This window comes from Vibrio sp. 704 (assembly GCF_033339295.1).
This window is the reverse complement of sequence record NZ_JAWOUH010000003.1, coordinates 1-57,671: the sequence shown is the minus strand read 5'-3', so window position 1 is coordinate 57,671 and position 57,671 is coordinate 1. Positions and strand designations below refer to the sequence as shown.

The window sequence follows — 57,671 nt, the reverse complement described above, 5'->3', positions numbered from 1 at the left end:
AATGACAATGCAGCTTCGTGAAGAGATCGCAGAGCAACACCGTGCTCTAGGTCAAATCAAAGAAATGGCTGCAAAATACGGTTGTGATATTTCTCGTCCTGCTGAAACTGCGCAAGAAGCTATTCAGTGGACTTACTTCGGTTACCTAGCTGCTGTTAAATCTCAAAACGGTGCGGCTATGTCTCTAGGTCGTACTTCTACGTTCCTAGACATCTTCATCGAACGTGATATCGCGGCTGGTAAGCTAACTGAAGAACAAGCTCAGGAAATGATCGACCACTTCGTAATGAAACTACGTATGGTTCGTTTCCTACGTACTCCTGAGTACGATGATCTATTCTCTGGCGACCCTATCTGGGCAACTGAGTCTATGGGTGGTATGGGTCTTGACGGTCGTACGCTAGTTACTCGTACAAACTTCCGTTTCCTAAACTCACTATACACTATGGGTCCTTCTCCAGAGCCAAACATCACTGTTCTTTGGTCTGAGCAACTACCTGAAGGCTTCAAGAAGTTCTGTGCGAAAGTATCTATCGATACTTCTTCTATTCAGTACGAAAATGACGACTTAATGCGTCCAGACATGAACTCCGACGACTACGCGATCGCATGTTGTGTATCTCCAATGGTTGTTGGTAAGCAAATGCAGTTCTTCGGTGCTCGTGCGAACCTTGCGAAAACAATGCTTTACACCATCAACGGTGGTGTGGATGAGAAGCTAAAAATCCAAGTTGGCCCGCAAATGCCTAAGATCGAAGGCGATGTTCTTAACTACGATGAACTGTGGGAGAAAATGGACCACTTCATGGATTGGCTAGCGAAACAATATGTGACTGCACTAAACGCTATCCACTTCATGCACGATAAGTACAGCTACGAAGCGGCACTAATGGCTCTACACGACCGTGACGTTAAACGTACTATGGCTTGTGGTATTGCTGGTCTATCTGTTGCGGCTGACTCACTATCTGCAATTAAATACGCAAAAGTTAAGCCAATTCGTGACGAAGACGGTCTAGCAATCGACTTCGAAATCGAAGGCGATTACCCTAAATTCGGTAACAACGACCCACGCGTTGATGACATTGCATGTGAACTTGTTTCTGTATTTATGGGCAAAATCCGTAAGCTTAAGACTTACCGTGATGCAATCCCTACTCAGTCAATTCTTACTATCACTTCAAACGTGGTTTACGGTAAGAAAACTGGTAACACGCCTGACGGTCGTCGTGCTGGTGCTCCATTTGCTCCAGGTGCAAACCCAATGCACGGTCGTGACGAGAAAGGTGCTGTAGCATCACTAACTTCAGTTGCTAAACTGCCGTTTGCTGACGCACAAGATGGTATCTCTTACACATTCTCTATCGTACCTAACGCACTAGGTAAAGATGAGGGTTCACAACGCGCTAACCTTGCTGGTCTTATGGATGGTTACTTCCACCACGAAGCGGGTATCGAAGGTGGCCAACACCTAAACGTGAACGTTCTTAACCGTGAAACTCTAGAAGACGCAGTTAAGCACCCAGAGAAATACCCTCAGCTAACAATCCGTGTATCTGGTTACGCTGTTCGCTTCAACTCTCTAACTGCAGAGCAACAAGCTGACGTAATCGCACGTACATTCACTGAGTCTCTATAAGACTATAGCGAAATAACGTTCTAGTAATACAACAAAGGCTGATGCTAAGTAGCATCAGCCTTTTTTTATTTCTTGAATGAAAGTTGTGATATCGCGAAAGACTTTTGCCCGCATTCTTACGTATGATGCGAAAAAAGTTAGCAAATAAAGTCTATGAGATTTAGTAAATTAATTATTCTTACCCTTCTTTCTCCAGTTGCAATAGCATCCACTAAGTCTACGGTTTCTTTTACCATCGACAACGATGGTATTTTTGGCGTCGATCAAGACTATACGAATGGTGTTTTCCTTTCTTACGCGACAGACCAACTGACACAAGAAAGCCAATGGAAATGGCTGAGTCTAGCTAACTCAGAGCACGCCAATATCGATAAAATAGAGTTGGTTCTTGGCCACAAGATGTGGACTCCAAGCGACATTGAAGCCGATTATCCACTAATCAATGATCGCCCATATGCCGGTTACCTACACACCGAAATCAACTACCTTTCCCTAACGAGTGACAAAGCTGTACGGTACAATTTCACCATAGGAACTACGGGTGAAAGTTCGCTATCAGAAAAGGCGCAAGAAATCGTTCACGGCATAACAGGATCGACGGACCCTCAAGGTTGGGATTACCAGATTGAAGATAAAGTGGCGTTCAGCCTTGGTTACCGCGTATTTAACAAATTGATGCGCAGCGAAGAACAAAAAACACAATGGGAGATCACCAACATTAACGACATCAATGCGGGTAACTTCCGTAGTGATGTCTCTCAAGGCGTCATGTTTCGTTGGGGTACAAACCTAGCGAATAGCATCGGAGCCGCCAATATCAGTGTCGAAAGCCCTTTCTCAGCAAGTATGATCGCTCAGAACACGTCGAGTTGGTTCTTGTTCACCGGGTTTGAAGGTCGTTACCGCTTTAATGACATGACTATCGAAGGAGATCGTCCTGGCATTCCTGAACCGTCAGCGCCATACGACGTCACACTGCAAAATTGGCAAGCAAGTGCCGTCGCGGGGGTATCTTGGTACAACCAAAATTACGGTGCAAGCATCACCTTTACAATTAAAACACCGGATTATGAAGAAGCCCAAACCGATGTTTATGGGACAGGCTCGTTCTCCGTGTTCGCCTTTTTCTAAAAACTGGATTATCCCAGCATCGAAGTCAATCTAGATACACGGCAAGTTCTCGGGGTAGGTATTAACCACCTCGTGTTCAAGCGTTTATGTAGATTGGCTCCATCTATTTTCTTTCTTCAAATAACCTTGCCTTTAGTACCGACAAAGCTGTTTTAACCCTGCTTTTTGTAATAAAATAACAGCTAGAATTTACTAGTAATGAGAGCAAAAGATGTCAACAGCTGGTCGTATTCACTCATTTGAGTCATGTGGTACCGTAGACGGACCTGGTATTCGATTTATCGTCTTCTTGCAAGGTTGTTTAATGCGCTGTAAGTATTGCCATAACCGCGATACTTGGGACACGCATGATGGCAAAGAAGTCACGGTTGAAGAAATCATTTCCGAAGCGAAAAGTTACCGCCACTTCATGAATGCATCAGGTGGTGGCGTTACTTGTTCTGGCGGCGAAGCGATGCTTCAACCGGAATTCGTACGTGATTTTTTCCGCGCAGCTAAAACCGAAGGCATTCATACATGTCTAGATACTAACGGTTATGTTCGTAAGCACACTGATGTTATCGATGAAGTACTGGATGCAACAGACTTAGTCATGCTTGACATCAAACACATGAAAGACGAAGTGCACCAAGATCTCATCGGTGTATCCAACCGACGCACATTGGACTTTGCTCGTTACTTGCAAAAAATCGGAAAGAAAACATGGATTCGCTATGTCGTCGTGCCTGGTTACACAGATGACCCAGAAGCAGCACACATGCTTGGTGAATTTATTAAAGACATGGATAACATCGAAAAGGTCGAGTTACTTCCTTACCACAAATTAGGGGCTCATAAGTGGGAAGCGTTAGGCTTAGAATACCCACTCGAAGGCGTAAACCCGCCACCGAAAGAAACCATGGATGAAATTCAATCCATTCTTGCTCAATACAACGATAACGTAAAATACTAAGTGAACCGCAAGACTAACCTCTTTAAAATACCAGCTTATTGCTGGTATTTTTTTGATTATATCTAAGCCTTATCAGTGAGTTTCTCTGCGGTCATTTAGGTATAAAAAGAACGATAGAAATGATTGCGTCATGTTCGCATAGGAAGGAAGTAACATGGATTTGTTTAACTTAGGCTCTCTTGTTGTCTCAATTTGGATAGTAGTAGTCTACTGCCTACCAGATTGGAAAAAAGTCGTTTGGCCAAAACTGGAAAAAGAGAAAGGATTTCAGCACCTCGTTTTTGCAACGCTCTTCTTTTTCAGTATTTTATGGGCCGCTCAAGCAGGTGTAAAAGAAGGATTACAGATTCATTTTCTTGCACTAACAACGCTGACGATGATGTATGGTTGGCGCATGGCATTTCTACTCAGCATTCCCGCTATGTTGGTCAACCACCTACTACATGATGTGTCCTTGCTACTCTTACCCACGTCGTTAGTTCTATCTGCCCTAATTCCGATTTTCATTAGTTACTTAGTGTTTCTTCTGAGTTACCACTACTTGCCACGAAACATTTTTGTTTTCATCTTCGTTGCTGGATTTTTCAATGGCGCGATAACAGGAAGTCTGCACCTCATCATTAACTCTTTTTATCACCTATCAGTTGGTCACTACGATTGGGAAACCATTCAACATAACTACTTTGTTTTTGTGCCGTTGCTCGCCTTTCCAGAAGGTCTATTAAATGGTATGGCACTGGCGGTTTTAACCGTATTCAAGCCAGAGTGGCTGAGAGTATTTTCAGACCGAGACTACATATACAATCATTACCATAAATAAGTGTTTTCAAACTGGTCAAAAGTGACAGTTCTTGCCATTTTTTAGTATTAAATATGTGTTGAGATCATGTTTCACTCATGTCTTAAGCGTTAACCTAAGCACATTAAAAATGTATTAGATATCTAGTGAGGTCACCATGGAAATGTCAAACGCTCAACGTTTGATTCTATCAAACCAATACAACCTTATGTCTCAACTTGATCCAAGTAATGCGGCCAAATACAAACGCTTACAAACGATCGTTGAACGTGGTTATGAACTACAAATGCGAGAGTTGAACAAAGATTTCGGCTGCCTCTCAGAAGCAGAGTGTCGTGAGATCATCGACGTTATGGAGATGTATCATGCGATGCAAGAATCTTACAACATGCTAGAAGATGAAGATCGCAGCAACGTGGATCAACGTCGCTTGAAGTTCTTGGGATTTGATATCGCTTCAGAAGCGCAACAAGTACATTACGTACGTTTTCTCATCGATTCTGAAGGTTTGTACCCTCAGTTTGACAAGGCAGATCATCACTTTAACAGCCAAATGCCGATGCTAGATAAATACCGCCGTATGCTGCAAACTTGGCGTAACTGCCCTCGTCAGTATCATTTATGTGAAAACGAACTAGCGCAAATCTTCAGCGCATAAAATGGTCGTCTAAGAATGAGGAGAGCGCCCGCTCTCCTTGTTATTTACCCTGTCACAAACTTATCTAAGACTTTGCTCTCTTCCTACCTCTTTCACTTACCTTGCTCAATGTAGAACAACGAATCACTGAGACTCTTCCGTCTTTGCCAAATATTTGATTTCTATTGCACCTATTCACGACATAAATTCGTCCTTAATAAAAGAGTGATTCAAATGTCACTTTTACAATAAATTCATAATTGTTAAGCAAAATTGCAAATCCCCGACTAGGCTTAAGTAGAGAAAGGCTGTGATTGAAAAATTCATATCCACCGCTCACCGTTGTAACGAAAAAACCGTCCATAAAGCAAAGTCTTTGGTGTCGCCAATCTTACATTCTGTACGAACCAAATGTGATAACAGGACGTATATTCAAACAACAACGAGCATAACTGTTGGTGGAAAGCCTGAATCAACGTTCGTCGGTAGACTGACTATTAAAGGGGAAAGCGACATGAGTATTTTCGACCACTATCAATCAAGATATGAAGCTGCAAAAGATGAAGAGATGTCGTTACAGGAGTTTTTAGCCCTGTGTAAAGATGACAAAAGCGCTTATGCTAATGCAGCAGAACGCCTACTGATGGCGATTGGTGAACCAGAGATAATCGATACGGCAAAGGATCCGAGACTAAGCCGAATCTTCTCGAATCGTGTTATCTCTCGTTATGAAACCTTTAAAGACTTTTATGGCATGGAAGATGCCATAGAACAAATTGTGTCTTACCTAAAACATGCGGCGCAAGGCCTAGAAGAGCGTAAGCAGATTCTTTACTTACTCGGCCCTGTAGGTGGCGGTAAGTCTTCGCTTGCAGAAAAGCTTAAGGCTCTGATGGAACAGATGCCTATTTATGTTCTTACTGCTAACGGCGAACGCAGCCCAGTGAATGACCATCCGTTCTGCCTATTCAAAGCCACAGAAGATGGCGATATTTTGAAAAAAGAATATGGCATCGAGCACCGTTATCTTCGCTCGATCATGTCTCCTTGGGCCGCTAAACGTCTTCACGAGTTTGGTGGTGATATCACCAAATTTAAAGTAGTGAAAGTACGCCCTTCTATCCTTGACCAAATCGGTATTGCCAAAACTGAACCAGGCGATGAAAACAACCAAGATATCTCATCATTGGTTGGTAAAGTCGATATTCGTAAGCTTGAACACTATTCGCAAGACGATCCAGACGCTTACAGCTACTCCGGTGCGCTGTGTAAAGCAAACCAAGGTTTAATGGAATTCGTTGAGATGTTCAAAGCACCAATCAAAGTGCTTCACCCGCTGTTAACAGCAACGCAAGAAGGCAACTTCAACGGTACAGAAGGCCTTTCTGCGATTCCATTCGACGGTATGATTCTGGCTCACTCAAACGAATCTGAGTGGCAGACCTTCCGTAACAACAAGAACAATGAAGCGTTCTTGGACCGTGTTTATATTGTGAAAGTACCTTACTGTCTACGTGTTTCAGAAGAAGTCAAAATCTACCAAAAACTTCTTGAAAACAGTGAGTTGTCTCAAGCCCCTTGTTCACCAAGCACGCTCGAGACTCTGGCACAATTCAGTATTCTTTCTCGACTTAAAGAGCCTGAAAACTCGTCCATCTTCTCTAAGATGCGCGTATACGACGGTGAAACGCTGAAAGATACGGATCCAAAGGCAAAAAGCTATCAAGAGTATCGTGATTATGCTGGTGTCGATGAAGGCATGAACGGTCTCTCAACACGTTTTGCCTTTAAGATTTTGTCACGCGTATTTAACTTCGACCAAACCGAAGTGGCAGCCAACCCTGTACATCTATTCTATGTGATTGAACAACAGGTTGAGCGCGAACAGTTCCCTGCTGAAACAGCCGAGAAATATCTCGAGTTCTTGAAAGGCTACCTAGTACCTCGATACGTTGAATTTATCGGTAAAGAGATTCAGACCGCTTATCTTGAGTCTTACTCTGAATACGGCCAAAACATCTTCGACCGATATGTCACCTATGCAGACTTCTGGATTCAAGACCAAGAGTACCGAGATCCAGAAACCGGTCAGCTATTTGATCGCTCTTCACTGAATGCTGAGCTAGAGAAGATCGAAAAAACAGCTGGTATTTCTAACCCGAAAGATTTCCGAAACGAAATCGTTAACTTTGTGCTTCGTGCGAAAGCGAATAACAATGGTCAAAACCCGGTTTGGACCAGCTACGAAAAACTGCGCACAGTAATCGAGAAGAAAATGTTCTCCAATACCGAAGAGCTACTTCCGGTTATCTCATTTAATGCGAAAACCTCTTCTGAAGATCAGAAGAAGCACGACGACTTTGTCGCTCGCATGATGGAAAAAGGCTATACCGAGAAACAGGTTCGCCTACTTTCTGAGTGGTACCTACGAGTACGTAAGTCATCCTAACCCAGTATTGAGTTAGGTCGCTTGTGAAACATGAAGAGGGCTATTTCATGGCGCAATTTATAGACCGAAGGCTCAATGGCAAGAACAAGAGCGCTGTTAATCGACAGCGCTTCTTGAAGCGCCACAAAGAGCAAATAAAAGAGTCGGTAGCAGACGCAGTGAATCGACGCTCGATTACGAATACGGAAACGGGCGAAGACGTCTCTATCCCTCACAAAGACATCAATGAGCCTATATTTCATCAAGGCAAAGGTGGTGTTCGCGAACGAGTTCATCCCGGTAACGATCAATTTATTACTGGTGATAAAATTGAGCGTCCCAAAGGTGGCGGTCAGGGTAGCGGCTCAGGAGAAGGGAACGCCAGTCCAGATGGAGAAGGCCAAGACGAATTTGTATTCCAAATATCAAAAGATGAGTACCTCGATATTTTGTTCGAAGATCTCGAGCTGCCTAATCTAGAAAAAAACCAAATTGCCAAAATCACTGAATGGAAAACACACCGTGCAGGCTTTCAAACTGCCGGTATCCCTTCCAATATCGCCGTAGTACGTTCTCTGCAACAATCTCTTGCGCGCCGTACTGCAATGACTGCCGGTAAAAAACGACTTCTTAAAGAGTTAGAAGACGAACTTGCTCGCATCAAAAATATTGAACCTGCTCAGCAGTTTGAAGAGAACCGCTTGAAGGCTGAAATTGAAGAACTGCGCAAGAAAATCGAAAGCGTGCCGTTCATCGATACCTTCGACTTACGCTTCAAGAACTATGAGAAACGCCCGGTACCATCGAGCCAAGCGGTCATGTTCTGTCTAATGGACGTATCCGGTTCGATGGATCAGGCAACGAAAGACATCGCAAAACGCTTCTATGTTCTTTTGTACTTGTTCTTAACTCGTACCTACGAGAATGTCGAAGTCGTCTTTATCCGCCACCATACCCAAGCGAAGGAAGTGGACGAGCACGAATTTTTCTACTCACAAGAAACCGGGGGCACCATTGTATCTAGCGCACTCAAGTTAATGGATGAAATAGTAAAAGAGCGATACCCGATTGGTCAGTGGAACATATATGCAGCTCAAGCATCCGACGGTGACAACTGGGCAGATGATTCGCCAAGGTGCCGGGATCTATTAGTGAACAAATTACTTCCAAACTGTCAGTACTACTCTTACATAGAGATCACACGGCGCTCGCACCAAACTCTATGGCATGAGTACGAAAAACTCACTGAAGAGTTTCCTAATTTCGCAATGAAAAACATTCGCTCTGTGGAGGATATTTTCCCAGTCTTTCGTGAACTATTCCAAAAAGAAACGGCGTAAGGAGGCTAGCGATGAATACCGCAACGAGAAACCTCTCAGGAGAGGCGCCTAAGAAGCGTAACAGTAAAGTGTTGCCAGATGGACCAGATTGGACATTTGAGCTGTTAGAGCGATACCACAAAGAAATTAAGCGTGTCGCGGAGCATTATCGCCTAGACACTTACCCTAACCAAATAGAAGTGATTACTTCAGAACAGATGATGGATGCCTACTCAAGTATCGGCATGCCAATCAATTACAATCACTGGTCATTTGGTAAAAAATTCATCCAAACAGAGCAGAACTATAAACATGGTCAAATGGGGCTAGCCTACGAGATTGTCATTAACTCCGACCCTTGTATTGCTTATTTGATGGAAGAAAATACGGTAACAATGCAAGCACTCGTTATAGCGCACGCGTGTTACGGCCATAACTCTTTTTTCAAAGGTAATTACCTATTCCAAACGTGGACTGACGCCAGTTCTATTATCGACTATCTGCTGTTCGCCAAAAAGTACTTAGCCGAATGTGAAGAACGATATGGCGTAAAAGAAGTGGAAAAGCTGCTCGACTCTTGTCACGCGTTAATGAACTTTGGTGTAGACCGCTACAAGCGTCCAGAGAAAATCTCAATTACAGAGGAAAAAGCAAGACAAGAAGAACGCGAAGCATACCTACAATCTCAAGTTAATGAGCTTTGGCGCACGGTACCAACAGCCAAGACGAAAGAGGAAGACATTAAAGAGCGATTCCCAAGCGAGCCTCAGGAAAATTTGCTCTACTTCTTCGAAAAACATGCTCCGTTGTTAGAGCCATGGCAACGTGAAGTTGTTCGGATCGTCCGTAAGATCAGTCAGTATTTTTATCCGCAAAAACAAACGCAAGTCATGAATGAGGGCTGGGCAACGTTCTGGCACTACACCATACTCAACCATCTTTATGATGAGGGCTTGGTGTCTGAAAAGTTCATTCTAGAGTTCTTACATAGCCACACCAGTGTCGTGGCTCAGCCGCCTTATAACAGTCCTTACTTTAATGGCATTAACCCCTACGCGTTAGGCTTTGCCATGTTCCGAGATATTAAGCGTATCTGTGAAGAACCAACTGATGAGGACAAGGAGTGGTTTCCAGACTTGGCAGGAACCGACTGGTTAGATGCAGTGCATTTCGCGATGCATAATTTCAAAGATGAAAGCTTTATTAGCCAATACCTTTCTCCGAAATTAATGCGTGATTTCAAGTTGTTTGCGATCAACGATGATGATCATAAGAACTTTATTGAAGTCGCTGCGATACACGATGAGATGGGTTATAAACGCATTAGAGAAACCCTAGCCGCTCAGTATAACTTATCTAATCTTGAGCCAAACATTCAGGTGTTTAATGTCGATGTCCGTGGTGATCGCTCGCTTACGTTGCAGTACGTTCCTCACAACCGCATCCCACTTGATGATAGTTACGAAGAAGTTCTAAAGCACGTGTATCGATTATGGGGCTTTGATGTCATTCTCCAAGAAGTGAAAGACACCGGTCACCGAGAGGTGTTAGCGACCTGCCCTAAACGGAACCAATACGACACTAACATTTAACTAATACCGCGATACAAGTAAAACAAAAAGGCTCCTAATTCAGGAGCCTTGTTTATTCTTAAATCTATATGAGCATTTGTTACGCTTGCTTCTCAACAATCGCGCGCACGGCTTCTAGGTCTTCGGGCGTATCAACCCCTGCCGCTGGTGCTTCTTTCGCTACCGCCACATGAATTTTTTCACCGTACCAAAGCACTCGCAGTTGCTCAAGACACTCAATCTGCTCTAATGCACTTGGTGCCCAGTTGACATACGTATTAATGAAACCAGCTCGATAAGCATAAATACCAATATGACGCATTAATGGGTTGGCAATAGTTTTGTCTTGTTTAGCAAAGTTATCGCGATCCCAAGGGATGGTTGCTCGACTAAAGTACAACGCATAGCCTTGCTCATCTGCGACAACTTTAACAGAGTTCGGGTTGAACACTTCCTCTTCCGAGTCTATTTCTACAGCTAACGTCGCCATCGGGGCTTCACACCCAGATAAGTTATCAGCAACCTGACGAATGATGGACGGCGGAATCAAAGGCTCATCCCCTTGCACATTAACAATAATGTGGTCTGACGGAATAGCCATCTTTTCAACAACTTCGGCAAGACGCTCCGTACCTGATTCGTGGTGGGGAGAGGTCATACAAACTTTACCACCAAATGACGAAACCGCTTTCGCAACACGCTCGTCATCAGTTGCAACGATGACATCTTCCGCACCCGCTTGTAGCGCTTGTTCATAAACCCACTGAACCATAGGCTTACCACCAATATCCGCTAGCGGTTTACCAGGCAAACGGCTCGATGCGTAGCGCGAAGGGATGACAACCGTAAAAGACATTAGCGTCCCTCATCCATGCTCATAGTGCGAGCTTCAGGCTCTAGCAGAACTGGAATACCCTCTTTGATCGGGTAAGCGAGGCGATCCAATTTGCAGATCAACTCTTGATTATCTTTATCGTACGTCAGCTTACCTTTGCAAACAGGGCAAGCTACAATCTCAAGTAGACGGTGATCCATAAGCCGCTTTAACCTCTTTTATTCTATTTAAAATTTGCTCTGCATCGTTTGATTCAAACTGGGCAGATACAGGCAGATACCACCAATTATCTTGCGCATAATGGCTGCACTTGACGGCATCTTTCTCGGTCATAACCACATTGGTCCCTTGTTGAGCCAATGCTTCTAATTCTTGTTGATCAAAGTCTTGATGGTCAGCAAAACCTTTTGTGACTTTAACATCTGCGTTCATCGAGTTTAGTGTATGAAAAAAACGCGGAGGATGCCCAATGCCCGCAAATGCGACGAGATCTTTCAACTCCGAGACATCCACATGTTGCTTAGTCTTAAGATTAATAGCTTTAGAGGGTGCTAAAGCCATTGCGATTTCGCCCGTATGCGCTTGACCGCCATTGGTGATGATAAAGTCGACTTCTTTAAGTCGCTCAATACCTTCACGTAAAGGACCTAATGGAATCAGGCTTTCATTCCCAAACCGGCGATTCCCATCCACAATCACTAACTCAATATCACGGCCTAACGCATAATGTTGTAATCCATCATCCGTAATTATGATATCCACATCCAAATCTAGCAGTGCTTTCACTGCATTTGAACGCACAGGATCTACCGCAACAGGTGCTCCTGTACGGCGATGAATCAACTTAGGTTCATCGCCACAATGCTTCGCTGGCGTATCTTCTTTTAGCACTAACGGATAGGCAGGAGCCTTTGCCCCATAACCACGAGAAACAACCCCCGGCTTAAAGCCCATTTGCTGTAGTTGCTCAACAAGCCACACAACAACTGGTGTTTTACCATTGCCACCAGCAGTGATATTGCCAACCACAACAACAGGTATTGGCGCATTATAAGCTTGCTTGCGGCCAGTTTGGTATTGCTTTCGCTTTGACTTGCTTATCGTTCCAAATAATAAACTCAGTGGCCACAAAAGCGGCCACAAGAGGTATTTTATTGGATGGTTTTCAAACCAGATTTTTTCAATCACCGCGCTTATTCACCAAACTGAATACGGTGCAATTGTGCATACGCACCATTTTTCTTAATAAGCTCAGCGTGGTTGCCACGTTCAATGATGGCACCATCATCAACCACAAGAATTTCATCGGCTTTCTCGATTGTGGATAAGCGGTGCGCTATTACAAGTACCGTTTTATCTTTTTGCAGCTCATCAAGTGCAGCTTGAATAGCTCGCTCGGATTCGGTATCCAAAGCCGAAGTTGCCTCATCAAGAATCAGCACTGGAGCATCACGCAATAGAGCTCGCGCAATCGCAACACGTTGGCGTTGACCACCAGACAAGCTAGCACCATTTTCACCAATCATGGTATCAAGTCCATCATCCATTTTGCCGATGAACTCCATCGCATGCGCGAGTGTTGCCGCTTTCTCGATATCACTGCGCTCGTATTGGCCATCCGTTGCGTACGCAATATTGTTTGCTATCGTGTCATTAAACAAATGAACATTTTGCGATACTAGTGCAAATTGCTGACGTAAATTCTTTAGCTCGTAATCACGAATATCATGCCCATCTAATGTGATAGATCCACTGTCAACATCATAGAAGCGGTTGAACAAGTTCGCGATGGTACTTTTACCTGAGCCAGAACGGCCAACTAGCGCCACCGTTTTTCCTCTTGGAATATCGAAGCTGACATTTTCCAATGCTGGTTTTTCTGCACCAGTGTAAGTAAAGCTTACATTTTTAACTGAAACATCGCCATTTGCGCGTTCAACTGTCAACTTACCTTCGTTTTTCTCAGGCTCGAGGTCAATTAACGCGAAGAGCGTTTGGCTCGCGGCCATACCACGTTGGAACTGAGAAGTAACGTTAGTCAGCGCTTTAAGTGGGCGCATCAGACCAAACATTGCAGAGAAGACAACAGTAAATGTACCTGGAGTCAGTTGCTCTTTAATCGAATCAATACTTGCTAAATAAAGAACGGCAACAATTGCAAGTGATGCAATCATTTGGATGATAGGGTTAGCCGCCGCTTGAGCCGTCACCAACTTCATGCTTTGTTGACGCATTTGGTTGCTGACTTTTTCAAATCGTTGACGTTCGATGTCTTGGCCGCCATAGCTCAACACAACTTTATGGCCTTTCAGCATCTGCTCTGCTGATGCAGTTACGTTACCCATCATGGTCTGCATATTTTTGGATATTTTTCTAAAACGTTTAGAAACAACACCAATACCCCATGCCACAACGGGAGCAACAGCAAACAGCACTAGCGACAATTGCCAGCTGTTGTAAAACATCAAGACTAACAGACCAATGATACTTGCGCCTTCACGCACAATGCTCACCAACGCTTGGCTAGTTGCCGCTGATACTTGCTCTGAGTCGTAGGTTATACGCGACAATAAGTTGCCCGTCTTTTCCTTATCAAAGTATGACACTGGCATGTGCATAAAGTGATTGAACACCATGCGACGGACTTGCATAACTACGTTGCCAGATACCCAGCTCAAACAGTAGGTGGAGACAAATCCACTTATGCCACGGATGAACATCATGGCAAAAATAATCAATGGAAGCGTGCGTAAAAAATCAGATTCAGCGTTCCCAAAACCTTCATCGAGTAGTGGTTTTAGCAGGGAAATCATATAGGTATCTGATATGGCATTAATAACTAATGCAATGACTGCAACGACAAGACCTGACTTATAAAGGCGAATAAATTGCCATAGACGCTTAAACGTCTGCCAAGTCGTTTCATCAGTATTTATCGACATAGAAGTGCTTTATTTTCTTACATTAAGACTCTCATTCTACTCCCTTACGCAGCATCTGCCTATACCAAGGCTCAAATGTATCGCTACGTTTGGTTTCTGAGTGCCAATTATCACGGTGAATAAAGAAGCTTACCTGACCACCCTCACCAGTATCAAGCCAAGTAATGCCAAGCTTTCGGTATGAAGCAACGACATTTTCCGCTGGCATTCCCCATCGATTGTTTTTTGCTAAAGAAGCAACCGCCACACTCGGGCTCACCGACTCGATAAATCGAGGATTCGATGAACTTTTACTCCCGTGGTGAGGGACTAGCATCACATCGCTTTGTAACTTTCCGGGTTCTCTAAGCAAAATCCACTCGCTAATGGCCTCAATATCACCAGTAAAAAGCATACTAAAGTTAGAAATAGGGTCAGTAAGTCGTAATACACAGGAGTGCGGATTATACGCACGTTGAACAAGTGCAGGAGGCCAGAGCACTTCCATGTTTAATCCTTGCCATTTCCATTGGTCGCCTCTAGTGCAAGGCTCATATTCGATAAAGAATTGACTACTAAGTTTACGTTGTGGAGAAAAAGCATCTTCAATGAAAAAGCGGCCGCCTGCGTGATCATTATCGGAATGGCTTAGAATCAGTGTATCTATGCTTTCATAACCTCGTTGATGCAAAACCGGAGTGACGACCTGCTCTGCGATACTGCCGCTTTGCCATGCTTTACCAGTGTCATACAGCAACACCTTGTCGTCTTTTTCTACAACCACTGCAAGGCCATGACCTACATCTAATACATCGATACGCCAATGCGGTTCATACTCCGATGCAAGCTTGATACTAATAACGATGCCGAGTAACAAATACCACGCGTACTGAGACATGAACCGTTGAAATATTAAGCAAACCACTATCGCCATAACCAGCATTGTCATTTCCATGCTAATAGGTTGCCAAGAACCTATTGCGTACTGTATTGACGTGCTCAATGGCTGTAATGACCAGTCCACCAAATGCCACAGAGGCTTCGCTATCATTTCAAGAAACAAAGATGAGAACAGGGCTAGAAACATCAAAGGTACAACGATAAATCCGAACCAAGGAATAAATACCAAGTTGTAGGCTATTGAGGACAAACTAAAACCGGAAAAGAAATGGCCATTAACAGGTACGATTAAAGCGCCCAACATCAATTGAGTAAGCAATACCGCTTTTAATTTCGTTTTCCAATCTCCCCTTTGATGTTGAATCAAATTAATTGCGAACAATACCGCACAAACGGAGAGGTATGATAACCAAAAGCTCATACTGTAGGATGCAAAAGGTTGGACAAGCAGTTGTAGAGATACTGCAAGCAAAAGAACTCGCCAAGAAGTCCAGTGCACCAGAGTATACTTCAGGAGAACGTAAACAACGCATACCGACACTGCTCGCGTAGTAGGTAGAGAGAAATCCGCTAACCAAGCGTAGGCAACAGCGAAAATCAGCCCATATAAGCTAGGCAACAACTGGTATTGGGGTAATAGATAACGAACGGTACCGCCCACGACTAGCCCAAAAGTAAACGCCATACCAATATGTAAACCAGAAATGGAGACCAAATGCAGTAAACCACTGTCCCTGAGCGCTTGCCAATCTTCCTTAGACAACCAAGAACGGTCAGCAAAAACTAACGCACTTATTAACGAGAAATGATGAAGGGAAGACACATCATCAGCGACATCGGCAATAATGGATTGACGCAGAGATACATTAGAACGAACAATCCACTTAGCGTCTTTGTTAACAACCGCTCGGGCGATAATATTTTTACCCATCGCGTGCTTTTCAGCATCAAAGCCAGCTTCGTTGCGTAGACCTGTAATCGGCTTTAACGAGATGGATGTCGTAAACTCACTGTTAACATCGAGTGGAAAAGGCGTAATAAGACGGATTTTAGGTTTAAGAAAAGGTAACAGAGTTTGAGAATTTACCGCTTCTATAGCGACAATACCTTCATAACCGTGACTTATTTGCGTAAAAGGGCTGTCAACTTTACCAATTATGGTAATATTCTCCCCTGCTTGAAAAAGGGCTTGTCTCTGAGACTCCAATACATTGCCGTGGACGATGACAACCATAAAGCCCGCAATTGCGCCTATGCTAATTAAGCCACGACGTAATTTGATTATTGAGCCAGTGGTTATTATTCCCAGCAGCAACCAACGCCAATCTGGTATTGTCGGCCACCAAGCCGACGAGATTACGCTCGCTACAAATAACGCCAAGGTCCAACTTTTTTCTGAGAGAGTCATGCTGTCCTATGCCTAGAAAGCTGATAAAACGCTTCATGCCAGATCATGAATTGATCAAACGCCAAAAAGCATTGAAGGTCTTCGGCAATGTGTTGTACAACCCAAACTTGTGGTGCTTAAACCGCCGCTCGGCATCAGGGGCTTTTGCTGTCGGGTTATTTATGGCTTTTGTTCCGCTGCCGAGCCAAATGATCATGGCCGCTGGTTTGGCCATTATGTTGGGTGTCAATCTGCCCCTCTCCGTCGCTTTGGTATGGATCAGCAATCCTATCACTATGCCTGTGCTATTTTACTTTGCGTACAAGCTAGGTGCTCTAGTGATGCGTCTTCCCCCGCAACCTTTTCACTTTGAACTATCGTGGGAATTCATCATGCAGCAAATGAGCACCATTGGACCTCCATTTCTATTGGGCTGCGCAATTTGTGGGGTTGTATCCGCGATTATTGGCTACTTCGGAATTCGAGGGCTTTGGCGCTACTCCGTGGTACGGAGCTGGCAAAAACGCAAAATAAGATAAGACCTTACTGCGTAAAAATCAGCATTTGAGCTATCAGTTGAGGGGCATCTAACAGTTAGAATGAAACGCGATGTTACTCAAGTCGGATAAATACAAAAAAAGGACCGAATTCGGTCCTTTTTGTTTTTCGCATATTGTAAAACAATCAGCTATTTAGAACTCAGTACAGCCGCCGGATTCAACCTTGCGGCACGAGAAGCGGGATACCACGTCGCAAGTAAACTAAGCACTATCGCCGTCACTGACACCAATGCCACATCTGGCCAGTGTAGTTGTGATGGTAAGAAGTCGACGAAGTAAATATCGCCCGATAAAAACTGATGACCAATTAAGCTCTCTAACCCTTTAATTAACGGGGTCAGATTTAACGCCACTAAGACACCGATAACACTGCCGACGAGACTGCCAAGTACACCAGAGAATACACCTTGCCAAACAAAGATCCGTTTGATTAGGCTATCTTTTGCTCCCATTGTTCGCAAAATTGCAATTTCCGCCGCTCGGTCTTTCACTGCCATCATCAACGTAGACACAATATTAAAACATGCCACGCCAATCACCAGTACCATCACCAAGTACATAATGGTGCGCACGAGCTGAATATCGCGATACAAAAAACCAAACTTTTGCTGCCAGCTTTTCAAATACACATAAACATCAACCATGCTACCAACCTCGCGAACAATAGAAGGCGCATTGAGAACATCGTCCGTTTTTAGTGAAATGCCAGTGACCCCTTCCCCTAATCTCGCATATTGCTGAGCATCCGCTAATGGTACTAACGCTAGAGAGTGGTCTATTTGGCCATTCAACGTTAAGAACCCTGACACCTTCACGCGCACACGCTTAGGAGCCTGCACTTTATTTGCGCCGCCTGTTTGCGGAATCATCAACGTAACGTAATCCCCCACGGCGACATTTAGCTCGTTTGCTACACCTCGGCCTAAGATCACTTGCTGCTGACCGGCATAAAAGTTTTGCCAAGCTGCTTGGTCAATAAAATTCGATAAGCTCGACACCGCTTGCTCGAAAGTAGGCTCTACGCCACGAACTTCTATCGCTTTTAGCTTACTGCCTTTTTCTGCCAAGCCCGTAAAACGAACATACGGTGCTGCCGCAACAACATGTTCATGTTTTAGAGCTTGATTCATCGTTTTGGTGTAGTCATGAAGTGGTCCATTAACACCTTCTAACTCGCCGTGTGGGATCACAGACAACACACGCGATTGCAGCTCGCGCTCAAAGCCATTCATTGCAGACAAACCGATAATGATCACAGCAACGCCAACCGCAATACCAATGGTTGAAGAAAGCGATATGAAAGACACCATCTTGTTGCGCTTTTTCGCTCGACTGAAGCGACCACCAATCATCAAAGCTAAAGAGGTAAACAAAACTAGCCCTCCGCAGATGCTGTATCAGTCACAAAACGATCTACGAGCAAACCATCTTGCATGTGCATTTGACGATCCATTTTTGCTGCCAGCTCTTTGTCATGCGTGACAACCAAAAATGCAATGTTTGACTCTTTATTGAGCTCGCGCATCAAATCATAGATAGACAGTGCCGTATTGTGATCTAAGTTCCCCGTAGGTTCATCAGCCAAGACCAGATCAGGTTTATTCACCAATGCACGCGCAATCGCAACACGCTGACGCTCACCGCCCGATAACTCGGAGGGTCTATGTTGCATCCGATGACTCAAACCAACTTTATCTAACAGCGCTTTAGCCGCCTGTTTTGCATCCGCTACTTTAGCACCGCCAATCATCAGTGGCATCGCCACATTTTCAAGCGCAGTAAAGTCAGCCAACAAGTGATGAAACTGGTATACAAAACCAAGGTGCTTGTTGCGTAATGCAGCCTGTTTGTTCGAGCTCAAAGCTGATAGGTTTTGCCCTAGAAAATCAACTTCACCATGAGTTGCGTCATCTAACGCACCTAAAATATGCAATAAGGTACTTTTTCCCGAACCAGAAGAGCCAACAATAGAAACCAACTCCCCTTTGTCGATATCGAAACTTACGCCTTTCAACACTTCCGTATCTAACGAACCCTCTCGGTAGACTTTACGAATATCACGACATTCTAATAGCTTATTCATAGCGAAGTGCCTCAGCAGGTTTAACAGAAGATGCTCGATAAGAAGGATAAAGCGTAGCAGCAAGGCTAAGAGCAATCGCCAATACCACCACTAAAAGAATTTGCAGTGAATCAATCAAGATGGGTAGATGACCACCAAAGCTGAATAGCGCCACACCAGCAGATTCAAGAATCGCATTTAGATTAAGTGACAAGATCACGCCCGCAGCGCCACCAACAATCGCGCCAATTACACCACTGCTTGCACCTTGCACCATGAAAATGGTCATCACTTGAGATTGAGTCATGCCTTGAGTTTTCAATATTGCGACTTCTGATTGCTTCTCCATTACCACCATGATTAAAGCGGAGATAATATTGAATGCAGCGACACCCACAATTAGACCTAGCATAAGTCCCATCATGTTCTTTTCCATTTTCACCGCTTGGAAAAGCTCACCACGCTGTTCGCGCCAATCACTCCATTCCCATCCATCAGGCATGGGTTGGTCAGCAAAATCCGTCACCATAAATGGGTCAGAGAAAAAGACACGCCAACCAGAAACCGTGTCTTTAGGGAAACGCATCAGCTTAGATGCATCCGTCATGTTCACAATCATTAATTGACCATCAACGTCCGATCCCGTATTGAAAATGCCTGAGACAGTAAAGTTTCGCTGGCTAGGAATACGGCCAAGTGGGGTAAACTGCGTTGCGTTGGTCACCATCAAGCGCACTTTATCCCCGATTGAGACCTTTAGTGAACGCGCCAAACTGTGACCCAAAAATACATTGTAGTCACCTGCTTGAAGTGACGATAATCGTCCGGCAATCAAATGGTTGCTAATCGGATCGCCTTTCTTAGGTTCAATACCGATGAGGTAACCAGCCGTCAGCTGTGCAGAACTCTGAATAACAGCCTCTCCTCTAACGATAGGCTCCGGCTGAGATTCACTCGACATCGCTTGAACAAATGGAGGGGCAGACTCGGTCATAGGCGTTTTTCCATCGTGTTGCGAAACAACGGCATGAGGTAGCACACCTAAAATGCGTTCTTTTAACTGCGATTCAAACCCGTTCATCACAGAAAGAACCGTCACCAACGCCATTACACCGATCGTAATACCCGCCGTCGACATATAAGAAACAAATCGGCTGAACCTATCTCCAGAGCGTCCCCGAAGATACCTTAAGCCAATAAACAATGAGATAGGATGATACATATAAGACAAACCAACTGGTTGTTTTGATATAAAGCTTTAGCGGATTATCTTACCTTACTCTTCTCATTAAGAAGACAAGAGAATCGCTAAATTTGTCAACGACATGCAATAAGTCTGTATTTAGGGCAAAAAGTTCAAGGACAAATCAGCTAAACTTGATAACTTCATTCAGTTAGCGATAATCAGTGCCCTATTTCTCTTTGTTTGTTGAGTGAACAGAGAGCGCTCACTGGCAAAAGGGTCGACTATATGACAGAGCAAGAATACTTTACCGTCCATCATAACCTCACCATCAACGTCGAAACGTTGAGTGCGGACTTTGCTTTGCCAGATGAAGAAACATTTGCCTCCGAAATTCCAGCACCATTTATTGTCGCCAGTGAATTTAGTCACTTAGATATGTTGGCAGACAACGCGCGTCTAGAGCTGAAAAACAAAGAGTTAAAGCATGTGATCAACTTGCTTGATACGCAAAACGCGAAACTTAACCTCTTGTTGAGCTTTATGCTTTCACAACAAGATGACGCCTCCATTCGATATCAAACGACGCAGTTTGGTGCTAGTCAACTCAGTTTCCGCTCAGATACAGCGTTAACTACTCAACAACTCGTTCGTGTTAAACTGTTCCTCGATCACCCTGCTGCGGCGATTTACTGTTACGCTCAAGTAGAAGAATGTGATGCTTCAGAGCAAGATTTCATTATCACGCTTAGATACAAGATGCTCCGAGAATCTGATCAAGATTTACTGATAAAGGCGGCACTGTATCAACAACAAAAACTTTTACGTCAGCGCTCGATGGAGCGAGATAAAAAATAATTCCTATGACAAAAGCAACGATTCTTTCCGTCACCAACCCTTCAGAGCGTGGCGACAAAAAACAGCTAGGTAATTTGCTGGGCGCAGCTCTACCTCTAGCCATTGCAGAGCTGGCCAAGCAGCATTCGAGTCACTCGCTACTCGTTGTGCCTGACCCGCAAATCGCTTTAAAGCTTCAGGCAGAGATTGAGCAATTCACCGACCAAACGGTAAGCCTGTTCCCCGACTGGGAAACGCTGCCTTACGATAACTTTTCTCCGCATCAAGAAATCATCTCTGAACGTATCGCACGCCTATACCAACTGCCAAGTCAACGTGATGGCATAACCATCGTCCCGGTCAGTACAGTATTGCAACGCCAATCGCCACGTGATTTTCTGTTGCAACACACTTTAATGGTGAAAACTGGTGATCGGCTCTCGCTAGAGAAGTTACGTGTACAACTTGAAAATTCAGGCTACCGCCATGTAGATCAAGTATTTGGGCCAGGTGAATATGCAAGTCGTGGGTCTATTCTGGATCTCTTTCCTATGGGCAGCAATGACCCGTACCGCATCGACTTCTTTGATGATGAAATAGATACCATTCGCACGTTTGATCCAGAGAACCAACGCTCTATCGACGATATTCAGCAAATCCAATTGCTGCCTGCACATGAGTTCCCAACCACTAAAGAAGCGATTGAAGATTTCCGTACACGTTGGCGCACCCAGTTCGACGCACGCCGCGAGCCTGAATCAATCTACATGCAAGTGACCAAAGGCACGTGGCCCGCTGGTATTGAGTATTGGCAGCCGCTGTTTTTTGACCATACCGAGACTTTATTTGAATATTTGCCAGAAGACTCTCAAGTCATCACATATGGTGATATCGAATCTGCGGTCGATACTTTCTTAACCGATGTCGAATATCGATACGACCAGAAAAAAGTTGATCCGCTGCGTCCTCTTTTGACTCCTGAACAGCTTTGGTTGAAAAAAGACGAACTTTTCAGTCAACTAAAACAGCTCCCTATCGCTCAATTGAGCCTAGATAAAGTGGTTAAGCGTGCCGGTCGTCAAAACCTACCAGTACAATCGTTAGCCGAGCTTGGCGTTCAACAACAAAATAAAGAGCCGCTCTCGCGCCTTCGTCAGTTTAGTGAGCAATTCAGCGGCAAAATCGTTTTCTCGGTAGAGTCAGAAGGTCGTCGTGAAGCACTAACGGAGCTGTTGCAAGGCATCAAAGTTCGGCCGGTCGTACATGGCTCACTTTACCAAGCTCTAGACTCGGGTGATCGATTCAGCTTGATCTTAGGCGCAGCAGAGCATGGTTTCATTCACGAAGAGCTGAACTTCGCTCTGATCTGTGAAAGTGATCTACTCGGTGACCGTGTTATCCAGCGACGCCGCAAAGATAAAAAAGCCGTCAACAGTGACACCGTTATTCGCCATCTTGCGGAACTAAAACCCGGTCAACCTGTGGTTCATATTGATCACGGTATTGGCCGCTACATCGGTTTACAAACACTTGAAGCCGGTGGCATGAAAACGGAATACGTCACCCTTGAGTATCAAAACGATGCCAAGCTCTACGTGCCAGTTTCATCACTGAATCTTATCAGCCGTTATTCTGGCGGCGCTGAAGAGAGTGCGCCACTGCATAAATTAGGTGGTGAAGCGTGGGCAAAAGCACGTCGTAAAGCGGCAGAAAAAGTGCGTGATGTCGCAGCAGAATTGCTGGATGTGTATGCTAAACGAGAATTAAAACCTGGCTTCAAATTTGAGCTAGATCGTGGGCAATACGCAACATTTAAAGCAACATTCCCGTTTGAAGAAACAGATGACCAAGCGATGGCCATCAATGCCGTATTGTCAGACATGTGCCAGGCAAAAGCGATGGATCGCTTAGTGTGTGGTGACGTGGGCTTTGGTAAAACGGAAGTCGCTATGCGCGCAGCATTTGTCGCAACGGATAACAGTAAACAGGTCGCCGTACTCGTACCAACAACCTTGCTTGCTCAGCAGCATTTCGAAAACTTCCGTGACCGTTTTGCCAACTTACCAATCCGAGTTGAAGTACTGTCTCGTTTTAAATCTGCCAAAGAACAAAAAGTCATTCTGCAAGACGTTGCCGATGGTAAAGTAGACATTGTCGTTGGTACGCATAAGCTGCTTTCGAGCGACATTAAATTCAAAGATTTAGGTTTGTTGATCGTTGATGAGGAACACCGCTTCGGGGTTCGTCAAAAAGAAAAAGTCAAAGCAATGCGTGCGGATGTGGACATTCTTACCCTCACCGCAACACCAATTCCACGCACACTGAATATGGCAATGAGTGGCATGCGAGACCTGTCGATCATCGCGACACCTCCTGCACGCCGTTTAGCCATTAAAACCTTTGTTCGACAAAAAGAAGAGCCAGTGGTCCGTGAAGCGGTACTGCGTGAAATTATGCGTGGTGGTCAGGTTTACTTCCTGCACAATCAGGTTGAAACCATTGAAAAAACGGCAGAAGACTTACAGAAACTCATCCCAGAGGCACGTATTACCGTGGCTCATGGTCAAATGCGCGAGCGCGAACTTGAGCGAATCATGAATGACTTCTACCATCAGCGCTTTAATGTGTTGGTGTGTACAACCATCATCGAAACCGGTATCGACGTACCAACGGCAAATACCATAATCATGGATCGTGCGGACAATCTTGGCTTGGCGCAGTTGCATCAATTGCGTGGCCGTGTTGGACGTTCGCACCATCAGGCCTATGCTTACTTATTAACGCCACATCCAAAAGCCATGACCAAAGATGCCATCAAGCGTCTTGATGCGATTGCTTCACTGGAAGACTTAGGTGCTGGCTTTACGTTAGCAACCCACGATTTAGAAATCCGTGGTGCTGGTGAGCTGCTTGGTGATGAGCAAAGTGGGCAAATTCAATCCGTTGGTTTTACACTTTATATGGAAATGCTGGAACAAGCAGTGCAAGCATTAAAAGAAGGCAAGGAGCCATCTTTGGATGAGCTGCTTCGTGAGCAAACTGAAGTGGAAATGCGAATCCCAGCGCTCTTACCAGATGATTACATTCCGGATGTAAACACACGACTGTCGATGTACAAACGCATTGCGAGTGTCACAAGCAGTGATGAACTATCAGAGCTAAAAGTGGAACTGATTGATCGCTTTGGTTTGCTTCCAGACGCAACAAAGAACTTACTTGCCGTCTCAGAATTGAAAATTTCGGCTGGTAGTTTAAAAGCGAAAAAGATAGAAGCCCATGATAAAGGTGGATTTATCGAGTTTTACCCTGATGCTGACATAAATCCAGCGTATTTAGTTAAACTGCTGCAATCACAGCCGCAAAAATTTGCAATGGAAGGTCCAACTAAGTTCAAGTTTAGCGTACCATTGGTGGACCGACGTAAACGCATTCAGTTTGTTCAAGACTTACTGAATGATTTTAAACAGAATTTATTACCAACGAGCTAATAGTCGAATGAGAATACTGATCCCATTATTGCTTCTATGTGTCTCAATGCCCTCTTGGGCACAGCGCCAATTTGATATTGAAGTGATCATTTTCAAGCGAGCAGTCGACGCTGAAAGCACAACAGAATCTTGGCCGAATCAACTGCCAAAAATCGATATGGAAAATGTCGGTAGCCTAGAGAGTGAATCCTACCGCCGCTCTAAAGGCGTGACACTTTTGCCAAGTTCTTCTTTCCGTCTCAACGCGCAAGAAGCGGCACTAAATAATCATGCCGGCTTTAAAGTGCTTAAACACGTAGCCTGGCGTCAAGGTGACCGAGGTAAATCTAGCGCCCCAATTTTCCGCATCGTTGGCGGGCGAGATTTCTCTGATTCTTATCAAGCAGATGGCCGCCCAATCAATGGCAATCAAACATTTTCCAGCGACGGTTACAGTGAAGAGACGGTCAATGGTCCTTTATATGAACTAGATGGTCGATTCCAAATATACGTACAGCATTACCTCTTCGCCGAAACAACACTAGATCTGCGCGAACCAAGTGTTAGAGAGGTGCGTTTTGAACCAACCTCAACTGAGCAATTGGCGGATGACTTAGGTGAAGTAGATGGTAACGTCCAAGTCGGTAACTTGGCAGAAATATCGCCGACAGTAACCGAAGAGAAATTCCTGAAGAGTTATCGAATGGATCAAAAACGTCGTATGCGTAGCAGCGAGACTCATTACCTAGATAACCCGTTGATGGGTATGATCATTCAAGTTCGTCGGGTTCGATAAGCACGAGCGGTTCGACAAAGCGCAGCAAAGCTGCGCTTTGTTTTTATCTGCTATACCTCAGTTATTCCTAACCAACGCAGAGCAAGGAAAATAGCTGCGTTCAAGTATAAATAGACAGCTTTCAATTTACTTACACTCAACATGGAAGTCGTATTAGTTCATGAGTCCAGACTTTGAAATCATTGCGCCCCGCTTAGCGCTCAAGCTCATCCCTGCTGAAGAAGCACATTCACTACAACGATTACTTGCAGAATCCCCTTCGCTGCACCAATGGCTTGACTGGTGTGATAAAAACGTCACATTGAAAACCGCGCAGGACTTTCTGTTGGCAACCCGTCTTAACTGGGTCAAAACTGAGGCTTTTGGTTTCGGTATCTATGAGCGGCAAAGTAACACTTTGGTTGGAATGGCAGCGGTTAATGAGTTATATCATACGTTTAATATGGCGAGTATTGGTTACTGGGTTGCCGACCGCTATCAACGGCAAGGCTATGCCCAAGAAGCCGTTAAAGCCTTAGCAGAATTCTGCTTCGCAAAGCTAAGTTTAACTCGACTAGAGATTGTTTGTGACCCCGACAACGAAGCTAGCCAAGCCTTAATTGAGTCCGTCGGTGCACAAAAAGAAGCCATCGCCAGAAACCGGTTTATTTTTCAGGGTAAGCCTAAAGATGGCGTTGTGTTCTCACTTTTACCGACAGATCTAACATAAACAAAAAGCCACCGACTTGCGGTGGCTTCTGCATTTTTTAAGATACAACACATCCACACAGAGTGGATTTAAAACCTTAGTGCAGCTTAAGGTTTGGACGCAGCACGCGATTAATGCGGCCGACGAGCATCATCAGACCGGTTTTGAATACACCATGCAACGCCATTAGGTGCATGCGATACAATGAGATGTAAACGACACGAGCAATACGGCCTTCTACCATCATCGACCCTTTAGTTAGGTTCCCCATCAGACTACCAACGGTTGAGAAGCGACTTAGAGACACTAATGAACCGTGATCTTTATATACATAGTCTTTCAACTCGCGCCCGTTGATCTTCGCGACGATGTTACTAAATGCCTGGCTTGCCATTTGGTGTGCAGCTTGAGCGCGTGGCGGCACGAACGAACCGTCAGACTGGGTGCATTGTGCTAAGTCACCAATAACAAAGATGTCATCATCTCGTGTTGTCTGTAGTGTGTTTTTCACTACAAGCTGATTGATACGGTTCGTTTCTAAGCCAGCGATATCTTTAATAAAGTCTGGAGCTTTGATACCTGCAGCCCAAACCATGATTTGAGCTGGGATTTTCTCACCATCTTTTGTAGTAAGGCCATCTTTTTCAGCTTTAGTCACCATAGTGGCGGTGCGCACGTTTACGCCCAACTTCACCAACTCTTGATGAGCAGCAGAAGAAATACGTGGAGGTAACGCTGGTAAAATACGCTCACCTGCTTCAATCAGATTGACGTTCAACTTGCTAGAATCAAGATCACCGAAGCCATAAGTGCGCAGCTCTTTAACAGCATTATGTAACTCAGCTGATAGTTCAACGCCAGTTGCACCAGCACCAACAATCGCAATATCGACCGTACCGTTACCGTTTTTCGCGTGCAGCTTTAGGAACTCGTTGTTCATTTCTGTACGGAAACGGTGTGCTTGCTCAGGGCTGTCTAGGAAAATACAGTTTTCACGAACGCCAGGCGTGTTGAAGTCGTTTGATGTCGAGCCAATCGCCATCACTAGAATGTCGTATTCTAGCTCACGGCTTGGCATAAGAAGTTCACCGTGTTCGTCTTTAAGCTCACTTAAGATGATAACTTTACGTTCACGGTCGATGTCTTGAAGACTACCCATTTGGAAGTCGAAGCTGTGGTTTTTTGCATGAGCTCGATAGCTCAGTGCATCTACTCCTTCGTCCAAAGAACCTGTAGCAACCTCATGCAATAATGGCTTCCACAAGTGGCTCGCTTTTCGATCGACTAGCGTAATTTGCGCACGGTTTTTGCGACCTAGAGTTCGACCAAGCTTAGTTGCCAACTCAAGACCACCTGCACCGCCGCCTACAACGATAATGCGTGTCACAATGATTTTCCTCTACAAAAATGAATATATGGGGTTCAGCTCGATGCATGACTCACAAACATTTGTGGCATCCATCCAACCGATGAATTCTTGGTTCTTAGAGGTGTCTCAATTACTTGGATTAAAAAACTAACACCCACTTTGATTCTTTATCTATCAATGACTTGTCAGGGTTTGGCATGTTTATCTGGTACGCATACGGCGCCAGAAGTTTTTGGGCAAGTTTATTACTCGCTCTCAATTTTTTTTGATATTTATCAAATTATTTTAGTCCGGTTCATTATATAGAGACCAACTTTGAAGGCAACCAAAATCCGTGTAACGAGTACGGATTGACTACTTTTCGACTACTCTACAACAAGGTGTTCGTGCTACATAGGAGGTAAGTAAGAAAACGGTAAGGAGAACACAATATTCAAAGCGTTAAACCAAGAAAATGTGCCTTTCAAAGAGACAGTGGCTCGGCATACTCAAGAGAAGGAATCGCAGCAAAGCAGCCGATAAAAACGCCGCTTTACTGTCTACACTCAACATTAGTAAGTATTTTTAAATGCCTTTATCGCTTGTAAATGATGAGAGATTTTTTTGAACTTATGAGACTGAGTTTCATCCCAAATGATTTGATAGTGTTTTTCTAACTCAGCTGCCGTTTTCGAATTGTCATGCACTTCATCATCTTTAGAGAGAATCACTAAGCAGTGCGCTTGATTTTTCGCTCGGAACTGATCAACACATTTTGTTGCGATATCTTCGTACTCTTCTGGGCGATCGATTCGACCAGCCATCGTTTTTTCTGGGTGCAAGTTCGGGTTGAACATCACTTGCTTGATACCGCATAGAAAACCAATTCGCTCAGACCAGTAACCACCTAAACCTACCCCACAGATTAACGGGTTTGGGTCATCAGATTGATCGATAACTTTAGACACTTCTTTTAACAAGTGTTGCATGTCGTGCTTTGGGTGAAGGGTGCTGTAATTGATAAAACGAACGTCGTCGTCGATAAATTGCAGTTGAAGAACTTTTTCGTGGTTACCCGGGCTTGTACTGTCAAAGCCGTGTAAGTAAATAATCATGTGTACCTCTCCCTGTGTGTATCTGGTACTTTTATTAAAACTACCACTATTTCCTTACTGTTAAAGGGGAAAATATCACGAGTTCTCAAAACAGTGATCTTCCATACACAATGAGCCTTTCAACTCATACGCACTGTTTAAGTATTGTTCAGTTCCCCACAATTTATAGGCAAGTAGATACCAGAGCATCGCCATCACCAAGGTTCTTGGTTGCCAAGCGTGTACACCTCTCAGCCAAAGAGACACATCTTCGATACCTCGAATTTGGCAATACTGCTTTACCGCTTCTTCCACAGGCGCATTCGCGACCTGAATAGTTAAGGTCAAATCTAGCCTAGGGTCAGCAATCCCGGCATACTCCCAATCAATGACTTTCACCCCACTCTCCCCTCGCACTAGGTTGTAACACCCCAGATCGAAGTGACATAGGGCAAGCGGAACAGGTGCAACGTTCGGTTCCGTGCGCCACTTCATGTACAAAGCCTCAAACTCCGTACCCACATACTGACCATCAAGCTCAAGCCAATAATGATCGATGCGAGAAATATATGAAAATGGAACCAAAGGAATTGCGCTTATCGGATATTGATGAATCTTCGCCGCAATGGATAATAAATCGCTTAGTGCTAAGCCTGACTCCGTCAGTGCCTCTCCTTCTATCCATTCCACCAGCAACCCTTGCTCATGAATAAAAACTGGCTTGGGGCCAATTTCCAATGAAGAGACTGCATTCAGCACTTGATATTCACTGTAACGAGAAATTGAAAAAGCCTTGCAGACATGACTGGTCGGTCGCCAGATGTATGCAAGGCCTTGAGAAGATTCCAACCGCCAACAGCGGTTGGTTAGCCCCCCGGTAACAGTTTGTACTTTTACCGGAGGCTCCGTAAAGAAGCCATCGAGAGCATTAAGACTCGGATCTAACTGTTTTGCTTGTTGCCAAGAAAACCATGCCATTGATGACTTCTCCACCCTGTTCGATTAAAGACCGAATAGGCTCTTAGATTGCGCTTTACGAATTTCAGTTTCATCCGCCCACTCAATCAAACCTGTTTCTAGGTCCATTAGGCGCATGGTCATCTTGTAGTATACATCTTTATCGCTACCTGCATTTTTCACAATGCTAGATAGGTTGCCGTAAAGCATGTATTGAGCACCAACCATTTTACCAAATTGGATCGCTGTGCTTTGGTTAACAAGCTCATCCGTGTTTTGGAAGTTAAGTTGTTCACGCACAGACTCAACACGATCCATATCAACAAAGCGGAACTTACCTGAGTTCAACATCTTAGTAGAGATCGTGTCAGTAATGGATTCAGTGTCAATATGTTCACTGGTTTTGTTCTTAATTCGCTCAACAAAAACGATAGGACGTTGGTCACGAGTAATTGCTGCTACAGAGCCCGACATCATCATGCTATCCACCATTTCAGCCGCGATTTTTTGTAAATCTGTTGAGCCAAAATCGATAGTCGTGGTTTCTGTTGCTTGCGCATCGCCGTAAGAGACTTTGTTAGAACAGCCACCTAAAATGACGGCAAGACCTAAAAGAGCAATAATACTTTTTTTCATGAGAGTTCCTTAGTTTTTCAATACCAGCGCATCGTTAGCGCGGCAGCTTCGGCAGAGCCGTTAAGATTAATCGTCTTGTGCTTCTCTAATTTGCACACGGAATTTTGTGCCATTTGGATTCACAGTAACTTCAGATAACGTGACTTGCTCAAATCCTCGCACAATCATTTTTCGCCACGGACCAGGTTTGGTATTCACTTCTAAACCATTGTTGTCATACCAATAAAATCGGTAAAGAATGTGCTGATCACCTTTGTAATTGCTACTCAACTGCACGACTCCTCGTGGGCGATCATCAACGTAAGTGGTGGTGATGTTGTCAACTAATAAGCGACTACCTAAAACGTTATCATTAAAGAATACTTTTTGCGTTTGGCCATCAATTCGAATACCAGCCGTGTTTTCGGCGCATCCAACTAAACCAATAGCCATTGCTAAACAAACAAGCCATGCTTTCATTACAGTCTCCCTAGCTGTTTATGCCACACGGTTGAGTGTGCTCCCTGACGAGATACCCATACCAATGTAGTCTGCTGTGCAGGCACTTCAAACTGATAGGTTTGATCACCCAAGTTTAAACTTTGTGTTCCCGGTTTCACGATTTTTGAAGCCGTTTTCACTTGCGCTGGCAATGTTTGCCAACTTCTTGTATCTGGCTGTTCGGTCAATGTGTTCCATACATTGAAAAGTATGTTGCCCACATCATCGCCTTTTTTCGCCGCCTCTTTTCGGATTCGATCTTTTGCCCAAACACGAAGAGCTTGACGGATCACTATTGTAGTAAGACGTTCATTAAGATCGTTTTGCGCCATCGCATTAACATCAGTCAGCGTACTGGAAGGCAATACCTGACCATTTAAAACAACATCGCTAAAACGTTGAGCACCTCGGTTCTGATAATAAGGAAGCGCCAACGAATAAATCGCGCCATTATCGCGACTGTCGTAAATCGGTAAATCAATACGCCACCCTTTCATCGCCTCAACAACACCCTGCTCATCAATAACGATGACTCGCCCTTGTGACTGAGTTAATCCAGAAGGTGCTTTGCCATACCGCTTCTCTAGCATGCGCAAGTCTTCACGCATGCCTAACTTCTTAGCAGCGTATAAGGTGCTTTCTACAACTTGCTTGTTGTCTGGCATTACAGCGAGTGCTCGTCGGTAATCAACATAAGCACTGTTTAAGTCTCGCGACGCTTCATATAACAAGCCAGAAAGATAGAACAGATAACCATTTTGTACCGCGCTTAGTTTTTTACCAGCATCAGGGTAGTTCGCTAATACACTGCCTAAATTGGCAGACATGCCTTGCTTGTTAAGGTCTTTCTCTGCTGCTTTTAGCTCTTTTTCACGCGCATTTCTTGCCGCTTCCTGAACTTGATTAGCTCGACGCACTTCAACTAGTGCTCCTTCTAAATCGTTTTTCTGTAAGTAATTTAGTCCTAGATACAGGTGCAAAAAGCCAAGTTCGTAATCGGCGGGATGATAATCTTGGAGATTGTCGTTCACTGCGAGAGAGCCGACGCTCGTTGCCGTGTCTGACACAGATATCGTCGCTCGATCTTGTTGAACACGTACGGCACGATCGCTGCTTTCTAGCGCATTCAAACTTGTTGGGTAATCTTCAGCAAGAAAAGAGATGCGACCTTTTTCAAAATTGCCAAGTATCTCGCCACCCACTTCACTTGATTGAAGTTGTTTTGCTTTGGCATATTCCCCTGCAACAACGGCTTGATAAACTTCTTGATTCTGGTTGCTGTAATGACTAAACAGATTGCCCGCAGATAAATTCGCGCAGCCAGAGGCCATTAAAGCCCAGCTCATCAGCCCTAACAGCTTTACACCTAGTTTCACATTTATCTCCACAAATGTGTCATTCGACAGGAAAAAGAAGTGGGTGAATCGCCACCCACTTTTAAAAGCTTAGCTCAATACCATTGGACCTAGAGGGCGGCCGCCTAGTAGGTGCATGTGAATATGGTAAACCTCTTGGCCACCATGTGGATTACAATTAACGATCAGGCGATAGCCGTCTTCAGCAATACCTTCTTCTTTCGCCAACTTTCTAGCAACAGTGAACAAACGCCCCATCATTGCTTCATCTTCAGCTTCTACATCATTCGTTGTTGGGATCAGTTTATTCGGAATAATGAGAATATGGCTTGGTGTGCGAGGGTTAATGTCGCGAAACGCAGTCACCAAATCATCTTGATAAAGGATATCGGCAGGGATTTCCTTGCGAATAATTTTACTAAAGATCGTTTCTTCCGCCATGAGGACTCCATTTTATAAACGTAATTAGACCCCAATTAGTATGCGCCAACCAAAAGCGGAGCTCAATAAAAACAGTGTTCACTTAACATTATTAATCAAATGCTAATTAACGAAGCTTTTTTTGTCGTGTGCGTCATAAAATGCGCATCACAAACTGAATACAATCCAATGAATTTTGTTACTTTTTTAAGACAATTATTATTTTTATACCCAAGTAAATTCAAAAATACTTGGGTAGCTTGTCTATTTTTGGGAGAGGAAGCTCACTTATGCGAGGTTCAGTTATTAAAAGGATGTATGCCGGCTTTGCACTGATCATCATCCTATTTGCCGTCACAATTGCCATTATGATGGGAGGAATGAGTGATATTCACGGAAAATTTGGCACGGTTTCTAAATCATCCCTACCGTTGGTATCGTTATCTAATCAAACCAGTGTTGAGCTGCTTTCTGCCGACAAATCATTTAAAGACTTCCTGACGACAGAGAATAAACAACGCATGGATGAAATGCGTCAGGAATTTGCTAGATCTCAACAGCGCTTCGAATCCACATTGGCTCAACTGAAAACCGCAAGCCAAATCTACCCTTCTCTTGCCGAACCGTTTTCACAGTTAAAAACGTTAGAGCAGAGCTATTTTACAGAAGCTCTAGAGGCCATGGACAACTACGAAGCAATGTTTGCGGCTCAAGAAGAAGTGCAAAAATCCTCACGCCGCTTCCAAAAACTGAATACCGAACTTTCGGTTGGTCTTAAAGAATATGTGGCAGATCAAACCAGCATTTCTGTCAAAGTCATGGCAAAGAGCTACTTTATCAAGTTAAAAGATGCCGAAGTAATTACCTCTGATGCCCTCGCCAGTTCCAACCCTGAGTTTGTTACGCAAGCCGTAGCTAAAAACCGCAAAGCAGTAACGCACTTGAATTACGCATTCCGCGGGTTGGTGACTCAGCTTCCTGAGCTAGAAAAAGCTTTTGGCGAATCTGTAGAGCAATTTACTCGTGACGTTGGTATGCGTGGCGGTGTGCTAGACCAACATAATAATTACCTCAATGCTCGCGCCGCTTTGTATAACAATATCGCCAACCTAGCAAATAAAGTGGATTCAACCATGGCGATTCTTGAGCAATTCACGACAACCGCAACAGATAAGCTCAATGAATCATTGGCAGATGCTGGTGACATATATTCGGCAGGTGTAACGAAAGCCATCATCATTGGCGTTATTGTCGTTTTACTCGCGACAGCGATTGGCTACCACATCGCACAAAGCGTTCGCGAACCGTTGACTCGTATTCTAAAAGTGTTAGAAAGCCTGACTGAAGGAGATATGACACAGCGTATCGACATTCGCTATAACAACGAATTCAGCCGTGTGAGTGGACACATTAACTCACTCGCCGACAACCTTCACGAGATCTTGGTGAAACTCAACGAAGCGTCAGAAAACCTATCGTCAACCGCGACAACCAACGAACGCACCTCTTCGCAAGCACAAATTAAATTGAGCTCTCAACGCGAACAAACGGCAAACGTCGCTACCGCGATGACAGAAATGTCTCATTCAGTGCAGGAAGTCGCGCAAAGTGCGCAAGGCTCGCTAGAAATGGTGCAACGCGTCGAATCTGCCTCTGAAGAAGGCAGAAATGTTATGAGCAGTAACATCTCAACCATTAATCAACTAGAAACACGTTTGAACGAATCGGTCTCCGCAGTTTCTGAGCTACAAAAAATGAGTGGTCAAATTGGGTCTATCCTTGATGTGATCCGCAACATTGCGGAGCAAACCAACCTACTGGCATTGAACGCGGCAATTGAAGCGGCTCGCGCTGGTGAACAAGGTCGCGGCTTCGCGGTAGTGGCAGATGAAGTACGAGTACTCGCATCAAGAACGACTCAATCAACCACTGAAATTGAATCCATGATCAGTAATCTGCAATCTAGCTCGCAATCGGCGAACCAAGTCATACAAAGCTGTATGAGCGATATGGAGATGTCGGTTGAGCAAGCGTCAAAAGCGAACAGCTCAATGGAAGAGATCCAGGCGCTAATCATTGAGATCAGCCAAATGAGTACGCACATTTCACAAGCAGCAGCAGAGCAAAGTGAAACATCAACAGACATTGCTCGCAGTATTGAAGATATCAACAGCATCGCCGATGAAAGTTTCCAAGCCATGTCGAGTATCGCACAAACCAGTGAATCACTGACCCACTTGGCTCATCAGCAAAATGAATTGGTCCACCGCTTTAAGTTATAAATACTTTATAATTAAGAGTATTAATTAGTGCAATCAACTGTATAAGGGCGACTTTTTGTTAAGTCGCCCTTGTTTTTTGTCGGCCATGTCTACATATGATTAATAAGGCCAGCTCATCCCCTTGCACAACTCTTTTCGAGCGGCCTCATAAAAAGGAAAATCTATGGCTGTTCATGTTGGTATTATCGACCAAGACCCAGTGAGATTGGTCACTCCTCTATTAGATAATCGTACGCTAAGCACACATATCGTCTTCATCGGAGACAAGAGCCAGTTAGATATATTTGACCGACTGAGTGCCGTTTTAGATCAACGAGAAATTACTTCTGAATTTTTTGAAATTCCATCCGCTGTTAATACATCTCTGATCAAACAAGCAATTCAAAAACTGGCAAAAGATCTCCATGAACGCGGCGAAGATGTAAAATTGAACGCGAGCTGTGGTCTTCGTCATCGCTTGTTGTCGGTGTACGAAGTTTTCCGTACCTATCGCTGGCCAATTTTTGTGGTTGAGCCTAGTAGCGATAAGCTTTGTTGGTTATACCCTGATGGCAAAGAAGATACCCAAGTCGAAGATCACATTACGATTGCAGATTACCTCACTATCTTTGGTGCACGCGGCGAGTTTCACCACGTTGATTTACCACCTCTTCTTGATAAAAAATTGTATGAACTTGGTGAACGATGGGCCTCAAATGCGCTTGAACTTGGGCCAGGTCTAGCAACACTTAACTACCTTGCAACCACATGCCGCAAAGAACAAAAGCTTGATGTCGAGCTCTCCGAAAAACAGCAGGGCTACCGTGAGCTCAACATGTTGCTTTCAGATTTAGTAGAAGCAGAAATCGCCACCTATGAGAATGGCGTTTTAACGTTTGCAGATGAAGATGCTCGACGCTTTTCAAACGGTGAGTGGTTAGAAACTTTGGTTCACAGCACCGTGAAGCAAATCCAAGACACCATGCCGACGATCCAAGATCGATCGTTAAATGTTCAGGTTTATCGCAAACTTGGTGAAAGTGAAGTACGCAATGAGTTAGATGTCGCAACAGTTGTAAACAACAAGCTGCACATCATCGAATGCAAAACCAAAGGCATGAGAGATGACGGCGACGATACTTTATATAAGTTAGAATCGCTTCGCGATCTATTAGGTGGCTTACAAGCGCGCGCAATGTTGGTGAGCTTCCGTCCTCTTCGTCACAATGACATTACTCGTGCTGAAGACTTAGGGCTAGCCCTGATTGGCCCTGATGAGCTTAAAGATTTAAGAACGCACTTAACTGCTTGGTTTAAAGACGCGGGCGGTTCAGACGAGATATAGTGCCATTAAGAAAAGCTAAAATTCACAACGATAAAAAGCAGCATTAATGCTGCTTTTTTATACCTAAATTTTAGCTGTACGCATTTCTATAAGTAGAAAAAAACCAGAGGTTAGCCTCTGGTTTTTTCTGTTTGTTTAAATGCCAACTATAGCGGCTTAAAGCATTTTACGCGCTGCTTCTACAACCACTTTAATTGAACGCGCTTCCGTTTCTTTCAGAGTTGAATGATCTGGAATCTCTTTTTGTGTACGGTTGATGATAACACCAGCCACACAACCCGCTTTTAAACCAGAGCTCGCACACATTGTTAGCAGTGTTGCAGACTCCATCTCGAAGTTAAGTACGCCCATGTCTTGCCATTCTTGCATAGAGCCTTGGAAACGCTTAACAACACGACCAGAGAACGTATCGTAACGTTCTTGACCAGGGTAGAACGTGTCGCTTGATGCAGTCACACCCATGTGAACTGTAGCGCCAGACTCTTCTACCGCTGCTTTCATTGCGGTTGCTACTTCAAAGTCAGCAACTGCTGGGAATTCCATAGGAGCAAAGTGTAGGCTCGCACCGTCAAGACGAACTGACCCCGTCGTTACGATCATGTCACCCACGTTTACATGCGGTTGAATTGCACCCGTTGTACCAACACGTAGGAAAGTGCGAACACCAAGCTGTGCCAATTCCTCAACTGCGATAGAGGTAGAAGGACCACCAATACCTGTAGAACAAACCACAACAGGTTTACCGTCTAGCTCTGCACGGTATAGCGTGTATTCACGATGGCTTGCTAGAAATACTGGATTTTCCATTTGTTCTGCGATTTTTTGAACACGCGCTGGGTCACCAGGAATGATCGCTAGAGTCGCACCATTAAGATCAGCTTCAGTAACACCTAAATGGAATACAGCTTGAGACATAAGTCGCTCCTTATTGTGGCTTATTTTATGAACAATAAGCTCATTAATCAGTTATTGGGTACAGATGCACTGTAGCGAACCTTTCACCAACATAGAGTGATCACAATCACAATGACAAAATGTAATGAAAATGAAATTTCAAACAAAACTGGTATTGATCACACTTTAAGGGGCGTTAGATCATTTTGTTGCATAGCAATGCGTGATTTCAAGGACGAGAAAAACGTCTGATCGCATCAGGTTAATACGGTTAAAAAAGCCCGATACACGAATGCCTCGGGCTATTAATGAGTGGGATCAATGGTTAGGTCAGTTATTTGATCTGCTTGGACTCAAAACGAAGTAATCTCAACGCATTCAATGTCACCAGTGCTGTTGCACCACTGTCGGCTAATACAGCAACCCACAACCCAGTAACACCAAGTAAACTTGTCACTAAGAATACACCTTTCAAACCTAGCGCTAACGCGACATTCTGACGAATGTTACTTAGCGTCGCACGCGACAGTTCTATCATGGCAGGTAGCTCAATCAACCGGTTGTGTGTTAACGCCGCATCAGCAGTCTCGAGCGCAACATCCGTACCGCCTCCCATCGCAATGCCGATACTCGAAGCTTTCATGGCTGGAGCATCATTGATACCGTCTCCCACCATCGCAACGGTATGTTGTTGTGATAGCTTCTCGACGTAATGCACCTTGTCTGCAGGTAACAAACTCGCTTTATAATCCAAGCCTATTCTATTTGCCATTGCTTCTGCACTTCTCGGGTTGTCACCCGTTAGCATCACCGACGTGACCCCAAGTTCCTTCAACATTGCGATGGCTTGCTGGGCATCTGAGCGCAATGTATCTTGCCATGCGATCACGCCAATGACCTCGTCATCGTAACGAACAATGACAACCGTTTTACCTTGTTGTTCCAACGTAACCACTTGCTCTTTGGCTTCTTGAGAAAGTGGAAAGTCTGCCTTTGAAGGCGTGACCACTTGGACCATTTTTCCATCGACGTAACCAGTGACACCAGAGCCTACTTGCGCGGTTTTATCCAACGCTTCAGGAATAGTAAGCCCCTGCTCTTGCACTTTGGTAACTAAAGAAACCGCTAGAGGATGACTTGAACCAACCTCGATTGACGCAGTTAGGCTAAGTAACTTGTCTTCATCCATATCAAAAGCAAAGACGTCAGTCACTTCTGGTTTACCTTGCGTCAGTGTCCCAGTTTTATCAAATGCGACAGACTCAACCTTGCCAAGCAACTCAAGCGCCGCACCACCTTTGATCAATGCGCCCCGCTTAGCAGCTGCCGCCAAGCCAGAAGTGATCGCCGCCGGCGTTGAAATTACTAATGCACATGGACAAGCAATCAACAGAAGGGCGAGTCCTCGATAGATCCACGTTTCCCACGGTTGGGCAAATAGTAATGGCGGCGTAACGATAACCATCAGAGACACCAGCATCATTAGCGGCGTATACCAACGGCTAAATTTATCAAGAAAGCGTTCTAATGGTGCCTTACGAGATTCGGCTTCTTCAATCAAATGAAGAATTCGGTCTATCGCATTCTCGCCCTGACGGGAAGTCACCTGTAAGCGAACCACTTTATCGACAACCACAGCCCCGGCCATCACTTTGCCACCGGTTTGATGTTCAACGGGAACAGATTCTCCCGTTAACGCACTTTCGTCAAAACTCGCAAGCGCATCTTGCAAAACACCGTCGGCAGGCAAACGACCTCCGGGTGCGACTTCTATGATATCCCCTGGTTTAAGCTGAGCAGCTGGTACTTCTTTACGCGCTCCATCAATAATTAAAATTGAATTTTCTGGGACTAAGTCCATTAACGCCTGGACACCGCTTCGCGCGCGAGATGATGCATATGCTTCTAACTTTTCACCAATAAGGAAAAGCAATAACACCATTGCGGCTTCGGCGGTTTCACCTAAATATAAGGCGCCGAGCGCCGCTACACTCATTAACGTTTCAATCGCAAAAGGCGTACCGCTACGCGCCAACTTAAATGCTTTGAGCGCGATTGGGTATAAACCAAGTAAACACGTCAAAGTGAATAACCAAGCGCTTATTTGAGGGTCGATCTTAGAAATTACTGCCGCAGTAGCCATTGCACCAGCAATCGAGAGAATTTGGATGTTGTCTCTTATGACGCCAAGCCAGCCTTTCTTTGTAGTGCTTGGTTTTGGAGCATCAAGTGAAGAGAGCGGGAAACCCGTTTTTTGGGCTGTCTGCTCTATCGTAGCTATCAGCTCTAGACCATCAAAATCGACGACCAGTTTTTCTGTTGCAAACAAAACCTTGGCTTGGCTGACGCCTTGTAAAGACGTAATGGCTTTCTCAAGCTTTTGCGCACAAGATGGGCAATCCATACCTGACACAAGCCAAGCGTTCCGAACGGAGGAATTACTCTCCCTTGTGGGATCGTCTTCCTCGCCTGTGTCAACGCTGCAGCCTCCTCCACTACAGCAAGAGCTTTCAGAAACATCAACACTGGCCTGAGAGATATTGAGCGAAGATTTTACTGGCGCACAGCATGACTCGCTTGCACCAAGCGGCACCGCAGTTTTGATTTTGCTAGATTGGCAACCTTGATGTTTTGTACACATAATTTTTTCCTTATTGGTATCGGTGGTTTACCTATTGCTAAGGATAAACCTTAGAGTAAGCTCCAAGGTCAAGATAAATTTGTACAGTTCGGCGATAGAAAATAAAAAAGACGCCGAAGCGTCTTTCCAAACCAGTTTAAAAGCAATATTCCGTAAAGTTTAAACAGAGAGGTTAAACGGGATGCTTAAAACACTCATTTAATGTCATTCCTATGGCACGCAGCACGTCTCTTCTTGTGATAACACCAACCAACTTACCTTTGCCATCCACCACTGGATACATTTTCGGCTTTCCAACTTTCATCATGTCAGCCAGTTCAATTACTGACATTTCTGGAGAAACAGATAAGACATCATCATGCATACACTCTTGTACCGTATGTGTATCTTGGCAGTGATAACTTGCTTTCACCAACTTATCTAATAAGTCTTGCTCCGATAAAAACCCAACCACTTTTTCATTTTCATCAATGACAGGGCCACCTAGTGTGACACTTTGCATTACTTTGTTTAAAGCTGCCGAAAGTGACATATCTTTCGTGAAAGTCACCGCTTGCAACGTCATGTAATCTTTTACTTTTAATGAATGCATTCTTATCTCCTTAAGGGCATTTTATTGCGGCCTTTAGATAAGTGTCGCCTAATTTCCTGATTTTACTAAATGGAAAGGAGTAATTTTATTTATAGGCACAGCCTATTGAACTAAAACAAAATTAACTCACCGAACAACATTCACTGTATTTCGTTAGACGCAAGATTCAGCCAGGCTGATTTTTCTAGGCAATAAATATAACAAAGCCAGTCAAATAGACTGGCTTTGTTATTAAGTAATTGTTGCATTAGCTATGTTGGCGGCGCATGTTGTCTAAAATAATGCCAGTCGCCATCGCGACATTCAGTGATTCGGCACCGCCAAACGCCGGAATCGTGATCTTATCTGTCACGAATTTTGCTGCGGCTTCGCGCACACCATGAGATTCGCTGCCCATCAACAAAATACCTTCAGCAGCGAAATCCGTTTTATGAACGCTCTCTCCTTCCAAAAACGCGCCATATACTGGCAATTTGGCGTGTTCCAAGTAACTTGGCAAATCCACCAAACTCACTTGTACGCGGCCAAAGCTGCCCATGGTCGCACTGATCGTTTTAGGATTATAAGGATCAGCACAATCTGTACTCGCAATAATGTGCTTGATGCCATACCAGTCTGCAACACGAATAATCGTACCTAGATTACCAGGGTCGGATACACCATCTAGCGCAATCATCAAGCCTTTCGCTTGAGGCTCTTTTACACTCGGAATTTCAACCACAGCAATGGCCGCATTATTGCTCACAAGCGTGCTCGCTTTGGTCAATTCATCAAGCGATGCTTCAACACAATCAAAACGATTTAGCGTACCAGCATTTTGTTCGAGAAATGCCGCTGTTGCAAAAACCTGCTTCACCTTCAATGAACTACTTGCTAGCTCTAGTACGTTCTTTTCACCCTGAACTAGGAATAAGCCATGCGCTTTACGCTGTTTCTTTTGACCTAAAGCACGAAGCAGTTTTAATTGGTTTTTTGAAATCATTAAAGTATCCCAGGTGAAAATGGTTATTCGGCGAGTGTACCCTAAACAATCTTCACGAAAGTTCGGTATCGAGCGGATGAGATTATAAATTATACCTAAATAACCTCAAGAAGCTTGATCATCAGAAGACGTTGAACACCAAGCGTAGCCAAAATAAAAGAAGGCTCAAAAACGAAAAAAGCCCTGCGATAACGCAGGGCTTTCAAAGGGTGGGACCCCAGCCACATCCCGGCACACAAGTCACACGCTGCGGCTGCTTCCTTCCGGACCTGACCGAGTTCACGAGCTATTGTTGCGAGAGGACCAGAGCCCCATAGTTCTTTTCGAGAGGTCTTGCCTCAATCGATGGGGCGATTATTCAGTATCAGCTCTCATAATGCAAGAGCAAAAACCTTGAATTTCATCATTTCATTACCGTTTGAACAAAACTCGATCAATTCATTCCTTTATGATGAAACCGTGCAGTCACGATAAGAGGAGTCGTGCCGTGAGGACTGCTTACTCATGTACATGTCTTCATCAGCCAAATGCATCGCTTGCTCTAAGCTCATGTGCCGTTCCCTTTTTGCAGAGAAACCAATAGAGATACTTATAGACTCCAAATCACTACATAATTTGCCTTTCACGTCGATTCTACTGAGCTCTCTCATTGCTCTAGTTAACTCGGCTTGCGTTGGATAACCCAGCAATATGAACTCATCCCCTCCAATTCGATAACATCTTCCCGACCAGACATAATGAATTTTTAGCGCCAGTAGTTGTAAAACTTCGTCCCCAGCGCGATGACCATAAGTGTCATTGATTCGTTTGAAATGATTAATGTCTAAGTAAAGTATGGATAGATCTTTGTTTACTCCTTTTCGATACTTTACTTGCAACGCACGACGATTCCTTAACCCTGTTAAGTTGTCAGTGTTCGATTGACGGTAAAGATAAAGCGAAACACAAATAGCAAACAATAATACAAAGATAAACACAGCTTGTGTTTGCGTCGCTAATCGAATCTCATATTCAAGTGCGGTACGCCAATCTGGGCGTACATCGTACTGAGCAATGATCTTATCAACTTCTAACATCGCTATCGCTCGACTGAAGAAAGGCGCAAGCATGGCTCCTTTTTCATTCACGACCAATCCAACAGAGAGTTGTGACTCATAAAACTCTCCAATAGCGGTATCCTGCTCTATCGGAACCAATTCACTGAGACGTAAAAAATGATTGAGCATCGCCGTATCCATCGGAATGTAATCGACTTCTTCATTTAGTAGCCCCTGAATGAGCTCTTGTTGGGTACGATAACGTTTGAGTTCTTTTAGCGGTAACAGTTGCGTCATCATTTGATCGAAAAAGTCATCCTTAACTACGCCAATCCGCTCAGATATCAACTGTGAAACATGAGAGTATGTGCTCGGTTTGTAACCTAAACGCTTGACCATCACCGATGCTGGCGCGTAATGGGGCTTTGGAAAGTAGCTAAATGCGCGCCGCTCACGGCTGACCGTTAACGGCGCCAAAATTTCGAAATTACCTTGGATAAACTCATGGTACATAGAACCCCAGCTTTCACCAGGCTCACTAATGATCAAGCAGTTTAAAGCCAAGATCTCACAGCTTCTCAGGACTACATCAGCCGTCATCCCTTCGACACTACCATCTGCGTTGTATACAACATATGGAAAGATAGATTCGAGCTTAATCCGTATTGGTTCATTAAAATCAAGGGGCAATAAACGAATAGAATCACGCAACGCTGCTCGCCTTAATTCAAATTGATACTGGGAAATTTCTTCGCGAAGCTGCTTTTGCACCGCTTCCCCGTGAATAAACGTAGCGAACGTGTCCAACGCTTCAAGATGATGATCTTTTTTACTGATGATGGATACGGGCTTTATCGAAATCTGATCATTGAGCATCTTGGCGTCAAACCCCTCCATCAGCATCGGCTTGAGCTGGTTAATGGCATCGACAACGCCGTCCACAGCACCTGAACGTAGCAGTGTTACTGCTTGTTCGTGACCTTGATAAGAGATCTGTTCTAGCTCAGGGTAGTGTTGTTTAAGTAATTGGGCATAAACTGTATCTTTGGGGACGCCAACACGCGAAATATCACTCAACGTCGAATCTTTTAAGCCAAAGAGGTAGGTATATTCGATATTTGTTGGGCGGGAATAACTAAAACGTTGAGCACGTTCTTGTGTGTAAGTGATATTCGCAGCAAAGTCCGCTTCCCCATTCGCTACTGAATTTAGAATGGCATCAAAGCTGGAGTAGTTCACGTATTGAACGGTAAAGCCAAACTCCTCTGAAGCAGCATTGAAAAGAACACGAGTGACGACATCATCCGCTTCAGTCGCGACTTTATAATGAGCAATTAAAGGGGCTTCGGCTTTTACATTCAAACTCAAGAGGCAACATGCAAAAAGCAACAGTGTTCGAGCAAAAGTTGTCATGACAAACTTATCTTAAATCAACCACTTATATTGTGGTTATTATTATTGGAAGTGTAGTAAATATGAAATGAAGAACATATACTAATCTCCATTTTGTTCCACAACCAATTCGATACTCTGCCGCACATGTCACTTTTTACCTGACTAAAAACTCATAATTCAGCCTGTTCATCGCTACTACGTAAAATATAGTCAGTCATCCAAGCCGTCCCTAACAAACAGATCCAAACCACGAAAACAGGGTTTGGCACATCCGTGGTCGGGCTGACGACTAAAGCGGCAAAACCCACAGTCGGCAATGTCCAACATAATAATTTGCTCCAACGAATGGTATGTTGAAGCTTCGCAAGTGCTTCCATTGACGCTAACATTCCCGTCAAACTTAACGCCATAAGAACGGCGTACGGTAGGCCTGCAATCCACAATGGGAGCAACAAAAACAACGGCCACCAGCTGTGTTTATTGGATGGCGTCCAATGCGCAGCCGACCACCACATCGCCATAACCGCAATGGTTTGAACCACTGTAACCCAAGCAGAACCATCCAGCTTACCGCCTTGCTGTGTGACCATAAGACCAACTTGCAGTGTAAGTACAATAAGACCAGCGGTGAGCAACACACCTAAAGAGCTTCTACGAGAAAATACCACCATTAAAAGTGGGAAAAGGATCAAAACACCAACCGACAAAGCAATTGGCTGCATTGAGAGTGTCGCACCAAAAGCCATCATCGCGCCCAGTAATACTAAGCCAGCGAACCCACCTTGTGGCAGAACCCACAGCGCGGGGATCATAAGTGCAAGAACGGGAATGTCACCCTCGCTCAAACTCATCGCCCGAACGCAGACAACAGCGAGTAAGGTCGTAACGAAAAATTGAAGTGTCGATAAAATCATAGCGCCTCCTGGCTTCCCCACCTACTTGGTAACTCAACGGCAAAAACTGGGATTGAAAGTCGTTGAGAGGGTCTAGATTCAAGCTTAGCTTGCGTTTGCTTCATGCTGTTTAACGTTCATCAACCAACGACACTACAGAACAGAAAATGTAATTCTTCAAAGTGAGTCGCTGATAACACAAGGGTTAAGAACCGTTAGCAATATACAAGTCCAATGGTTTACCATTCCTTAGTAATCCAAAATAGACACTTTTGAGTATGGACCAATTTTTAGCGCAAATCTTTGCTGTAATTCACCAAATTCCAAAAGGAAAAGTATCCACCTATGGGGAAATTGCAAAAATGGCCGGTTATCCGGGCTATGCGAGACATGTTGGTAAAGCACTGGGCAACTTACCAGAAGGCAGTAAACTCCCCTGGTTTAGAGTGGTAAATAGCCAAGGAAAAATATCTTTAAAAGGCAGAGACTTAGAGCGACAAAAAAAGAAATTAGAAGCAGAAGGGATTGAAGTCTCGGAAGTTGGCAAAACTTCACTTAAAAAATACAAATGGCAGCCTTAAGCTGCCATTTTTTGTTCTTAGTACGTCGTATTAACGTGTTCCAACTAGACGAATATCTAATTGGTGAGTTTGTGCTTCATCAGTAATAACACCGTTATGTGTGTCGCTGATAAAACGCAGCTTTCCATCTACCTCAATGCGAGCACGAACGCTGTAACGATGGTTTGGTTTGATTTCATTGCTGTCGTAACTCAACTCAAAAGAAAGAGGAACTTGCTTACCTTTCGTTTCAAATGTCTGTTTCGCCAACACTTTTGCTGGCGCATCCGCCAAGGACACATCTTCTAACGCAATAGTAACCACTGCGTTTGGTGGCAAGGCAATCCGCTCGCGATAAGCCACTGTACCTGTAATCGTCTTCATTGACGCCTCTGTAGATTCCATTTCTGTATTTTGAGAAGTTTGGCAACCCACTAACGCAGCCCCAAAGAGTAGAGAAGTAACAAGTAGTAGTGTTTTTTTCATATATTCCTCGAAAAGAGCATTAAACCGAAGCAATTATAGGTGTGGAATATAAAACTGTCTGCTTCCTGTCACTTTATTTGACAATAGTTTGACTGAGTTAGAATTTATCAAACAATTGATTTTGTTTCATAATTGGAACAATACTATTTCTAAGTTACTCAATAGTTCTTAACTATGCCACTTCACAAGAGTGAGGCTGTTGAGGTAACTTGGAATGAAAGACAACGGTGAGGAGACACAATGAGTAAACCACTACGAGAATTGCTCAGCCTACTACAACTCGAAAAATTAGAAGAAGGCTTGTTTCGTGGCCAAAGTGAAAACCTAGGTTTGCCTCAAGTTTATGGCGGTCAAGTAATTGGGCAAGCACTTTCTGCTGCGCGCTACACCGTTGAAGAAACACGCACGGTACACTCCTTCCATAGCTATTTTTTGTACCCTGGCGATCCAGAAAAACCTATTATTTATGACGTAGAAAATCTGAGAGATGGCCGTAGCTTTAGCACTAGACGCGTAAAGGCAATTCAAAATGGACGCCCTATTTTTTACCTAACCGCATCCTACCATGGCGATCAACCTGGGTTTGATCATCAAAAAGAAATGCCAGATATCCCTGGTCCAGAAAACTTTGCCTCAGAGAGTGAGCTCGCAAGCCATATTGCAGAATTTCTACCCAAACGCTTACGCAAAACATTTTGCGGGGAAAAGCCAATCGAAACTCGCCCCGTTACGGTTATCAACCCTTTGAAGCCCAAAAAAGCAGAACCCAAACAGTACCTTTGGATTCGTGCTAATGGTGAAATGCCAGAGAATCAGCTAATTCACCAGTACCTTCTGGCCTACGCATCCGATTGGGGATTCCTTGTGACAGCAATGCATCCACATGAAGTCTCATTAATGACGCCTAACTTTCAAGTGGCCACCATTGACCACTCTATCTGGTTCCATCGTCCGTTTAAGATGGATGAATGGCTTCTATATGCGATAGAGAGCCCAACGGCGAGCAATACTCGTGGGTTGGTCCGTGGCGAAATATACAACCAGCAAGGTCACTTAGTGGCGACCGCCGTGCAAGAAGGGGTGATGCGCTACACGAAATAGCTCGTGTTCGCCAGACGAAAAAAGGAGTGCTGTTCCGCACTCCTTTTTTAAGGGGTATCAAACGATGATTAATTTGGTTGATACTTCATGTTAATAACCGACCATTCGTAAAGTGATTTCGGGTAACCATATTCGCTTTTCCCGTAAATGACATTTGGGTCGGCATAGAATCCACCTTTATTCGTTGCTAAAAATTCACGAACCCCACGACGGTAAGTAATCACAGGTGCTACTAACTCATACTCTACCTTTTCCATCTTCGAGTCATCAATTATTAAGAACCGAGTCATACGAATCGTGCTGCCGTTGGTGCAGTACCCTGGGTCATCATAGTCAATTGCTTCAAAAGGCTTGAGATCATCTTCGAACAGCTCTGATGTACATCCATCAAATCGAGCTAAGTGTACCCACGCTCCTTTTATTAGAGTTTGGTCATCGTTACCCACCGGCTTGAATGCAAGTAGTGCAATCTTACCTTTGCCGTATAATTTCAATTCTTCGTCCGTTGGCTCACGCACTGAACGAACGTTCATCAAACCAAACTCACTTTCTTCTAAGTTAGAAAACTCACGTGCATTTAGCGTGCTAAACAATACTGTTTGTTCAGTTTCAAGCAATGTATATTGATCCGCAACACCTTCATCTGCAAAGCTTAGATACAGCTGGACTTTCTTACTTTCCAGCGCTTTGTAATCTCGAGATTCTCCTTCCGAAACGTCGAGAGAAATCCAACGTCTTTTTACTGGTGGGAGGTCAAGTAACGTCAGCTCTTCCTTATCAACATCTAATGAAGCGACTCCTTTAATTGTTGAGCTGGATATTTGATAGCTGCGGTTTCCTATTGGTGTACCAAAGTCTAGCTTAACCTTTTTAAATGGTTCAAATTCCACCTTCATTGTAGAAGCACTTAAACCAGGGTGATTCGCTTTGTTAATAGTGCCATTTACGACGATTGTTTTAGCTTTGTAGTTGCGTCCAGTAAGAGTAACCTCTACTTGGTACTCGCCTGCGTGCAAAATCTTCAAACGCCCCGTGTCAGGGGAAACTAGCTCGACCACAGGATCTTTTTGGTTAATAAGACGGTAACTTGCCTTCGCAGTCCCACCACTCATCACTGGTGAGATAACACTACCAGCGGAGAATTCTACCGTTGGGTAAGTAACCGATACAGGGTTTGTGCCTTGTTTAATAGTGACCGAGAAACTACTTTCACCCGGATCCACTTTGTCGTCCCCCGCATCCGAAACAATAATTTTTGTGCTACCCGCGTTAAGAATTTGCATGGCACCCGTTTGGCTGTTTAAGGAAGCTACATCTGTTGCTGCGTTGTCTGCAAATCGGTACGTAACTTCCCCAACCGTACCAGAGATTTTCGGCGCAACAAATGTTTGGCCAACCTTCCAAATCTCTTCCACATCGGATTGAACTTCAATTCGGCTCGGCGCACTCAAAATTGTCACGTAGACTTTTTGATCAGGACCAACAGTATAATTCGCGCTCTCTTTTCTGCGCACAGTTAGCGTCGCTTTACCCGCTTTATACACATGGAGACGTCCTTCACTAAAACCACCGACAACATCTGGTGCGGAGTTATCTACAATCTCAATTTGCTCGTCAGCACTCAAACCAAAATCACGGTGAAGATCAAAACTGTATTTGTTGCTGTATACAACGTCATAATCGTGCGTTGCCATGGGTTGGCCTTCAGCCTTTGCAACTTTAATGACGACATTAAATTGAATAGGTTGGTAGAACTCCCCACCATCGTCTTCAAACTTAAGGTCGTACTCACCCGCAGTCACTACCTCCAACTTGCCGTCAGTCATTCGTAAGCCATTAGGTAAGCTGCTAACTAGATTTACGTTACCTTTTTGCCCTTTAAACGCCAGAGGGATTGAAAGATTTGGTTGATAGGTAAGCGGCATTTCAATGTCTTTTATAACGGGATGAGGCGCGCGATTAACTTCAAGATCAAAACGAGTTTTGCTTGCAGGATAATTACGCATGTCATGCTCGTAAATTTCCACTTCAGCAGCACCAACACCTTTGATCAGTAATGCTTCACCATTTTCAGTTTTAGCGACAACGTCTTCACCACGAATGATTCTCAGCTCATAGTCACCGTAGGCGTTCGTCACCTTAGGGAAAATTCGTCCACCTTCCTCATAAGTTGTGACGATATCCGCTGCGCTGATTTCTTGACGCTTGCCTTGTTTTACATCCACAAAAAATTGCGCTGTTTGCTGTTTATCCAGAAACGCGTCGCTGTAAGTTGCTGTCGCCTCAACCGTTAATTGCCCAACATTATGAACAAGAAGCAAACCCGTTTCAGGGTCTAGCAACTCGGCCACCTTGCTGTCTGGTACGCTATTTATAATTTTGTAAGAAATACGTTGCGTTTGAGCTTTATCTAAACGCACTGGTTCTAACGTCAACCCTTCTCGATACTCGTCTTCAAGCAAAGCGAACTGTAATTGCCCCGGAGCTACTGCATGCAGTTTAACCGTAGCGCGAACTTGTTTCGGCAAGTAAAAGTCGTTACCTGAATCAGTAATCAGCACCGATGCCTGACCAACTGAACCTAATGAATATACCGAACCGTTATCATCAACACGAATCAAGTTATGACCACTTTCTACCTCATAACTCAGTTCGCCTTTTTGGCCACGGACGATCAACGCTTTTCCTTCTGACTCAATCGCATTGAAATTCAGATCACTCACTGAAAGTTCAGTATTGATGCCTCGCTCTACAGTGACAGAAAATCTTGCTTCAGAAGATTCATAAGCAGAGCTACTATCTGTAGCAAGAATAGTCGCCGTTCCTGGGCGCAGAATTTGTAGTATTCCTGAGTCATTAATTTTCACGACATTTGGCGGATTAGAATCAATGACTTGGTAAGATACCGACCCATGTACATTGCTCAGTTTTGCTTCAGTAACCGTTCCCACTCCTTCAAACTTCAATACCGTGTCTTCCACTTTTAATTGCGGACGGTTCTGCTTTGTTATCGTAGTTGGTGTCTTCGTATTGTTCGGCTTAGAGTCTCCCCCACCGCCACAGCCAGCGAGTAAAGCTGCGAGAAAAAGCAAATAGTAATTTCTGTTCATTTTTAGTAATACTTTGTTACATACAAGATGGGGCGATAATAATACGATGTTTTATTAATCACTATCCCCATTTTTGAGTACTTTATTACTTAAGTAATTGCTACTGTATTAATCCTAAAAACAAATACTCAAAAATAGCGACCAAATTACATGAAAACACAAAAAGCAAACGTTTAAATCAAACTCTTCCATTAATTTAGTAAAAATTAATATTCAATAAAATAAAACATGAAAAAGAAAGAGAAAAAATTGCGTTATTTTTTCTTTCATTATGATATATGGGATTAATGGACTGCAAAAACAAATGGTTAATGAAAAATAGAAGAGAGAATAAATATCGTTTATATTTATGAAAATCTGATAGGAAATAGTTTTAAAAGCATAATCAAACTACCTTTTAACATTTAAAATACTAAAAGGTAGAATTAACATTAGATAGAATTCTTATAGGGCGAGTTATTTTAGGATTGGTAACTCTGTTGTGTATTTAATGGACTCCATAGCAAATGTTGAAGTCACATTAGATAGCCCTTTTACGCTATTAACTAACCGCTTATAGAATTCGTCAAAACACTTCATATCTTTGACTAGTACTTTCATCATGTAGTCATACTCGCCAGCCATACGATAAAACTCCATTACCTCAGGAAAGTCACTCACAGTTGTAACAAAATGGTGATACCAACCTTCGGAATGATCAATCGTTTTTAACTGAACAAATGCAATGAAAGATAGCTCGAGCTTTTCTGCACTTAACAACGCCACGCGTTTTTCGATGTAGCCCTCTTCTTCCAACCTTTTCAAGCGCTTCCAGCATGGTGTTGTAGTAAGATTGACTCGCTCAGCCACGTCATTTAATGACGAGGTGCTGTCGGTTTGTAGTAAAGCAAGCAGCTGCTTATCTATTCGATCTAAACTCATTTCTATAAACCCATAAAATGTAGAAAATTTTTCTACAAAAATCTTTATTAAGAGTAACAATAGCAAAGTTTTTCTCGAAAATTATAGATAAATTATCCCTATCTAATACTTATCTATCGATTTCCCAAGGAGAGACGCCATGTGTACTGACCACAATTGGATCAACAATGCAGTGCGTAAAATTGAAGCAGACTTCCAACGTTCTGCTGATACTCATTTATTTAAACTTGAACTGCCTTCTCTTGATGGTATCGATATCTACCTAAAAGATGAGAGCACGCATCCAACAGGCTCTCTGAAACACCGATTGGCACGCTCGTTGTTTCTTTATGCGATTTGTAACGGATGGATTGGTCCTGAAACCACAGTGATTGAAGCGTCCTCAGGCAGCACTGCCGTTTCGGAAGCGTATTTTGCTCGCTTGCTTGGCTTACCGTTCATTGCTGTTATGCCGAAAACCACCGCACGTAAAAAGATTGAACAAATTGAGTTTTACGGTGGTAAAGCGCATCTTGTAGAGCGCTCAGATCAGATTTATGACGAGTCTCGACGCTTGGCTCAAGAGTTAAATGGTCACTACATGGACCAGTTTACTTATGCTGAACGCGCTACTGACTGGCGCGGTAACAACAACATCGCGAACTCTATCTTTAGCCAAATGGAGTTAGAAGATCACCCGATTCCTAGCTGGGTAGTGATGAGTCCTGGAACAGGCGGCACATCAGCAACCATTGGCCGTTTTATTCGTTACCAAAAATACGACACTAAGCTTTGCGTGGTAGACCCTGAAAACTCAGTGTTTTACGATGCTTTTCAGTCAGGTAATCACTCATTAAAAGGTGAGACCGGCAGCAAAATTGAAGGCATCGGTCGACCACGTGTCGAGCCAAGCTTTATTGCAGGTGTTATTGACGAGATGCGCAAAATTCCAGACGCTGCCAGTGTGGCAACCGCCCATTGGGTATCTCAGCTGATTGGGCGTAAAGTCGGCGCATCAACAGGCACCAATCTTTACGGTGTGCTGCAATTGGCTTGTGAGATGAAACAACGCGGTGAGAAGGGTTCTATCGTGACGCTTCTATGTGATTCTGGAGAGCGTTACCTAGATACGTATTATGACTTAACATGGGTAAAAGAGAACATCGGCGATATTCAACCTTACTTAGCTCAACTCAAAGTCATTCAAGCAAAAGGTTGCGTTGAGCCAGCTTGTTGCGGCTCAACTAACGCTTAACGTGCAAACTGGACTTTAAAAAAACAGCCCAACTTCATGCGGGCTGTTTTTATCGCTGGGTTTTACTTTTTCTGGCGCGCTTCAAACGCAGCCAATTGTTCTGGCGTTGCCGCTGGTTGATGATTTTGTTTCCATTCATCGTAAGTCATGCCGTAAACACGTTCGCGAGCGTCATCAATATCTAAATCCAAACCGAGATTTTCAGCCTCAGATTTATACCATTTGCTAAAGCAGTTGCGACAGAAGCCCGCAAGGATCATCAGGTCGATGTTTTGTACGTCTTTGTTGGCATCTAAATGCGCCAATAAACGGCGAAATGTCGCCGCGTCTAACTTATCTTGTTCTTCTTGAGTCAAGTTTTTGTATTTGAATTCAGCCACTTTCCTTTCCTTCTCTCTTATTTAACTAGCTTTCGTCACCATATCTAGTTAGTCGGTAGTCATGAGTAAGAAGTATGCTTTAGCGCAACAATTCCCATTCTAAAATCACTACCTTTGATAAAAGCTGATATGATAATTACCATCCATCCTATTGATTAAATTAACATTTAAACAAATCATTACAACGGTCTTTTACCAAGGTTATCGTCTAGTTATGAAAAACGCCATTCTATTATTGTCTGCCTTGACCATTAGCGTGCCAACTTTAGCTGCTCAAGAACAAGCTCATCAATCTTATTTTTATCTGGGTACTGGTAACGTTGGTTTTGATACACCGTACTTCGGCTCGGATAGAGACAATGAGTGGTCAACACCACATATCACAGTTGGCTGGGGTTACCATGTAAACCAATACCTCGCGTTTGAAGGGGTTCTGCGCTATTCACAAAATGAACTTAAGAACGATGCTCTAAAAACTGACTTAGATCTTCACTATTACCAAGCAGGTATGTCTGCTGTTGTAACAAGTGATAACTTAGGCGATACGCCGCTGTCACTGTTTGGTCGCGTAACTGCGCTTGGCACTCAAGCTGAAATGTATGTTCCAAACGAACAAAAAGTCACAGATGATTCAGGCGCGCTATTCAACATCGGTGCTGGTGTCCATTGGGATATGAGCAAAGATATCTGGTTACGCGCAGAGTACATTTATAATGTCGCGGATATGGGTTTTGAAGATTTTTACGACAGCTACGAAGGTGTACAAATCAGCCTAGGGAAACGCTTCTAATCGAACGCTTCCGAGCTAACTTTAAACCGATAAAGAGAAGCCGAGGTTATTACCTCGGCTTTTATGTTTTAACGTTTGATTTAAGGGTGCGCTATACGGCCCTTCGTATCATGGCTAATTGCTTTGTTTAACTCTGCTTCTACATGACCTGGTGCTTGTGTTTTCGCCGAAATCAATCGGTACATTGCCGGGATAACAAACAAGGTCACCAATGTCGCAAACCCCATCCCGAAAAAGATAACCGTACCCACGGCAATACGGCTCTCATAACCCGCCCCTGTCGATACGATCAACGGAATTGCGCCAGCAAGTGTGGTAAACGCAGTCATCAAGATTGGACGTAGACGTCGCGCGGCAGCATCAATGATCGCTTTTTCAAACCCAACGCCACGATCACGTAGCTGATTGGCAAATTCTACGATCAAAATACCGTTTTTCGTCACCATGCCAATCAACATGATCATGCCGATCTGACTATAAATGTTCATACCTTGGCCCATAATAACCAAACCAAGGAAGCCACCAAATACACCCATCGGCACCGTAAACATGACCACTAACGGGTTTATGAAGCTTTCAAACTGAGCCGCCAACACGAGATACGCCACTAGTAGTGCCAATGCAAACACAACAGCAACACTCGCTTGGTTCTCTTTAAAGTCTTTCGACTCCCCCGAATAACTCACCGAAATGTCACCCGGTAAGTTGTCGATGGCTTCCTGGTCTAGGTAATTCAGCGCATCTCCTAATGTATAACCTTCCGACAGGTTGGCAGTAATAGTGATGGACTTCTGTTTGTTGTAGTGAGAAAGACGAATAGAGGCCGCCACTTCTTCAATTTTTGTGACCGCATCTAACGTCACTAGCTGACCGCTATTCGTGCGTAGATAAATCTGACTTAAATCTGCAGCATTATTAAAGCTATTTTCATCACCGCGAAGATACACATCGTACTCTTCGCCACGCTCAACATAAGTCGTTTCGCTTTTACCACCGAGCATGATTTCTAGGGTGTCAGAAATGTCTTTAACACTGACTCCTAGCTCTGCGGCACGCTGTCGGTCAACTGTAACCAATAACTCAGGCGTTTTTTCCGAGTAATCTATCTCTGCTCCTTCCATCATTGGTGATTCTTCTGCTTTGTTCTTTAGCATTTCAGCCCAAACAACGAGCTCATCGTAATCAGAGCCGCCTAATACGAACTGAACTGGCTCACTCGAACCACCTTGGAAACCTGGCATAAATGGGAACACTCGAACATCTGGGATACCCGCCAATTCTTTCCGTACTTTGTTAAGGGCTTGCTGAGCCGTGATATCACGTTCGTTCCAATCTTCTAGAATCATGATCACAAAGCCTGTCTGGTCTCCTGCCTGGCCACCAAACGCTGGCGTTTGGATACTGAATGACTTCAGATAACCTTGCCCTAGTAATGGCATCAATCGGTCTTCGACAATATCCATATTGGCTGACATACGATTGTACGACGTAGCATCTGCACCTCGCACAAACGCGAATATCACACCGCGATCTTCTTGTGGGGTCAGCTGGGCCGGTACCTGATTCATCAAGAAATAGCTACCGCCCAAACAAGCTAGAATCACCAGGGGAGCAGCCCAACGTACTTTTAATGCGCCTTTCAATAATGCGCGATAGCCACTCTCAAGCTTGCTAAACAAGCGATCAACTGCTTCATTGAATCGATTTGGTTTTACATTCGCTTTCAAAATCTGACTACCTAATACAGGCGTCAGCGTCAGGGCAATCAAAGAGGAGAATATGACCGACATAGCCAGCAATACAGAAAACTCTGTAAATAGTAGACCTACCATGCCATCCATAAAGGAGATCGGTAAGAACACCATCACCAGCACTAATGTTGTTGCTATAACAGCAAAACCAACCTCTCTTGTGCCTTTATATGCGGCGAGTAATGGCGATTCACCGCGTTCAATATGGTGGAAGATATTCTCTACAACCACAATTGCGTCATCAACCACCAAACCAATCGATAATATCAACGCCATCAAGGTGATCAAGTTGATAGAAAACCCAAAGTAGTACGCGGCAATGAACGACGAAATCAGAGAAACAGGTACAGTAACCGCAGGAATTAAGGTTGCACGAGCTTGGCCGATGAAAATGTACAATACCAAAATCACCAAGCCGCCCGTGATAAATAGCGTGCTGTACACCTCTTCGATTGAACGCTCGATAAACACTGTCGCGTCGTAATCTATCGCAAGGCGTGTACCTTCTGGTAAGAACTTCTGGATGTTATCGACTTCAGACCTAACCAGCTTAGCAACCTCTAACGGGTTTGCGTCTGACTGCGGTACCACACCAAGACTGATGTTTACTACACCATCACTTTTGAAGGTTGAATTTTCGTTTTCTGCACCAATGAAGACATCTGCTACATCTTTTAAATAGATAGGTGTATTGTCGCTTGCGCGTTTTATGACAAGATATTGAAAATCTTCAGGCGTGTTATAAGTACGAGCCGTACGCACGGACATTACTGTTGAGTCGTTTCGAACTTCACCACCTGGGCTTTCTAGGTTCTCACTTCGTAAAGCTGATGTAATGTCCGAAGCTGTAACTAAACGTCCAGCCATTAGTTCTGGCTTAAGCTTCACGTACATGACCTTGTACAAACCACCGGAGAGATCAATGGAGCTAACCCCAGAGATCAGGCTAAAGCGGTCCATCAATACACGTTCGGCATAATCCGTTAATTGAGTACGGTCCATCTCTGCAGAACTGAGATTGATGTAGAGCGACGCCTCTCCCGAGCCATTGTTCTTATAAACAATAGGGTCATCCGCTTCATCAGGTAGCGAGCGCTGAGCACGAGCTACGGCATCACGCACGTCGCTCACACCTGTGTTGAGATCGTAACCTAACTCAAACGTGATCGTGATACGCGACATGCTGTTACGAGTAGTGGAGCTAATTTCATCAACCCCACTGATCCCAGAAAGCTGGTCTTCCAAAACGGAGGTAATTTGACTTTCAATAATAGTCGCAGATGCACCCTCATAACGCGTGCTGATAGAAACGACTGGGCTTTCTATATCAGGCATTTCACGAACGGCTAATTTGGTGAATGACACAAAGCCAAACACACACAACAGCATGCTCAGAACCAACGCCGCGACAGGGCGTTTAACTGAAACGTCGGACAGTAACATTAGTTTTCTTCCTCATCCGATTCACTGTCATTGCGTGTCACATCCGTGGTGTTCGCTTTTAGTGGCGCGACAATTTCTTTCACTTCGACACCATCACGCATGTTAACAATGCCTTGAACCACAATCTTGTCACCAATCTCAACACCAGATTCGATCACCACCTCGTTACCAACACGAGCACCTAGCGACACTTCTTGACGAGTAGCTTTGTTATTTTCATCAATTACATATACAAAACGTTTAGTTCCGGAGTATTCAAGTGCTTGAACAGGAATGATTGGCGCCTTAATAGCAGGAAATGCTAGTGAAGCGTTCATCAACATGCCCGGCTTCAATTGATTTTCTGGGTTATCAAACTCAATACGCACGCGAAGATTCAGTGTTTCGGCGCTGATCCGCGTATCAATACCTGTGACTTGACCAGTAAAGGTCTGGCTACCCCATGCACTGGTTTTAGCGATGACTTCCATACCAATAGAAAGCATCGATAAATAGCGCTCCGGTACTTGTAAATCCAGTTCCATGACGGAAAGATCATCCAACGTCAAAAGTTCAGTACCCGCACTGACCATTTTGCCGCGGCTAAAATCGATAAAACCAACAGTGCCAGAAAATGGGGCAGTAATATGGAGGTCAGCTAAATTGGCTTGAGCAGCATCAAGCCTCGCTTGTGCTATTTCAACACTGGCTTTTTGTGCATCGATTTCAGTTTGAGTAATCGCATTCCGCTTAACCAAACGTTGGAACTCTTTTAACTTACGCTGTTCATCTTTTAGATACGCCTTTGCCTCAATCAAAGCGGCTTGAGCCTTATCGTCATCTAACTTAATTAATAGCTGGTCTTGCTGGACATTTTGATTCGCTTTAACAGCGATTTGATTCACTTTGCCGGCGACTTCCGATGCGACAACCACAGACTCCGCTGCCTTTAATTTGCCGATAAGAGTTAAGGATTGATTGATCTCGTGCGTTTCTACTTGTTCAGTCACAACGGTAACCGCTGAGCCTCCTCGCATCGCAGCGCAAACCGATGGAGAACTCAGTAATATAGAAAGCGTTAAAACAGATAACGATAACGTGGCTTTCATGCTCATGATATTGACTTCTAAACGAATAAACTTATGTCATTAAACTGCTTACAGTTTATCAGTAGATACGGTGTTTAACGTCAAGTAGTGTAAATTCAAGTAAAAAGCGCGCTTCTCTTCTGTTCAAAGGACAAACAAAACGCTGACTTTCTACCATCTTTGCCCAAAAAGACAGCATTCAACGTAAAAACGTAAGAAAAACGCTTTACAGCCTGAGCGAGTTTGCTATGATTCGCTCCGCACTTGGGAGATGAGTTGGGAAAACATCTTACTAAGTATAAAAATCCTCTGGAGGGGTTCCCGAGTGGCCAAAGGGAGCAGACTGTAAATCTGCCGGCACTGCCTTCGATGGTTCGAATCCGTCC

At 44.1% G+C, this 57,671-nt stretch carries 46 protein-coding genes, 1 tRNA gene and 1 other RNA gene (1 of these 48 running past the window's edge); 20 read left to right on the top strand and 28 right to left on the bottom strand.

The features are described 5' to 3' along the window. From pflB to R7R24_RS06270, 8 genes are all read left to right on the top strand, one after another. Positions 1–1,639: the 3' portion of a formate C-acetyltransferase gene (gene pflB / locus R7R24_RS06305; RefSeq protein ID WP_005378442.1), read on the top strand. Its footprint begins 638 nt before the window's first position; 1,639 of the gene's 2,277 nt are visible here — the last part of the coding sequence; its start codon lies beyond the left edge, outside the window; it ends in the stop codon at positions 1,637–1,639. 153 nt (positions 1,640–1,792) lie between these two features. Then, positions 1,793–2,770, top strand: a complete 978-nt coding sequence (locus R7R24_RS06300; RefSeq protein ID WP_005378443.1) for a lipid A deacylase LpxR family protein — start codon at positions 1,793–1,795, stop codon at positions 2,768–2,770. A gap of 211 nt (positions 2,771–2,981) precedes the next feature. Next, positions 2,982–3,722 (top strand): pyruvate formate lyase 1-activating protein, encoded by a 741-nt coding sequence (pflA, locus tag R7R24_RS06295; protein ID WP_005387854.1) that lies wholly within the window; start codon positions 2,982–2,984, stop codon positions 3,720–3,722. A 154-nt stretch (positions 3,723–3,876) separates the two neighbouring features. Continuing rightward, on the top strand, positions 3,877–4,542 hold the full coding sequence (locus R7R24_RS06290; protein WP_053303246.1) for an energy-coupling factor ABC transporter permease: 666 nt from the start codon (positions 3,877–3,879) through the stop codon (positions 4,540–4,542). Positions 4,543–4,678: 136 nt separating this feature from the next. Then, the gene (locus R7R24_RS06285; RefSeq protein ID WP_017820021.1) at positions 4,679–5,179 is read left to right on the top strand and encodes a YfbU family protein; all 501 of its coding nucleotides are present in this window, start codon (positions 4,679–4,681) and stop codon (positions 5,177–5,179) included. A 493-nt stretch (positions 5,180–5,672) separates the two neighbouring features. Continuing rightward, positions 5,673–7,607, top strand: coding sequence for a PrkA family serine protein kinase (locus R7R24_RS06280; RefSeq protein ID WP_005378447.1), 1,935 nt, complete (start codon positions 5,673–5,675; stop codon positions 7,605–7,607). A gap of 47 nt (positions 7,608–7,654) precedes the next feature. After that, entirely contained in the window at positions 7,655–8,926 is a 1,272-nt protein-coding gene (locus R7R24_RS06275) for a YeaH/YhbH family protein (RefSeq protein ID WP_005378448.1), read from the top strand. Positions 8,927–8,937: 11 nt separating this feature from the next. Beyond that, positions 8,938–10,497, top strand: a complete 1,560-nt coding sequence (locus R7R24_RS06270) for a SpoVR family protein (protein WP_005378449.1) — start codon at positions 8,938–8,940, stop codon at positions 10,495–10,497. 79 nt (positions 10,498–10,576) lie between these two features. On the opposite strand, the gene kdsB is transcribed toward R7R24_RS06270, so the two are convergent. The 5 genes from kdsB to R7R24_RS06245 are packed head-to-tail and all read right to left on the bottom strand — an operon-like array spanning position 10,577 to position 16,540. Continuing rightward, positions 10,577–11,332: a 3-deoxy-manno-octulosonate cytidylyltransferase gene (kdsB, locus tag R7R24_RS06265; RefSeq protein WP_191115699.1), complete on the bottom strand. Its 756-nt coding sequence runs from the start codon at positions 11,330–11,332 to the stop codon at positions 10,577–10,579. Next, a complete protein-coding gene (locus R7R24_RS06260) occupies positions 11,332–11,511 on the bottom strand; it encodes a Trm112 family protein (RefSeq protein ID WP_005378451.1) in 180 nt (59 codons plus the stop codon). Before R7R24_RS06260 ends, kdsB begins: the two co-directional genes overlap by 1 nt. After that, positions 11,492–12,499 (bottom strand): tetraacyldisaccharide 4'-kinase, encoded by a 1,008-nt coding sequence (lpxK, locus tag R7R24_RS06255; RefSeq protein ID WP_017820019.1) that lies wholly within the window; start codon positions 12,497–12,499, stop codon positions 11,492–11,494. Before lpxK ends, R7R24_RS06260 begins: the two co-directional genes overlap by 20 nt. Positions 12,500–12,504: 5 nt before the next feature. Then, positions 12,505–14,253 carry a lipid A ABC transporter ATP-binding protein/permease MsbA gene (msbA, locus tag R7R24_RS06250; RefSeq protein ID WP_017820018.1) on the bottom strand — a complete coding sequence of 583 codons (1,749 nt, stop codon included), beginning with the start codon at positions 14,251–14,253 and terminating at the stop codon, positions 12,505–12,507. A gap of 31 nt (positions 14,254–14,284) precedes the next feature. Beyond that, positions 14,285–16,540, bottom strand: coding sequence for a DNA internalization-related competence protein ComEC/Rec2 (locus R7R24_RS06245; protein ID WP_191115698.1), 2,256 nt, complete (start codon positions 16,538–16,540; stop codon positions 14,285–14,287). Between the two features lie 8 nt (positions 16,541–16,548). Here R7R24_RS06245 and R7R24_RS06240 point away from each other — a divergent pair, with 8 nt between their 5' ends. Continuing rightward, positions 16,549–17,058: a DUF2062 domain-containing protein gene (locus R7R24_RS06240; RefSeq protein WP_005387834.1), complete on the top strand. Its 510-nt coding sequence runs from the start codon at positions 16,549–16,551 to the stop codon at positions 17,056–17,058. Between the two features lie 149 nt (positions 17,059–17,207). Here R7R24_RS06240 and lolE read toward each other — a convergent pair whose 3' ends face one another. Genes lolE through lolC form a run of 3 tightly spaced genes read right to left on the bottom strand, consistent with a single transcriptional unit; the run spans position 17,208 to position 20,363 of the window. Further along, a complete protein-coding gene (lolE, locus tag R7R24_RS06235) occupies positions 17,208–18,452 on the bottom strand; it encodes a lipoprotein-releasing ABC transporter permease subunit LolE (RefSeq protein ID WP_191115697.1) in 1,245 nt (414 codons plus the stop codon). Positions 18,453–18,454: 2 nt separating this feature from the next. Beyond that, positions 18,455–19,162, bottom strand: a complete 708-nt coding sequence (lolD, locus tag R7R24_RS06230; protein ID WP_005378457.1) for a lipoprotein-releasing ABC transporter ATP-binding protein LolD — start codon at positions 19,160–19,162, stop codon at positions 18,455–18,457. Beyond that, complete coding sequence (gene lolC, locus R7R24_RS06225; RefSeq protein ID WP_031778997.1) at positions 19,155–20,363, bottom strand: lipoprotein-releasing ABC transporter permease subunit LolC; 1,209 nt, start codon at positions 20,361–20,363, stop codon at positions 19,155–19,157. The genes lolD and lolC overlap by 8 nt, the downstream gene beginning before the upstream one ends. 249 nt (positions 20,364–20,612) lie before the next feature. Between lolC and R7R24_RS06220 the strand changes: the two genes are divergently transcribed. From R7R24_RS06220 to R7R24_RS06205, 4 genes are all read left to right on the top strand, one after another. Continuing rightward, on the top strand, positions 20,613–21,182 hold the full coding sequence (locus R7R24_RS06220; protein WP_017634743.1) for a hypothetical protein: 570 nt from the start codon (positions 20,613–20,615) through the stop codon (positions 21,180–21,182). Positions 21,183–21,187: 5 nt separating this feature from the next. Continuing rightward, positions 21,188–24,649, top strand: a complete 3,462-nt coding sequence (gene mfd / locus R7R24_RS06215; RefSeq protein ID WP_206946649.1) for a transcription-repair coupling factor — start codon at positions 21,188–21,190, stop codon at positions 24,647–24,649. 7 nt (positions 24,650–24,656) lie between these two features. Further along, complete coding sequence (locus tag R7R24_RS06210) at positions 24,657–25,424, top strand: peptidoglycan binding protein CsiV (protein WP_021707672.1); 768 nt, start codon at positions 24,657–24,659, stop codon at positions 25,422–25,424. A gap of 160 nt (positions 25,425–25,584) precedes the next feature. After that, on the top strand, positions 25,585–26,133 hold the full coding sequence (locus tag R7R24_RS06205; RefSeq protein WP_005387823.1) for a GNAT family N-acetyltransferase: 549 nt from the start codon (positions 25,585–25,587) through the stop codon (positions 26,131–26,133). Positions 26,134–26,209: 76 nt separating this feature from the next. On the opposite strand, the gene R7R24_RS06200 is transcribed toward R7R24_RS06205, so the two are convergent. From R7R24_RS06200 to hinT, 7 genes are all read right to left on the bottom strand, one after another. Continuing rightward, the gene (locus R7R24_RS06200) at positions 26,210–27,499 is read right to left on the bottom strand and encodes an NAD(P)/FAD-dependent oxidoreductase (protein ID WP_005378463.1); all 1,290 of its coding nucleotides are present in this window, start codon (positions 27,497–27,499) and stop codon (positions 26,210–26,212) included. Between the two features lie 533 nt (positions 27,500–28,032). Continuing rightward, complete coding sequence (ycfP, locus tag R7R24_RS06195; RefSeq protein WP_005378464.1) at positions 28,033–28,575, bottom strand: alpha/beta hydrolase YcfP; 543 nt, start codon at positions 28,573–28,575, stop codon at positions 28,033–28,035. 75 nt (positions 28,576–28,650) lie between these two features. Further along, entirely contained in the window at positions 28,651–29,532 is an 882-nt protein-coding gene (gene thiK / locus R7R24_RS06190) for a thiamine kinase (protein WP_206946651.1), read from the bottom strand. A 24-nt stretch (positions 29,533–29,556) separates the two neighbouring features. Beyond that, positions 29,557–30,147, bottom strand: a complete 591-nt coding sequence (gene lpoB / locus R7R24_RS06185) for a penicillin-binding protein activator LpoB (protein ID WP_005378467.1) — start codon at positions 30,145–30,147, stop codon at positions 29,557–29,559. A 66-nt stretch (positions 30,148–30,213) separates the two neighbouring features. Then, entirely contained in the window at positions 30,214–30,606 is a 393-nt protein-coding gene (locus R7R24_RS06180) for a YcfL family protein (RefSeq protein WP_005378469.1), read from the bottom strand. Continuing rightward, entirely contained in the window at positions 30,606–32,003 is a 1,398-nt protein-coding gene (locus R7R24_RS06175; RefSeq protein WP_005378471.1) for a COG3014 family protein, read from the bottom strand. Before R7R24_RS06175 ends, R7R24_RS06180 begins: the two co-directional genes overlap by 1 nt. Before the next feature lie 69 nt (positions 32,004–32,072). Then, a complete protein-coding gene (gene hinT, locus R7R24_RS06170; RefSeq protein ID WP_005378473.1) occupies positions 32,073–32,423 on the bottom strand; it encodes a purine nucleoside phosphoramidase in 351 nt (116 codons plus the stop codon). Positions 32,424–32,692: 269 nt separating this feature from the next. On the opposite strand from hinT, the gene R7R24_RS06165 reads away from it, so the two are divergent. Together R7R24_RS06165 and R7R24_RS06160 are read left to right on the top strand one after the other, a co-directional pair. Continuing rightward, the gene (locus tag R7R24_RS06165; protein ID WP_005378474.1) at positions 32,693–34,684 is read left to right on the top strand and encodes a methyl-accepting chemotaxis protein; all 1,992 of its coding nucleotides are present in this window, start codon (positions 32,693–32,695) and stop codon (positions 34,682–34,684) included. A 163-nt stretch (positions 34,685–34,847) separates the two neighbouring features. Next, on the top strand, positions 34,848–36,008 hold the full coding sequence (locus tag R7R24_RS06160) for a DUF1887 family protein (RefSeq protein WP_005378476.1): 1,161 nt from the start codon (positions 34,848–34,850) through the stop codon (positions 36,006–36,008). 156 nt (positions 36,009–36,164) lie between these two features. Here R7R24_RS06160 and udp read toward each other — a convergent pair whose 3' ends face one another. The 7 genes from udp to R7R24_RS06125 form a co-directional block, all read right to left on the bottom strand. Then, positions 36,165–36,923, bottom strand: a complete 759-nt coding sequence (gene udp / locus R7R24_RS06155; RefSeq protein ID WP_005378479.1) for a uridine phosphorylase — start codon at positions 36,921–36,923, stop codon at positions 36,165–36,167. Between the two features lie 313 nt (positions 36,924–37,236). Next, positions 37,237–39,543, bottom strand: a complete 2,307-nt coding sequence (locus R7R24_RS06150; RefSeq protein WP_054577987.1) for a zinc/cadmium/mercury/lead-transporting ATPase — start codon at positions 39,541–39,543, stop codon at positions 37,237–37,239. Positions 39,544–39,715: 172 nt separating this feature from the next. Continuing rightward, positions 39,716–40,135: a CBS domain-containing protein gene (locus tag R7R24_RS06145; protein WP_005378483.1), complete on the bottom strand. Its 420-nt coding sequence runs from the start codon at positions 40,133–40,135 to the stop codon at positions 39,716–39,718. Positions 40,136–40,382: 247 nt separating this feature from the next. Then, positions 40,383–41,117 carry an RNA methyltransferase gene (locus tag R7R24_RS06140; RefSeq protein ID WP_005378485.1) on the bottom strand — a complete coding sequence of 245 codons (735 nt, stop codon included), beginning with the start codon at positions 41,115–41,117 and terminating at the stop codon, positions 40,383–40,385. A 212-nt stretch (positions 41,118–41,329) separates the two neighbouring features. Beyond that, positions 41,330–41,426, bottom strand: an RNA gene (gene ffs / locus R7R24_RS06135) — signal recognition particle sRNA small type. Positions 41,427–41,563: 137 nt separating this feature from the next. Beyond that, positions 41,564–43,567 (bottom strand): GGDEF domain-containing protein, encoded by a 2,004-nt coding sequence (locus R7R24_RS06130; protein WP_054577988.1) that lies wholly within the window; start codon positions 43,565–43,567, stop codon positions 41,564–41,566. A 152-nt stretch (positions 43,568–43,719) separates the two neighbouring features. Next, positions 43,720–44,463, bottom strand: a complete 744-nt coding sequence (locus R7R24_RS06125) for a hypothetical protein (RefSeq protein WP_005389942.1) — start codon at positions 44,461–44,463, stop codon at positions 43,720–43,722. A 257-nt stretch (positions 44,464–44,720) separates the two neighbouring features. Between R7R24_RS06125 and R7R24_RS06120 the strand changes: the two genes are divergently transcribed. Then, the gene (locus R7R24_RS06120) at positions 44,721–45,023 is read left to right on the top strand and encodes a DNA base-flipping protein (RefSeq protein WP_005378570.1); all 303 of its coding nucleotides are present in this window, start codon (positions 44,721–44,723) and stop codon (positions 45,021–45,023) included. Between the two features lie 30 nt (positions 45,024–45,053). Here the strand turns inward: R7R24_RS06120 and R7R24_RS06115 are convergent, their stop codons facing one another. Then, complete coding sequence (locus R7R24_RS06115) at positions 45,054–45,488, bottom strand: YbaY family lipoprotein (protein ID WP_054577989.1); 435 nt, start codon at positions 45,486–45,488, stop codon at positions 45,054–45,056. A gap of 240 nt (positions 45,489–45,728) precedes the next feature. On the opposite strand from R7R24_RS06115, the gene tesB reads away from it, so the two are divergent. After that, the gene (gene tesB / locus R7R24_RS06110; RefSeq protein ID WP_005378575.1) at positions 45,729–46,589 is read left to right on the top strand and encodes an acyl-CoA thioesterase II; all 861 of its coding nucleotides are present in this window, start codon (positions 45,729–45,731) and stop codon (positions 46,587–46,589) included. 68 nt (positions 46,590–46,657) lie between these two features. Here tesB and R7R24_RS06105 read toward each other — a convergent pair whose 3' ends face one another. Both R7R24_RS06105 and R7R24_RS06100 read right to left on the bottom strand, forming a co-directional pair. Next, positions 46,658–49,699, bottom strand: a complete 3,042-nt coding sequence (locus tag R7R24_RS06105) for a hypothetical protein (protein WP_054577990.1) — start codon at positions 49,697–49,699, stop codon at positions 46,658–46,660. Positions 49,700–50,155: 456 nt separating this feature from the next. After that, positions 50,156–50,620, bottom strand: coding sequence for an Lrp/AsnC family transcriptional regulator (locus R7R24_RS06100; protein WP_005378579.1), 465 nt, complete (start codon positions 50,618–50,620; stop codon positions 50,156–50,158). Between the two features lie 139 nt (positions 50,621–50,759). Here R7R24_RS06100 and R7R24_RS06095 point away from each other — a divergent pair, with 139 nt between their 5' ends. Beyond that, a complete protein-coding gene (locus R7R24_RS06095; RefSeq protein ID WP_005378582.1) occupies positions 50,760–51,854 on the top strand; it encodes a PLP-dependent cysteine synthase family protein in 1,095 nt (364 codons plus the stop codon). Between the two features lie 62 nt (positions 51,855–51,916). On the opposite strand, the gene R7R24_RS06090 is transcribed toward R7R24_RS06095, so the two are convergent. Beyond that, complete coding sequence (locus R7R24_RS06090) at positions 51,917–52,234, bottom strand: DUF1244 domain-containing protein (protein WP_005378586.1); 318 nt, start codon at positions 52,232–52,234, stop codon at positions 51,917–51,919. 214 nt (positions 52,235–52,448) lie between these two features. Between R7R24_RS06090 and R7R24_RS06085 the strand changes: the two genes are divergently transcribed. Next, positions 52,449–53,024 carry a porin family protein gene (locus R7R24_RS06085; protein WP_005378589.1) on the top strand — a complete coding sequence of 192 codons (576 nt, stop codon included), beginning with the start codon at positions 52,449–52,451 and terminating at the stop codon, positions 53,022–53,024. Between the two features lie 80 nt (positions 53,025–53,104). Here R7R24_RS06085 and vmeF read toward each other — a convergent pair whose 3' ends face one another. After that, positions 53,105–56,218, bottom strand: a complete 3,114-nt coding sequence (gene vmeF, locus R7R24_RS06080; RefSeq protein ID WP_054577991.1) for a multidrug efflux RND transporter permease subunit VmeF — start codon at positions 56,216–56,218, stop codon at positions 53,105–53,107. After that, positions 56,218–57,312 (bottom strand): efflux RND transporter periplasmic adaptor subunit, encoded by a 1,095-nt coding sequence (locus R7R24_RS06075; RefSeq protein WP_005378593.1) that lies wholly within the window; start codon positions 57,310–57,312, stop codon positions 56,218–56,220. Before R7R24_RS06075 ends, vmeF begins: the two co-directional genes overlap by 1 nt. A 292-nt stretch (positions 57,313–57,604) precedes the next feature. Between R7R24_RS06075 and R7R24_RS06070 the strand changes: the two genes are divergently transcribed. Next, positions 57,605–57,671 (top strand) — tRNA-Tyr (locus R7R24_RS06070).

Coding starts and splice junctions, on each gene's coding strand:
- R7R24_RS06165 (WP_005378474.1), top strand. CDS start 32,693: ATGCGAGGTTCAGTTATTAAAAGGATGTATGCCGGCTTTGCACTGATC.
- hinT (WP_005378473.1), bottom strand. CDS start 32,423: ATGGCGGAAGAAACGATCTTTAGTAAAATTATTCGCAAGGAAATCCCT.
- R7R24_RS06150 (WP_054577987.1), bottom strand. CDS start 39,543: ATGTGTACAAAACATCAAGGTTGCCAATCTAGCAAAATCAAAACTGCG.
- udp (WP_005378479.1), bottom strand. CDS start 36,923: ATGTCTCAAGCTGTATTCCATTTAGGTGTTACTGAAGCTGATCTTAAT.
- R7R24_RS06105 (WP_054577990.1), bottom strand. CDS start 49,699: ATGAACAGAAATTACTATTTGCTTTTTCTCGCAGCTTTACTCGCTGGC.
- R7R24_RS06115 (WP_054577989.1), bottom strand. CDS start 45,488: ATGAAAAAAACACTACTACTTGTTACTTCTCTACTCTTTGGGGCTGCG.
- vmeF (WP_054577991.1), bottom strand. CDS start 56,218: ATGTTACTGTCCGACGTTTCAGTTAAACGCCCTGTCGCGGCGTTGGTT.
- lolC (WP_031778997.1), bottom strand. CDS start 20,363: ATGTATCATCCTATCTCATTGTTTATTGGCTTAAGGTATCTTCGGGGA.
- R7R24_RS06290 (WP_053303246.1), top strand. CDS start 3,877: ATGGATTTGTTTAACTTAGGCTCTCTTGTTGTCTCAATTTGGATAGTA.
- R7R24_RS06220 (WP_017634743.1), top strand. CDS start 20,613: ATGACAGAGCAAGAATACTTTACCGTCCATCATAACCTCACCATCAAC.
- R7R24_RS06160 (WP_005378476.1), top strand. CDS start 34,848: ATGGCTGTTCATGTTGGTATTATCGACCAAGACCCAGTGAGATTGGTC.
- lpoB (WP_005378467.1), bottom strand. CDS start 30,147: ATGAAAAAAAGTATTATTGCTCTTTTAGGTCTTGCCGTCATTTTAGGT.
- R7R24_RS06095 (WP_005378582.1), top strand. CDS start 50,760: ATGTGTACTGACCACAATTGGATCAACAATGCAGTGCGTAAAATTGAA.
- ycfP (WP_005378464.1), bottom strand. CDS start 28,575: ATGATTATTTACTTACACGGCTTTGACAGTACAAGCCCGGGTAACCAC.
- lolD (WP_005378457.1), bottom strand. CDS start 19,162: ATGAATAAGCTATTAGAATGTCGTGATATTCGTAAAGTCTACCGAGAG.
- thiK (WP_206946651.1), bottom strand. CDS start 29,532: ATGGCATGGTTTTCTTGGCAACAAGCAAAACAGTTAGATCCGAGTCTT.
- kdsB (WP_191115699.1), bottom strand. CDS start 11,332: ATGTCTTTTACGGTTGTCATCCCTTCGCGCTACGCATCGAGCCGTTTG.
- R7R24_RS06125 (WP_005389942.1), bottom strand. CDS start 44,463: ATGATTTTATCGACACTTCAATTTTTCGTTACGACCTTACTCGCTGTT.
- R7R24_RS06240 (WP_005387834.1), top strand. CDS start 16,549: ATGCCTAGAAAGCTGATAAAACGCTTCATGCCAGATCATGAATTGATC.
- R7R24_RS06205 (WP_005387823.1), top strand. CDS start 25,585: ATGAGTCCAGACTTTGAAATCATTGCGCCCCGCTTAGCGCTCAAGCTC.
- pflA (WP_005387854.1), top strand. CDS start 2,982: ATGTCAACAGCTGGTCGTATTCACTCATTTGAGTCATGTGGTACCGTA.
- tesB (WP_005378575.1), top strand. CDS start 45,729: ATGAGTAAACCACTACGAGAATTGCTCAGCCTACTACAACTCGAAAAA.
- R7R24_RS06245 (WP_191115698.1), bottom strand. CDS start 16,540: ATGACTCTCTCAGAAAAAAGTTGGACCTTGGCGTTATTTGTAGCGAGC.
- R7R24_RS06280 (WP_005378447.1), top strand. CDS start 5,673: ATGAGTATTTTCGACCACTATCAATCAAGATATGAAGCTGCAAAAGAT.
- R7R24_RS06120 (WP_005378570.1), top strand. CDS start 44,721: ATGGACCAATTTTTAGCGCAAATCTTTGCTGTAATTCACCAAATTCCA.
- R7R24_RS06085 (WP_005378589.1), top strand. CDS start 52,449: ATGAAAAACGCCATTCTATTATTGTCTGCCTTGACCATTAGCGTGCCA.
- R7R24_RS06140 (WP_005378485.1), bottom strand. CDS start 41,117: ATGATTTCAAAAAACCAATTAAAACTGCTTCGTGCTTTAGGTCAAAAG.
- mfd (WP_206946649.1), top strand. CDS start 21,188: ATGACAAAAGCAACGATTCTTTCCGTCACCAACCCTTCAGAGCGTGGC.
- R7R24_RS06075 (WP_005378593.1), bottom strand. CDS start 57,312: ATGAGCATGAAAGCCACGTTATCGTTATCTGTTTTAACGCTTTCTATA.
- R7R24_RS06260 (WP_005378451.1), bottom strand. CDS start 11,511: ATGGATCACCGTCTACTTGAGATTGTAGCTTGCCCTGTTTGCAAAGGT.
- R7R24_RS06275 (WP_005378448.1), top strand. CDS start 7,655: ATGGCGCAATTTATAGACCGAAGGCTCAATGGCAAGAACAAGAGCGCT.
- R7R24_RS06130 (WP_054577988.1), bottom strand. CDS start 43,567: ATGACAACTTTTGCTCGAACACTGTTGCTTTTTGCATGTTGCCTCTTG.
- R7R24_RS06300 (WP_005378443.1), top strand. CDS start 1,793: ATGAGATTTAGTAAATTAATTATTCTTACCCTTCTTTCTCCAGTTGCA.
- R7R24_RS06145 (WP_005378483.1), bottom strand. CDS start 40,135: ATGCATTCATTAAAAGTAAAAGATTACATGACGTTGCAAGCGGTGACT.
- R7R24_RS06180 (WP_005378469.1), bottom strand. CDS start 30,606: ATGAAAGCATGGCTTGTTTGTTTAGCAATGGCTATTGGTTTAGTTGGA.
- R7R24_RS06285 (WP_017820021.1), top strand. CDS start 4,679: ATGGAAATGTCAAACGCTCAACGTTTGATTCTATCAAACCAATACAAC.
- R7R24_RS06270 (WP_005378449.1), top strand. CDS start 8,938: ATGAATACCGCAACGAGAAACCTCTCAGGAGAGGCGCCTAAGAAGCGT.
- R7R24_RS06100 (WP_005378579.1), bottom strand. CDS start 50,620: ATGAGTTTAGATCGAATAGATAAGCAGCTGCTTGCTTTACTACAAACC.
- R7R24_RS06210 (WP_021707672.1), top strand. CDS start 24,657: ATGAGAATACTGATCCCATTATTGCTTCTATGTGTCTCAATGCCCTCT.
- msbA (WP_017820018.1), bottom strand. CDS start 14,253: ATGTCGATAAATACTGATGAAACGACTTGGCAGACGTTTAAGCGTCTA.